Raw genomic sequence first — 53960 nt, forward strand, 5'->3', positions numbered from 1 at the left:
GGGCGCAAGCGACGACCACTTCCCGGACGACTGGTCGATGTCAGGCTTCGCCCGGGATGCCGTCTCCGTCCTCGATGCGGCGGGCATTCAGCGAGTCCGTCGGCCGCGGCGCCGTGGTCGAGGCGGGCGCCACCGTGATCGGCAGCGTCCTGCTGGAGGACTCGTTCGTCGCCGAGGGCGCCACCGTCCGCGACTCGGTCCTCAGCCGGGGCGCCCGGGTGGGCCCCGGCGCGGTCCTCGACGGCGTCGTGCTGGGCGACGGCGCGGTGGTGGGCCCCGGCAACGAACTGCGCTGCGGCGTCCGTGTCTGGCCCGGGATCAAACTGCCGCCGACGGCCGTCCGCTTCTCCGCCGACGACTGAGGCGGGACGGCGGAAGGCCGCCCTGCGCACGGAGGCGCCGGGCGGTCCCGGGCGGCGGGCCGTCCTTTGTTCCGCTCCAATTCGGCAGGCATCCGCGGTCCGCCGGAACCGGTCGCGCCGCGGCTCTTTTTCCGCCTGTATTCCGGCCGGACCCGTTTATCAGAAGGTGCGGCTGGTGCTCCAGGTCGCTTGGCTGGAGGGGTGGTTCAGGTCGAAGGTGATGCCTGACAGGCGTCTGTCGCCGCCCAGCGAGCCGTCGTAGCGTCCCCGCGTCCCGTTGAACCATCCGGGTCGGCGGCTGGGCGTCGCGGTGGGCTGCACGACTTGGGAATCCTCTGGCAGCGGCCGGTGATCGGCGGCCTCGACCCGCGAATGTCCGCCGGTATGTACGCGTCGGCGTGATCATTTTTGGGTCGGACGAAGAAAATCGCTTTATGGCGACCATTTAATGGTCTGCCTCCGGGTGGGAGGCCGGGCGCCGGACGGTGGCAGACTGGTCACCGAGACCGTTGGGGCATGTCAAGCAGGGAGAGCCGGCTCGTTGAGCGTTGTTGGACCGTCGTCCGGGGTGGCCGGGGAGGCGACCGCTGGGCGCCTCCCCGGCCGGGTCCGGACGTGGCGGCCTCCGTGGGAGCTGGACCTGCGGGACGTCCTGGCGCCGCATCGGCGCGGGTCGCGCGATCCGGCGTGCCGGTTCGAGCGGGACGGGTCCGTCTGGCGGGCGTCCCACACCCCCGACGGGCCGGGCACCCTGCGGGTCGGGTGGGCCGGGGACGCCGTCGAGGCCACGGCCTGGGGCCCGGGCGCCGAATGGCTGCTGGACGGGGTGCCCGAGCTACTGGGGGCGGCCGACGAACCTGACGGGTTCGTCGCGCGGCACGACGTCGTCCGCGACCAGGTGCTCAGGCGTCCGGGGCTGCGGATCGGACGGACGCGGCGGGTCTTCGAGGCGCTCGTGCCGGCGGTGATGGAGCAGAAGGTGCTGGGGCAGGAGGCGTGGCGCGCCTGGGCGCACCTGCTGCGCCGGTTCGGGCAGCCCGCGCCCGGCGCCCCGCATCTGCGGGTGCCGCCGCCGCCGGAGGTCTGGATCCGGATTCCCTCGTGGGAGTGGCACCGGTCCGGCCTGGAGGCCGTCCGGGCCCGGACGATCATCGGGGCGGCGCGGGTCGCGCGGCGGCTGGAGGAGGACCCGGGCGAGGCGCGGCTGCGGTCGCTGCCGGGCATCGGCGTGTGGACGGCCGCCGAGGTCAGGCAGCGCGCGGTGGGCGATCCCGACGCCGTCTCCGTCGGCGACTACCACCTGCCCGGCCTGGTCGGCTGGGCGCTGGCGGGCCGCAAGGTCGACGACGCCGGGATGCTGGAACTGCTGGAGCCCTACGCCGGTCATCGCTACCGGGTCACCCGGCTGCTGGAATCGTCCGGGATGCGCCCGCCGAGGCGTGGCCCCCGCTTGCCGGTGCGGGACTACCGGTCCTTCTGACCGGGGCCTGCGCCGGGCGGCGGCGCAGCCAGAAGTTGTTCCGGGCCCAGTCGAGGCCGTCCCGGCTGTCGGCGCCGAAGAGGGGGCCGAGGACGGCGAGGGCGATGATGAGGCCGAGCATGTACAGCATGGTCTTCTTCCTTGGGATCGCAGTGGCGGCGTTCCCGCGCGGGGCGATCGGAGGAGCGGGGTCTCCGCCTCTTTCCGTCGCACCTACAGTTTGACTCCGTCCAACGTTCAGGTCCAGCGAGGCTTTCTGTAGGGATTGTGTAAGAATCTCTTCACCATGTTGGATCTCGGACGTCTGCGGGTGCTGCGCGAGCTCAAGCTGCGCGGGACGCTCGCGGCCGTCGCGGACGCCCTCGGCTACACGCCGTCCGCGGTGTCGCAGCAGCTCGCGCAGCTGCAGCGGGACGTCGGCGTGCCGGTGGTCGAGCGCGCCGGGCGGCGGCTGCGGCTGACCGAGGCGGGCGAGGTGCTCGTCGAGCACGCCGAGGCGCTCCTGGAGCGGGCGAAGCGGGCCGAGGAGGCGGCGCTCGCCGCGAGCGGGCGCGTCGCGGGCTCGGTGCGGGTCGTCGGCTTCCAGACGGCGCTGCTGCACGTCCTCGCGCCCGCGCTGCCGCGGCTGGCGGAGGCCTATCCCGACCTCGTCGTGGACGTGCTGGACGAGGAGTTCCACCGGGTGCTCCAGGCGCTGGTGCTCCAGGAGATCGACGTCGTGCTGACCGACGAGTACTCGCACCTGCCGCGGCCGCGCAGGCCGGAGCTGACCTCCGAGGTGCTCGTCACCGAGATCATGCGGGTCGGGATGCCGGAGGGCCATCCGCTCGCCGAGCCGGGCGGCCCGGTCCGGATGGCCGACCTGGCCGGGTGCCCGTGGGCCACCGGGCACGTCGGCACCAACCACGCCGACCTGCTCGAACGGACGTGCGTGGAGCTGGGCGGCTTCCGGCCCGACGTCCGCTTCAGGTCCAACGACCTCATGGTGATCTTCGCGATGGTCGCCCAGGGCGGCGCCGTGTGCCTGGTGCCCGACCTCGCGCTCGCCGAGCGGGAGGAGGGCATCGTCGTGCGGGACGTCGCCGACGCCCCCGTGGAGCGCCGGATGGTCATGTGGACGCGCGTCGGCGCGCAGGTGCGGCCGTCGGTCGAGGCCGTCCTGCGCGAGCTGCGCCGCTCTGCGGACCTGCTGGTCGAACGCCGCCCGAGCTGCCGCCGCGGCGCGCCCTGACCGGGCCCGCCGCGGCGGCGCCGGTCACACGGGCCGGGTCACCGGCGTCAGGGTGAGAGCCTGCCGTCCGAAATGACCGATGCCGTCCGTGCGGCGGGACGCCTCCAGGCGCTCGGCGGGAACGTCCCCGTACAGGGTGGTGCGCTGCCTGGCGGGACGGCCCGCGCGCGCCGCGATCGCCTCCAGTTCGCTGATGGGCTTGAACGACCCGTTCTCCGAGCCGGCCATCCGGCTGATGGTCTCCTCCATGAGCGTCCCGCCGAGGTCGTTCACCCCTCCCTGGAGGACGCGCGTGCACAGTTCGTCTCCGAGCTTCACCCAGGACGTCTGGATGTTGGGGATCGCGCCGTGCAGCAGGATGCGCGCCAGGGCGTGGACGGCGACGTTCTCCCGCGCGGTCGGCCCCGGCCGCGCCAGCCCGGCGAGGTAGATGGGCGAGTTGTGGTGGACGAACGGCAGCAGCACGAACTCGCTGAACCCGCCCGTCCGCTCCTGGAGGGACCGCAGCAGCTTGATGTGCGCGACCCAGTGCGCGGGGGTGTCCACGTGCCCGTACATCATGGTGGACGTCGTCGGGATGCCGATCTCGTGCGCGGTCGTGACGACCTCGACCCACTGGTCCGTGGGCAGCTTCCCCTTGGTCAGCACCCACCGGACGTCGTCGTCGAGGATCTCGGCGGCCGTCCCGGGCAGTGAGTCGACGCCCGCCTCCTTCGCCGCCTCCAGCCACTCCCGGATCGACAGGTCCGTCCGGGACGCGCCGTTCACGACCTCCATCGGGCTGTAGGAGTGCAGGTGGATGCCGGGCGCGCGGCGCTTCACCTCGCGGGCGAGGTCGAAGTACGCGGTCCCGGGCAGGTCCGGGTGGATGCCGCCCTGCATGCAGACCTCGGTGGCGCCCGCCTCCCACGCCTCGTCCACGCGGTCCCCGACCTGCTCCAGGGACAGCGTGTAGGCGTCGGCGTCCGTGCGGCGCTGCGCGAACGCGCAGAACCGGCAGCCGGTGTAGCAGACGTTGGTGAAGTTGATGTTCCGGGTGACGACGTAGGTGACCTCGTCGCCGACGGCGTCGCGCCGCAGGCCGTCCGCCAGCGCGGCGAGCGCGTCCAGCTCGGGGCCCTCGGCGTGCAGGAGGGCCAGCGCCTCGTCGTCGGACAGGCCCGCGGGGTCCCGTTCGGCGCGCGCCAGGGCGGCCTTGACGTCCGCGTCGAACCGCTGGGGCGCGGCCATGCGGTCGCGCAGCGCGTCCCAGTCGCCGTACACCTCGTCGAAGTCGTCGCGCCGGTCCGAGGTGCGGCCCGTCGTGTCGATCTCGGTGTGCAGGTCGGTCCGGCCGGACGCCGCGAACCCGCCGTCGGGCTCCTGCCAGGGACGCCCCTCGGGGACGGCGCCCTCCCGCGCCAGCCCCGTCGCGGGGTCGGCGAGCGCGGCGACGTGCGCGGTGAGGCGCGGATCCAGCCAGGGCTCGCCGCGCCGCACGTACTCGGGGTAGATCGTGAGCCGCTCGCGCAGCTCGAAGCCCGCCCCGGCGGTCCTGGCGGCCAGCTCGTCGATCTGCGGCCACGGCCGCTCCGGGTTCACGTGGTCGGGCGTCAGCGGCGACACCCCGCCCCAGTCGTCGATCCCGGCGCGCAGCATCAGCGCGTACTGCTCGGCGACCAGGTTCGGCGGCGCCTGCACGCGCGCCTTCGGGCCGAGGACGAGCCGCGTCACCGCGATCGTCGCGGCGAGCTCCTCCAGTTCGGCGTCCGGAGTGTCGCGCATCTTGGTGTCGGGCTTGGCGCGGAAGTTCTGGACGATCACCTCCTGGATCGCCCCGTACTCGCGCATCGTCCGCCGGATCTCGAAGATCGCGTCCGCGCGCTCCTCGACCGTCTCGCCGATCCCGATGAGGATGCCGGTCGTGAACGGGACGTTCGTGCGGCCCGCGTCCTCCAGCACCCGCAGCCGGACGGCCGGGTCCTTGTCCGGCGACCCGAAGTGGGGGCCGCCGCGCTCGCTGAACAGCCGCGTCGCGGTCGTCTCCAGCATCATCCCCATGGACGGCGCGACCGGCTTGAGCCGCTGGAAGTCGCGCCAGGTCAGCACCCCGGGATTCAGGTGCGGCAGCAGGCCGGTCTCCTCCAGCACCCGGATCGCCATCGCGCGCACGTACGAGAGCGTGTCGTCGTAGCCGTGCGCGTCCAGCCACTCGCGGGCCGGGCGCCACCGGTCCTCGGGACGGTCCCCGAGCGTGAACAGGGCCTCCTTGCAGCCCATCTCCGCGCCGCGCCGCGCGATCTCCAGCACCTCGTCGGGGCTGAGGTAGGGCGAGTCGAGCCGGTGGGGGACGGTCGCGAACGTGCAGTACCCGCAGCGGTCCCGGCAGAGCCGGGTCAGCGGGATGAAGACCTTGCGGCTGTAGGTGATGACGCCGGGACGGCCCGCTGCCTCCAGGCCGGCGTCCCGGATGCGGGCCGCGTGGGCGAGCAGGTCGTCGAGCTGCGCACCCCGTGCCTGCAGCAGTGTGGCGGCCTCGGATCGGTCCAGTGTCTTGCCGTCGCGCGCGCGGGCCAGGGCCCGGCGAAGAGCGGAGCTCGTGGCGTCCATGCGGGCACTCTATGCCAATCGTCATATTCCGCGCCGCGCCGGGGTCCGAAAGAACGGACAAAAAGGAATGGCCCCGGCCGTAGAAGCCGGGGCCCGCCCGGATCTATTCCCGCGCGTTCACTTCTGATCCGCTCACCTGACCTCGATGAAGGCGTCCGGGGCGCGCGGCGGCCGCTCGCGCGGGGGCGCGGCCGCGTGGCCCACCCCGACGGCGCCCATCGGGTCCCATTCGTCCGGCAGGTCGAGGACGTCGCGCACCACGTCGCGGCAGAACATCGTGCTCGACACCCAGCACGAGCCGAGCCCCTCCACGGCCAGCGCGACCAGCAGGTTCTCCACGCCGGCCCCGGCCGCCACCACGAACATCTCGCGCTCGGCGCGCGACCGGCGCTCGTCCGGATAGTCGTGCGACCCGTCCATGACCAGGCACGGGACGACGAGGTAGGGGGCCCGGCGCAGCACCTCGCCGCGCCGCAGCCGCTTGGCGACCGACTCGTCGGAGAAGCCGTCGCGGCGCAGGTCGGCCTCCCACGCGTCGCGCATCGCGTCCAGCAGCCGCGTCCGCGACTCCGCCGACTCCAGCAGGACGAACCGCCACGGCGTCGTGTGGTGCGGGGCCGGCGCGGTGATCGCGGCGCCGACCGCCCGCCGCACCGCCGCCGGGTCCACCGGCTCGGCGGTGAACTCGCGGATCGTGCGCCGCGCGCCCAGCACGTCCGCCGACCCGAACCGGAACATGTCCTCCTCCGGCGGGCGCACCAGCGCCCGCGCGCCCGGCCCGTCCTCCGGCGTGACCAGGCCGGACAGCCCGCGCACGACCGCGATCGGCACGCCCTCCAGCTTGCCCTTGACCAGCTCGCCGGCCGCCGCGATCTCGTCGGCGACCGCCGTGATCGTGGCCTCCAGGCGGTTGCCGTAGGCGTCGTCGCGCCCGCGCAGGTCGCTGAGGGGGGCCAGGCCGGCGACGCCGATCGCCGCGTCCGTCAGCCCGTTGCGCCAGGGGCGCCCGAGCGTGTCCGACACGATCACGGCCACGTCGGCGCCGGTCCGCTCCCGCACCCCGGCGCGGATGCGCCGGGCCGAGGCGTCCGGGTCCTCGGGCAGCAGCAGCACCGTGCCGGGCCGGGTGTTGGACGCGTCGACACCGGCCGCGGCCAGCACCAGCCCCTGCCGCGTCTCCACGATCCGCGTCTCCCCGCGCGCGTGCGTCCGCCGCGCCACCACCCGGACGGTCTCGGCGTCGATGGCCTTCTCCCGGTCGGCGGCGACCAGGACCCGCCCCTCCGCCTTACTGACGATCTTGGAGGTGACGACGAGCACGTCGCCGTCCTCGACCGTCCCGTCCGGGATCAGCGCGGCGATGTCGGCCCCCTCGGCGACCTCCGGCATCCCCGGCACGCCGAAGACCTCGATCCTCTGCGCGGGGACGGCCCCCCGGCCCGCTCCGCCCGGCCCCGCGCTCATTCGGCGACCCCCGCCCGCTTCAGCTCCACCGCCAGGTCCAGGGCCGCCCGCGCGATGGCGGCGGTCGACTCGGCGTCGCTCATCAGCAGCGGCCGGGAGCGCACGTCGATGCCCTCCACCCGCACGTCCGCGTCGGCCTCGTCGACGAGCCAGCCGTCCAGCAGCCCGAGGCCGTAGTGCTCGGCGACCGCGCGCGCCGACGTCTCCACCCCGATCGCGGTCAGGCACGCGTCGGCCATCCCGCGCACGGGAGCCCCGCCGACGATGGGCGACACGCCCACCACGGTCTTGGTCGCGACCGCGTCCCGGATGCCGGGGACCGCCAGGATCGTCCCGATGCTCACCACCGGATTGGACGGCGGGAACAGCACCACGTCGGCCGCCTCGATCGCCGCCAGCACGCCCGGCGCCGGCGCGGACTCCGCCGCGCCCACCGCGGCGATCGACAGCGCCGGGACCGAGGCGCGCATCCGCACCCACCACTCCTGGAAGTGGATCGCGCGCCGCCCCTGCTCGTCCTCGACCACCACGTGCGTCTCGACCTGGTCGTCGGTCATCGGCAGCAGCCGCACCCCCGGGCGCCACCGGTCGCACAGCGCCTCGGTCACCGCCGACAGCCGGTAGCCGGCCGCCAGCATCTGCGTCCGGACGATGTGCGTCGCGAAATCGCGGTCGCCGAGCCCGAACCAGCCCGGCCCCACCCCGTAGGCGGCCAGTTCCTCCTTGACGGTGAAGGTCTCCTCCGCCCGTCCCCAGCCCTGCTCCTCGTTGATGCCGCCGCCGAGCGTGTACATCACGGTGTCCAGGTCGGGGCACACCCGCAGGCCGAACAGGGAGATGTCGTCCCCGGTGTTGCCGATGACGGTGATCTCCGCCTCCGGGGCGGCCGCCAGGAGCCCGCGCAGGAAACGGGCGCCGCCGATCCCGCCCGCCAACGCCACGATCTTCATGACCTCAACCCTACGGTGATCCCCGAGGAGAGCAGAGGGGTCGCCGCCCCGGGCGACACTATGCAAAGCTTTGCCTGCTATCGGAGAACACCCGGTCCCGAGTCTGGAGATGCCACCGTGAACAAGGAAGCCGTCCAGCGCCTGCGCGAACCGGCCGCCTGGGTCCTGCTCGCCGCGGCGGGCGTCCACCTTCTCGCGGGCATCATCTCGCTTCTCGGCGGCGGCGGCAGCTTCACGCTGCGCGCCCTCGGCCAGACCAACGACGGGACCTTCCTGCAGGTCGCGATGGTCGGCCTCGTCGTCCTGGCGATCATGCTGACGACCTGGGGCGCGACCCCGACCCCGCAGGCCCGGACCATCACCATGGGCGCGCTCGGCGTCCTCGGCGGCATCGGGCTGTTCGGCGTGATCTCGTGGCTGAGCGGGATGCTCGCCGACTCCGACTACGCGGGCGCGGTGACCAAGCTCACGACCTTCCTGGTCGGCGCCGGCGACCTGGCCGTGGTCGGCGTCGGCGGCTGGTTCGCCTTCACGGTCTTCAAGGGGATGCAGCCGCCCCGCCCGCAGCCGCAGATGCAGCAGCAGGGCGCCTACCCCGACTTCGGTTACCAGCAGGGCCAGCAGGGCCAGCCGGGCCAGCAGCAGTACGGGCAGCAGCCCGCCCAGCCCGGCTACGACCAGCAGTACGGACAGCAGCAGTACCAGCAGTACCAGCAGTACGGGCAGCAGGGCGGCGAAGGGCAGCAGCCCGCCCAGGGGTACGGCCAGCAGCAGTACGGACAGCAGCAGTACGGCCAGCCCGCCCAGCCCGTCCAGCCCGGCCAGCCGGGCTACGAGCAGCAGCAGTACGGCCAGCCGCAGGAGTACCAGCAGTACGGGCAGCAGGGCGGCTACCAGGGCGGCCAGCAGGGGCAGCCGCCCGCCGAGCAGGAGGACATGGGCGAGTGGACCCGTGCCTACGGCGGCAGCGGCGGCTCCGGCCAGGACCCGCAGGGCACCCAGCCCGCTCCGCCGGCGGGCGACCAGGAGGGCGGCGACTGGTACCGCGACAACCGCCCCCCGCCGCCGCAGTGAGGCCGCCGTCCCGGCGGTGACCGCCCGATTAACTGATCTCCATCCAAAGGTCGGCATTCACATCCCGGCAAAACCCGCTATGTCGCCCGGGAATGTCTTCCGGCTTGACGGGGCCACTGCTACACGCGTGTAATTTCGTCCGTGTAGTTTCAATGCCGTCTCGGGGGAAGGAACTCGTGGGAGGGCATTGACCAGGGGGTTCCACGGGCAGGGAGGTGCGCTGTGAGCGAGGTGGTCATCCCGCTGGCGCACGGCACAGACGGCGAAGAGTTGGGCTGGCAGGAGCGCGCCCTGTGCGCGCAGACGGACCCGGAGGCTTTTTTTCCGGAGAAGGGCGGCTCCACTCGCGAGGCCAAGAAGGTGTGCCGGGCATGCGAGGTGCGTACGGAGTGCCTTGAGTACGCGCTGCAGCACGACGAGCGGTTCGGCATCTGGGGAGGGCTCTCCGAGCGGGAACGCCGGAAGCTGAAGCGGCAGGCCGTCTGACTCGCGGGCCGCGCCCCCGGATCGGTGGATCCGGAGCGTGCCCGGCGCGGCCACGCGTACAGTTATCAGCCGTGTCGGCCCCAGGGCCGGCACGGCTGCTGTCCGTTCGGGACCGCGCGCACGCCGCGCACGGCCCGTCCGACCGGCACCGACACCGTCCGTCCCACAGATCGAGCGAGCCTTGGCCCCCACTCTCGATCGCCATGTCGTCACCGCCGTCCTCGTCGCGCACGACGGCGCGCGGTGGCTTCCGGAGGCGCTGAAGGCGCTGCTCACGCAGTCGCGTCCCGTGCAGCGCCTCGTGACCGTCGACACCGGGAGCGCCGACCGCGGCCCCGCCGTCCTCGCGGAGGTCGTCGGCGAGGACGCGGTCCTCACGCTGCCCCGCACCACCGGCTACGGCGAGGCCGTCGCCGAGGCCCTGCGGCAGGACGCCGCGTCCGCGCCCGTCCCGGAGGACGAGTCCGCCCCCGCCCACCACGCCGACCAGGCCCAGGGGCCTCCCAAGCCCCGCACCGAATGGATCTGGCTGCTGCACGACGACTGCGCGCCCGACCGCGACGCGCTCGACCGGCTGCTGCGGACGGCCGACGCCGACCCCAACGTGGCGGTCCTCGGCCCCAAGGTCCGCGACTGGGACGACCGGCGCGTCCTGCGCGAGCTCGGCGTCACCGTCGACGCCGCCGGGCGCCGCCACACCGGCCTGGACCGGCGCGAGTTCGACCAGGGCCAGCACGACGGCGTCCGGGACGTCCTGGCGGTCGGCAGCGCCGGGATGCTGGTCCGCCGCGACGTGTGGGAGAAGCTGGGCGGCTTCGACGTCGAGTACGGCATCTTCCGCGACGACCTGGACTTCTGCTGGCGGGTCCACGCCGCCGGGCACCGGGTCGTCACCGCGAGCGACGCCGTCGTCTACCACGCGGAGGCGTCCCGGCGCGGGCTCCGCGAGATCGGCATGACCGCCGAGCACCCCGCCCGCCGCGACCGCCGCAACGCGCTGCTCACGCTGCTCGCCAACCAGCCGCTCGGGGCGATGGCGCGGGCCCTCGTCCGCAACGTGTGGGCGTCGCTCGCGCACGCCCTCGTCCTGGTGGCGACCAAACGGCCGGGCATGGCCCGCGAGGAGCTGCGCGCGCTCGGCGACGTGCTGCGCTCGCCCGGGCGGCTCCGGCGGGCGCGGGCCGCTCGCGCCGAGGGCCGCACGCGCGCGCGGCGCAGCGTCCGGCGGTTCCGGACGCGCTGGGTCGTGCTGCGCCGGGCCGGAGAGGCGGTCTCGGAGTACTTCGCCGCCCACGAGCGCGAACGCGAGGACCGGGACGACGACCTCACGGCCGACGAGCCCGGCCCGATCCGCCGGTTCCTCGCCCGTCCCGGCGTGCTGCTCCTGCTCGGCCTGACCGCCGTCGCGGTCGCGGCCGAACGCTCCCTGCCGACCGCCGCCGGACGGCTCGGCGGCGGCGCGCTCGTCCCCGCGTGGGGCGGCGCGAGCGACCTGTGGGCGCAGTACCTGTCCGGCTGGCATCCGGTGGGGCTCGGCACCGACGCCGGCAGCCCTCCGTACGTCGGGGTTCTGGCGGTGCTGTCCACCGCGGCGTTCGGCAAGCCGTGGCTCGCGGTGTCGGTCCTGCTGCTCGGCAGCGTCCCGCTGGCAGGGCTCGCCGCCTACCGCGCGTCGCGGCTGCTGGTGGTGGAGGCGCCGCGGACGGGGCGGCGGGCCCGCGCGACCGGCCGCCGCGTACCGGTGTCGGCCGTCCGCGCCTGGTTCGCCGCCGTCTACGCGCTGCTTCCCGCCGCGACCGGCGCCGTCGCGGGCGGGCGGATCGGGACCTGCGTCGTCCTCGTCCTCCTGCCGCTGATCGCCGTGCACGCGGCCCGCTTCTACGGCTTCCCCCGGTCGCGGGCCGCCGGGCTGGACGCCCGGACGCGCCGCAAGCGCGCGGGCCGGGCCGCCTGGACGGTCGCGCTGCTGCTCGCGGTCGCGATGTCCTTCGTGCCGCTGGTCTGGCCGATCGCCCTGCTGGCCGCCGGGATGGTGCGGGCGCTGCTGGACCGGCCGGGGCGCCAGGGCCTGCGCGGCCTGGCCATCGCGCTCGGCGTGCCGCCGCTGCTGACGCTGCCGTGGACCGCCGGCCTGCTGCTCCACCCCTCCCGCTTCCTGACGGAGGCGGGGCTGCACCGGCCGTTCGCCCCCGCCGCCCCGGCCGACCTGCTGGCGCTCGACCCGGGCGGGCCGGGCACGCCCGCGCGGTGGGCGCTCGCCGGGCTGCTCGCGGTCGCCGTGTGCGCGCTGCCGCTCCGCGGCCGCCGGGGCCACGTCCTCGCCGGCTGGCTGCTGGCGGTCTTCGGGCTGCTCGTCGCGGTGCTGACCAGCGCCGCCACCGTCACCAAGGGGGCGGACGAGGCGCCGGTGTGGCCGGGTCTGGCGCTGCTGTTCGCGGGCGCCGGGGTCCTGCTCGCCGCGACCGCCGCCGTCCAGCGCGCCACCGAGGTCCTCGCGGGCAGCCACCTGATCTACAAGGCCGGCGGGGCGGCCGTGCTGGTCGCCGCGCTCACGGCCCCCGTCCTCGCGGCCGCGCTCTGGGTGGCCGGCGGCGCGGGCGGCCCGCTCGGGAGGGTCGACCCCGACACGGTTCCCCAGTTCGTCCAGGGGACCGGCGGCGTCAGGACGCTCGTCCTGCACCAGGAGCCGACCGGACGGGTCTCCTACACGGTGCTCAGGGGCGCGCGGCCCCGTCTGGGGGAAGCGGAGGTCACCGTCGAGGGCCGGGCCCATGACCGCATGGACGACCTCGTCGCCGGTCTGGCCGCCGGCCGGGAGGGCGACGACGGGCCCGCGCTGACGCGGATGGGCGTCCAGTACCTGCTGGTGCCGCACCCCGCGAAGGACCCGCTCACCAAGGTCCTGGACGCGTCGCCCGAACTGACGCGCCTCAGCCGCACGGGCACGTTCGCCGTGTGGCGGCTCCAGGCGACGTCCGCCCGGATGATGCTCCTGCAAGGCTCGACCGTCACGCCCCTGCCCGCCGGACGCGTCGACGCCCGCATTCAGATCCCGCCTGGCGCAGGCCCGCGCACGCTTCTCCTGGCCGAGCCCGCGGACGGCGGGTGGCGGGCCGCTCTCAACGGCCGCGACGTCAAGGCGCGGACGGTGGACGGCTGGGCGCAGGGATACGACATCCCCACCGCGGGAGGCGAGTTCGACCTGACCCGGTCGATGACGATGCGGCACATCTGGGTCGCCGTCCAGGGGATCGCCGTCCTGCTCGTGGCCGTTCTGGCGCTGCCGGGCGCGCAGACCGACACGCTGATGCCCGCCGGGGAACTGGAGCGCCGCCGCCGCGGACGGCGTGGACGGCGCCGCGCGCCCCGAGCCCGCGCCCAGCGCGCACTGCCGCCCCCCGCGCCCGCGGAGCCGCCGGAGACCCCCAAGGCGCCGGAGCCGGTGGAGGAGCCCAGCACGGAGGAGGTGTCCTGATGGACAAGGTCCTGCGCCTTCTCGGCATGCGCTACGCCATCGCCGCCCTCATGCTCGTCGCCGTCGCCGCCCTCTACGGCGCCGCGACGTTCTCCCGTCCGGGCGAGGCGTCAGAGAAGGGCCGCGAAACGCCCGTCACGCACGCCGTGGCGGTCTGCCCCGGACACGAGGGCGGCCGCCTCGCCGTCCAGTCCCTCGCCCGGAAGAACGGCGGGGGACGCGTCGACCTGACGCCGACGAAGGGCGGAACGCCGCTCGGGTCCGTGACGTCGCCCGGCCGGGGCTGGGGCGAGGACACCGAGCCGGGCGGCGACTCCTACACCCTGCGGGCCACGGGCCCCATCGCCGGCGGGCTGGAGGCGGAGCAGACCACCTACGAGGACGGCGGCGACGACCGCGGCCTCGCCGCGACACGCTGCGCCGCCCCCGGCACCGACCTGTGGTTCATGGGGCCCGGGCCGGTCGCCGCCGACGAACTCGACCTCTACCTGACCAACGTCGACGCGCAGCCCGCGTCCGTCGACGTCTCCGCCCTGTCCGGCGAGGGCCCCCTCGACACCACCGACGGGCGCGGCACGCCCGTCGAGCCCTACACCACCCGCGTCGTGAGGATCGGCGGGTCGCCCGAAGGGCTCGGCGACATCGTGAAGACCGCCGCCGACCTCGCCCTGCGCGTGCACACGACCAGCGGCCGCGTCGCCGCGTCCCTGCGCGTCCGGATCGGCGAGAAGAAGGGCGTCGAGTGGCTGCCGCTGTCGGCCGCGCCCGCGGCCTCCGCCCTGGTCCCCGGCGTGCCGGGCGGCTCCGGCGGGCGCCGCCTGCTGGTCGCGGTCCCCGGCGAGGCCGACGCCCGGATCAGGGTCCAGGTGATCACCGCGGCCGGGGCGTTCGCCCCGCAGGGCCAGGACGTCCTGGACGCCCCGGGCAAGACCGTGACCTCCGTCCCTCTCGACGGCGCCCTGTCCGGCAGGGCCGCCGCCGTCCGGCTCGCCGCCGACCGCCCGATCCTGGCGGGCTTCGCCGCCGACCGGGGCGCCGACGTCGCCTACGGCGCGGCCACACCGCCGCTCAGCGCGTCGGCGCCCGGCGTCGTCGCCGACAACCGGTTCGACTCGTCCCTCTCCCTGACCGCCCCGTCCGGCTCGGCGAGCGTCCAGGTCACGACCATGAACGCGCAGGGCGCCGGCTCCCCCCGGCAGGTCGAGATCCCCGCCGGACGGACCGTGGAGGCCGAGCTCGCGGCGCCCGGCGGCGGAGCGGACGCCTCCTTCGGCGTGGTGATCGCGCCGAGGCCCGGCTCCGCCCCCGTCTACGCGTCCCGCATGCTCGCGACCGGCAAGGGCGGCGACCACCTGTTCACCGTGCTGCCGATCGTCCCGGCGCCCACGACGCTGCGCCTCCCGGCCACCGCCGACTCCCAGACGGCCCTGATCCCGAACTGATCCAGGGTCTAGTCGTCGGGGGTGTCGTAGCTGGGGTCGACGGACTCGGGGGAGAGGCCGAGCAGGTCGGCGACCTCCTCGACGAGCAGGTCGCGGATCATCTGGGAGAGTTCGGCGTCGCCGACGGCGCGGGCCTCGACCGGGCGGCGGTAGACGACGATGCGCACCGGCCGGTCGCCTCCGCCGGGGAGGGTCTGGCCGAGCGGGACGGGCCCGTCGAACAGCGGGCCGACTCCCGGCACGTCCTCGACCGCGAACTCGACCCGGGCCAGTTCGCGACCCCAGCGCGCGCCCAGCCGCCGGACCTCGTCGTCGACGAGGTCGGCGAACCGTTCCGCGCGGGTACGTGAGATCGGCGCCTGCGAGGGCGTCAGAGGACCACGGAGGCCACGACCGTGCCGATCGCGGCGCCGTACGCCTGCCACACGGGATCGCACGCCCCAAGAGTACCTCCGCCGGCGCGGCGGCCCTCACGCACGGCCCTTCCTGCACGGTCCGTGCAGGAAGTCATCACGGAATGTAGTTGTTACCACGGAAATCGCCCGGTAACGGCGACACGTGCGCCGGGGTGGTGGCGGAGCCGGGTGGGGGGAGGTACGGTCAGCCATCGTGAGCCCCGTCCGCACTTGCTCCCGCACCGCCTGCAAGGCGCCTGCAGTGTTCACGCTCACGTACGTCTACCGCGACTCCACCGCGGTCCTGGGGCCGCTCGCAACGTACGCCGAGCCGCACTGCTACGACCTGTGCGCCGAGCATTCCGAACGGCTCACCGCCCCCATGGGGTGGGAGCTGGTGCGGCTCCCCGTCGAGGAGGAGTCCGAGCCCAGCGCCGACGACCTGGAGGCCCTCGCCGACGCGGTCCGCGAGGCCGCCAGGCCCGCGCCCGGGTCCGGCCACGAGCCGGTCGGGCAGGGCACCGAGGTCGGCCGCCGCGGCCACCTGCGCGTCCTCCGCTCCGAACCCGCCGGGACGCAGCCCGGCCAGGAGTGACCGCGAAGCCCGCCCCGTCCCGATCCTTCCGTCCCGGCCCCCGGTCCGACGCCGCGGCGGGTCGCGCCCGCCCTTCCCGGTAGGCTCGTGAGCCTGCCGTTTTCCGCGCACGGTTCTTCGGACAGGGAGCAGGAGTGGGCGACCTCGCCAAGATCTTCAAGGCGTACGACATCCGCGGCGTGGTGCCGGACGAGCTCGACCCCGCGACCGCCGAGGCGGCCGGCGCGGCGTTCGTCCGCGTCACCGGGGCCCGCGCGATCGTCACCGCCCACGACATGCGGGAGTCGTCGGTTCCGCTGGCCGAGGCCTTCGCGCTCGGCGCCACGTCCCAGGGCGCGGACGTCATCGAGGCAGGGCTCGGCTCCACGGACATGCTCTACTACGCCAGCGGCAGCCTCGACCTGCCGGGCGCCATGTTCACCGCCAGCCACAACCCGGCCAAGTACAACGGGCTGAAGCTGTGCCGCGCCGGCGCGCGGCCGGTCGGCCGCGACACCGGCCTCGGCGAGATCCGCCAGATGATCGAGAACGGCGTCCCCGCCCACGACGGCGAGCCGGGCACCGTGACGCGGCGCGACATCCTCAAGGGCTACGCCGACCACCTCAAGACGCTGGTCGACCTGGCGTCGATCCGCCCGCTCAAGGTCGTCGTGGACGCGGGCAACGGCATGGGCGGCCACACCGTCCCGTCGGTCTTCGAGGGCCTGCCGATCGACCTGGTCCCGCTGTACTTCGAGCTGGACGGCACCTTCCCCAACCACGAGGCCAACCCGATCGAGCCGGAGAACCTGCGCGACCTCCAGGCCAAGGTCCGCGAGACCGGCGCCGACATCGGCCTCGCCTTCGACGGCGACGCCGACCGCTGCTTCGTGGTGGACGAGCGCGGCGAGATCGTCTCCCCGTCCGCGATCACGGCGCTGGTGGCGACCCGGGAGCTGGCCAAGCACCCGGGCTCCTCGATCGTGCACAACCTGATCACCTCCAGGGCCGTCCCGGAGATCATCGCCGAGCACGGCGGAACCCCCGTCCGGACGCGGGTCGGGCACTCGTTCATCAAGCAGACGATGGCCGAGACCGGCGCGGTGTTCGGCGGCGAGCACTCGGCGCACTTCTACTTCCGCGACTTCTGGTTCGCCGACTCCGGCATGCTGGCGGCGATGCACGTTCTCGCCGCCCTCGGGCAGCAGGACGGGCCGCTGTCGGAGCTGCTCGGCGAGTACACCCGCTACGTCGCGTCCGGTGAGATCAACAGCGAGGTCGACGACCAGGCCGCGGCCGCCGCGAAGGTCAAGGACGCCTTCGCCGGGCGGCCCGGCGTCGAGGTCGACGAGCTCGACGGGCTGACCGTCCGCGACGACGCCGCGGGATGGTGGTTCAACCTGCGGCCGTCCAACACCGAACCGCTGCTGCGCCTGAACGCCGAGGCCGGCGACGAGGACACCATGGCGGCGATCCGCGACGAGGTCCTGGCCCTGGTCAGGGAGAACTGACCGGGTCAGGGAAAAGTGACTGCAAGGGAGATGTGACGCTGCCATGACGATGAAGCTGGACTCCTGGCTCCTGGAGATCCTGGCCTGCCCCAACTGCGGCGGCGACCTGCGCGCCGACGAGGAGGCTGACGAGCTCGTGTGCACCGGCTCCTGCGGCTACGCCTACCCGGTGCGCGACGACATCCCGGTCCTCCTGGTGGACGAGGCCCGGACCCCCGCCCCGTGAGCGCCTCCCTCGACCCCTCGCGGCTGGAGAGCGCGGAGGCGGCCGAGGCGGCGGATCCCGGCGGCATGCTCCGGCAGGTCGCCTCGTCGGCGGCCCAGGTGCGGGAGTCGCGGCGGGCGGCGGAGGAGGCCGGCGTCGCCGGGCTGGCCGAGGACGGCCGGCCCCGCGCGGTCGTGGTCGTCGGCACCGGGTCCTGCGCGGTCCCGGGCGACGTCCTCGCGGCGGTGTGCGGCACGGGCTGCGCCGTCCCGATCTCGACGGTGCGCGGCCCCCGGCTGCCCGGCTGGGTGGGCGCGGCCGACCTGGTCGTCGCGGTCTCGTCGTCGGGAGCCGACGAGGAGACCCTGGAGGTCGCCGCGGAGGCCGCCCGGCGCGGCTGCCGCCTGCTGGCCGTCGGCGGGGAGGACTCGCCGCTGGCGGACCTGGCCGGCAGGAGCCGCGGCGTCTTCGTCCCCGTCCGGTCCGCCGGGCGGCCGCGCTCCACGCTGTGGGGCCTGACGGTCCCCCTGCTCCTTGCAGCGCGGGCGCTGCGGCTGGCCGACGTCCCCGACGCCGTGCTGGAGTCCACGGCGGTGCTGCTGGAGGACGTCGCGCACCGGTGCCGCCCGTCCAGCGAGCCGTTCGTCAACCCCGCCAAGCGCCTCGCGCTCGACCTGGCGGGCGACGTGCCGCTCGTGTGGGGCGCCTCCGAGCCGTCCGTCGCGGCGGCGTACCGGATGTGCTGCCAGCTCAACGAGAACGCCAAGTACCCGGCGGTCTTCGGGGAGCTCCCGGAGGCCGGCCGGAACCAGGTCGCGATATTCGACGGCTTCTTCGCGCGGGCCGGCTCCCCGGCCGACCCGGACGACTTCTTCCGCGACCGGCTGGACGAGCCGGAGCACGGCCTGCACCTGGTCTCCCTGCGGGACGCGGGGGAGCATCCGCGGGCGCGAGGGCGGGCCGAGGCGGCCGCCGCGCTGGCCCGCGACAGGGGCGTGGCGGTCACCGAGATGCGGGCGGAGGGCGACCATCCGCTGGAGAGGATCGCGTCGCTGATCGCGTTGGCCGACTATGTCACGGTTTACTTGGCTATCGCGCTCGGCGTGGACCCCGCGTCCGAGCCTGCCGTTCAAGAGCTCAGAGCGAGGATTGCGTAGATGAGTGCTGAGGGTGGAACGAAGGCCATCGTCGCCGCGTTGGCCGCCAACCTCGGGATCGCGGCGTCGAAGGCCGTCGCGTTCGCGTTCACCGGTTCGTCGTCGATGCTGGCCGAGTCGATCCACTCGGTGGCCGACTCCGGGAACCAGGGGCTGCTGCTCCTCGGCCGCAAGCGGTCCGAACGCGACCGGACCCCCCAGCACCCCTTCGGGTACGGGCGCGAACGCTACTTCTACGCGTTCGTGGTCGCGGTCGTCCTGTTCACCGTCGGCTCCGCGTTCTCGCTCTACGAGGGCTACCACAAGATCTCCCACCCGGAGGAGGTCAAGTCCCCGATCTGGGCGTTCGCGGTGCTGATCGTCGCGATCGGGCTGGAGTCGTTCTCGTTCCGCACGGCGATCAAGGAGTCGAACGAGGTCCGCGGCGAGCAGTCCTGGTGGAAGTTCATCCGCCGCGCCAAGGCCCCCGAACTGCCGGTGGTGCTGCTGGAGGACCTCGCCGCCCTCGTCGGCCTGATCCTCGCCCTGCTCGGCGTCTCCATGGCGGTCGCCACCGGCGACGGCGTCTGGGACGGCGTCGGCACCGTGGCGATCGGGCTGCTGCTCGGCGCGGTCGCGACGATCCTGGCGATCGAGACCAAGAGCCTGCTGATCGGCGAGGGCGTCGACCCGCAGACCGAGCGGCGGATCATCGAGGCGCTGGAGTCGGTGGACGAGGTCGACCACCTCATCCACATCAGGACCGAGTACATGGGCCCGGACGAGCTGCTCATCGCCGCGAAGATCGCCGTCAACCACGACGACACGGCGGCCGACGTGGCCCGCGGGATCGACGCGGCGGAGGCGAGGGTCCGGGCGCAGATCCCGGAGGCGAAGCTCATCTACCTGGAGCCGGCGCTGGACGAGGCGTCCCGCGCGCACGCGGTGGAGGCGCAGCCGGAGACGCCCGCGTCGTCCTGATCTCGATGCTCCGCGCGGCCCGCTCCACGGGCCGCGCCGGGCACGGGACTCCTCGCCGGGCGGCCGCCGCAGGCGCCGGCCGAACCCCAGCCCAGGCGAGACCGGCGAGTGCCTCCGAGGAGGCGAGCCGCGGCCGTCCGGCGAGGTGCTTTCCCATGCCTCCCCGCCCGGACCCCTGAAACCGGGCGGTTCTGGTGTGACCGCGGCGGCCCCGCCGAACCCCCTACGTCGGCGATGGCCACCGTCGCGGTCACGTTTAAGACACTACGTTCGCGGCACTCCTCCGCACGTCCCCCTCAAGGAGGGAACGCGGCTGGTACTCCAGGCGGATCCCCGCGATCCGCATACACCCGCACGGTGAGGCCGTTGCCCGCCTCAGCGGTCAGTATTGAGGGGTGACCACCGATGACAAGGCCCGGACCGGACCCGACCCCGCGGGGTTCGGCCCAGCCGTCGCGCACCACGCGTGGCGGCTGTCCGGCCGCATCGTTGCGGGGGTCGGGCAACTGCTGCTGTGGATCCTCACCGGCGTCGGCACGCTCCTGCGGCCGCTCGCGGTCAGGCTCGGCGCCCGGCTGAACGGCGGCGCGGCGGGCGGCCCCGGCGCCGCGCCCGGGCAGACGGCGCCGCTGCCCCGCTGGATCAACACGTGGCGGGAGGTCGTCTCGGCCTGGTACTTCGCGCCGCTGACCGGCCTCGCGCTGACGATCGCGGCGCTGGCGGAGCTGGCGCCGCGCGTCGACTCCCCGATCAGCCTGGCGGGCGGGTTCGCGGTCGCGGCGACGTTCCCGCTGGTGTGGCGCCGGGAGAACCTGCGCGCCGTCGCCGCGGTCGTGCTCAGCGCGGTCGCCGCGAGCCTGCTCACCGGGCAGATCCTTCTGGTCACGACCAGCTTCGCGGCCCTCTACACGCTGTACGCGCTGGGACGGCGGCTGCCCCGCCAGTCCACCGGCGTCCTCGCGGTCGGCAGCGTCGCCGCCCTCGGGGTCGTCTACCTCGCGACCGGCACGCTCGACGACATCCCCTGGCCGGCGCCGATCGTCGCGGTCCTCGCCGCCATCGGGCTCGGGGACGCGCGGCGCGTCGTGGAGTCCGCGGGCCGGACGGAGGCCGAGGCGGCCGAGCGCACCAACGAGACCCTCACCCGGCTCACCGCCGTCCAGCGGGAGCAGGCCGTCATGCGGGAGCGCGCCCGCATCGCCCGGGAGCTGCACGACGTCGTCGCGCACTCCGTCTCCATGATCGCCGTGCAGGCGGAGACGGCCCCGTACACGATGGACAGCCTCTCGCCCGAGGCCCGCGCCGGCTACACCGAGATCGCCAAGACGGCCCGGGAGGCGCTGGTGGAGATGCGGCGGCTGCTCAGCGTGCTGCGCGCCGACGCCACCCCCGAACCGGAGGCGGCGAACTCCCCGCAGCCGCGCCTCGACCGGCTGCCCGACCTGATCGAGCAGCACCGCGGCGCCGGCGGCCACGTCGACCTCAACGTGCACGGCGACCCGCGCGCCCTGTCCACCACGGTGGAGCTGTCGGCGTACCGGATCGTCCAGGAGGCGCTGACCAACGCGCGGCGGCACGCGCCCGGCGCCGGCGTCCGCGTCGACCTGACGTTCCTGCCCGACCGGCTCGCGGTCCGCGTCCAGGACAGCGGCGCCTCCGCGGCCACCCAGGTCCTGAACCCCCGCGACCCCGGCCCGCGTACAGGTGGAGCGGGCCCCGCGGGCCCGGTCCCGGCGGACCCCGGGCGCACCCGCCTGGAGACGTCCGGATCAGGTGGCGGACACGGCCTCGTGGGGATGCGGGAACGTGCGACCATGCTGGGCGGGCGGTTCTCCGCCGGCCCGGCCACGCAGGGCGGGTTCCTGGTGGAGGCCGAGCTTCCGGTGACGAGTGAGGGGAATTCCATCCGTGGACACGGTTCGCAGGCGCCGCCCGGCCGCCCCTGACCCCGCCGTCCCCCCGCCCCCGGGGCGGCCGCTGTGATCAACGTGATGATCGTCGACGACCAGACGATCGTGCGGGCCGGGTTCGCCGCCCTGCTCGCCGCCCAGGACGACATCACCGTGATCGGCGAGGCCGGCGACGGCCGCGAGGCCGTCGCGCTCGCCGAGCGCCGCCGCCCGGACGTCGTCGTGATGGACATCCGGATGCCCGGCATGGACGGCATCGAGGCCACCCGCCGCATCCTCGCGCTGCCCGGCTCGGAGGACGTCCGGGTCCTGGTGCTCACCACGTTCGACGTGGACGAGTACGTCTACGACGCGCTCGCCGTCGGCGCCAGCGGCTTCCTGCTGAAGGACGCGACCGCGGACGAGCTGGTCTCGGCGGTCCGCGTGGTGGCGCGCGGCGACTCCCTGCTGGCCCCGCAGGTCACCGGGCGGCTCATCCGCGAGTTCACCAAGCAGCGGCGCAACCGCCCGCAGGCGCCGTCGGAGCTGGCGACGCTGACCGCCCGCGAGAGCGAGGTGCTCGTCCTGATCGCGGGCGGGCTCTCCAACGGCGAGATCGCGCAGCGCCTCTTCGTCAGCGAGCACACGGTGAAGACGCACGTGGCGCGCGTCTTCACCAAACTCGGCCTCCGCGACCGCGCCCAGGCGGTCATGCTCGCCTACGAATCCGGCGTAGTCGTCCCTGGCGAAAGCGGGAGCTGAGACGCCCCTCAGGGGCGGCGGCGTAGGAGGCGTAGGGCTTTTTCCTTCTCGAAGTCCAGGGCTCGGGTGGGCGGGGCGGAGAGGCGGCCTATGCGCTCGCCCAGTTCGCGTACGTGGGCCTGGACCTGGGGTTCGGCCAGGACTCTCAGGCCGAAGGCCAGTTCGGCGGGGCCGATGTCGTAGCGCTTCTCCAGGGCCAGCGCCAGCGCGACCGCGCGCAGTTCGGCGTCCCCGAAGCGGCGGTGGCCGCCGCCGGACCTGGTGAGGGCGGCATCGCGGGTGGCGGGCAGCAGGCCGAGGGCCTCGCGGTAGCGGAGCATCCGGGGCGAGGTGCCGAGCCGCCGGGCGGCCTCCGTGATACGCATGGCACCAATTCTGACAAATCAGTGTCAGGAAGTCGCCCTCGACCGTGCCTTCGGGTGCTCGCCGCCCGTAGACTCGCCCCCGTTGACGCGGCCGTGCACTCGCCCGTCACGACCTCGCGTACCCGACGGCGCGCACATGACCAAGGGAGCAACGAAAGCATGGACTACAAGGTCGCCGACCTGTCGCTGGCCGACTTCGGGCGCCGGGAGATCCGGCTCGCCGAGCACGAGATGCCGGGCCTGATGGCGGTGCGCGAGGAGTACTCCGCCGCCAAGCCGCTGCGCGGCGCCAAGATCATGGGCTCGCTGCACATGACGATCCAGACGGCCGTGCTGATCGAGACGCTGGTCGAGCTCGGCGCCGACGTCCGCTGGGTGTCCTGCAACATCTTCTCCACCCAGGACCACGCCGCCGCCGCGGTCGTCGTCGGCAAGGAGGGCACCGTCGACGACCCGAAGGGCGTCCCGGTGTTCGCGTGGAAGGGCGAGACGCTCGAAGAGTACTGGTGGTGCACCGACCAGGCCCTCCAGTGGCCGGACGGCACCGGCCCCAACATGATCCTGGACGACGGCGGCGACGCGACGCTCCTCGTCCACAAGGGCGCCGAGTACGAGAAGGCGGGCGCGGTGCCGACCGCCACCGAGGACGACCCCGAGGAGTGGGGCATCATCCTCGACACCCTCCGCCGCACGATCGCCGAGAAGCCCGGCCGCTGGACCGAGGCCGCCGCCGCGATCAAGGGCGTCACCGAGGAGACCACCACCGGCGTCCACCGCCTCTACGAGATGGCGAAGGCCGGCACCCTCGCGTTCCCGGCGATCAACGTCAACGACTCGGTCACCAAGTCGAAGTTCGACAACAAGTACGGCTGCCGCCACTCGGTCATCGACGGCCTCAACCGCGCCACCGACGTGCTGATCGGCGGCAAGGTCGCCGTCGTCTGCGGCTACGGCGACGTGGGCAAGGGCTGCGCCGACGCGCTGCGCGGCCAGGGCGCCCGCGTCATCGTCACCGAGATCGACCCCATCTGCGCGCTGCAGGCCGCGATGGACGGGTTCCAGGTCACCACCCTGGACGACGTGGTCGACACCGCCGACATCTTCGTCACCACCACCGGCAACTTCAACATCATCACGGCCGAGCACATGGGCCGGATGAAGCACCAGGCGATCGTGTCCAACATCGGGCACTTCGACAACGAGATCGACATGGCCGGGCTCGCCAAGACCCCGGGCATCGAGAAGATCGAGATCAAGCCGCAGGTGCACGAGTGGCGCTTCCCGGACGGCCACTCCATCATCGTCCTCGCCGAGGGCCGCCTGATGAACCTCGGCTGCGCCACCGGCCACCCGTCCTTCGTGATGTCCAACTCCTTCACGAACCAGGTCATCGCGCAGATCGAGCTGTTCACCAAGACCGACGAGTACCCGATCGGCGTCTACGTCCTGCCCAAGCACCTGGACGAGAAGGTCGCCCGCCTCCACCTCGACGCCCTCGGCGTCAAGCTCACCGAGCTCACCAAGGAGCAGGCCGCCTACATCGGCGTCCACGTCGAGGGCCCCTACAAGCCGGACCACTACCGGTATTGATTTTCTTGCTTTTTTCTCCTCCTTCGGGCCTGGCGGCCCTCCATCGTCGATAAAAGCGGGGCGATCGCTGGCATCGCTTCGGCTCGCCTTGCGGCTCGCTGCGCGATCAGATTCTTGCTTCGCTTGAATCTGCCTTTGGACGCGATCGCAACCATCCGGGTTGTTGTGTGGTTGCGGTGGTGGCTGAGGTCGTTGGGACCGGGCGATCGCTGGCATCGCTTCGGCTCGCTGCGCGATTGCGTGGTTGCGGTGGTGGCTGAGGTCGTTGCGGGACGGCGATCGCTGGTATCGGCCTGCTTCGCCTGACGGTTGGATGGAGGAGAGGCGTGTTTGGGGCTGCCGGACGGGGTCCCCCCGTCCGGCAGCTACTTCTTAGAGGGTGTTGATGAGCGATATCGCGGACCGGTCGTTGGCGTATGAGGGCGTCAAGCGGATCGAGTGGGCGGATCGGAGCATGCCGGTGCTGCGGCAGATCCGGGAGCGGTTCGCCGCCGAGCGGCCGCTGGACGGCGTGAAGGTCGCGGCGTGCATGCACATCACGACCGAGACCGCCGGGCTCATCCGCACCCTCCAGGCGGGCGGTGCGAGCGTGGCGCTGGCGGCGTCCAATCCGCTGTCGACGCAGGACGACACCGCCGCGGCCCTCGTGGAGGAGTACGGGGCCGAGGTGTTCGCGCGCGCGGGCACCGACCGCGAGGGGTACTACGCGCACATCCACCAGGCGCTGGAGACCGGGCCCGACTTCGTCCTGGACGACGGGTGCGACCTGGTCAACACCCTGCACACCGACCGGACGGATCTGCTCGGCACCGTGAAGGCGGGGTGCGAGCAGACGACGACGGGCGTCATCCGGCTGCACCAGATGGCCCGCGAGGGCGCGTTGAAGTTCCCCGTGGTCGCGGTGAACGACACCGACACCAAGCACATGTTCGACAACCGGTACGGGACGGGCCAGTCGACGCTCGACGGGATCGTGCGCGCGACCAACACGCTGCTGGCCGGCAAGACCGTGGTCATCGCCGGTTTCGGCTACTGCGGCCGCGGCCTCGCCGAGCGGGCGCGGGGCCTCGGGGCGCGCGTCGTCGTCACCGAGATCGACCCGGTGAAGGCGCTGGACGCGACCATGCAGGGGTTCGCCGTCCGGCCCATGGCGGAGGCGGCCGTGGAGGGCGACGTCTTCATCACGGTCACCGGGAACCGCGACGTCGTGAACGCCGACCACCTCGCCGTGATGAAGGACGGGGCCATCCTCGCGAACTCCGGGCACTTCGACGTCGAGATCGACGTGCGGGCCCTCAGCGACATGGCCGTGGAGGTGCACCACGGGATCCGGCCGCAGACGGACGAGTACGTGCTGGCCGACGGGCGGCGCCTGGTGCTGCTCGCGGAGGGCCGCCTGGTCAATCTGGCCGCCGCGGAGGGGCATCCGGCGGCCGTGATGGACATGTCGTTCGCCGACCAGGCCCTCACGTGCGCGTGGCTCGCCACGTCCCACGCGTCGCTGTCCCCGGCCGTCCACGACGTGCCGAAGGAGATCGACACGGAGGTCGCGCGGCTCAAGCTGGCCTCGATGTCGGTCTCCATCGACCTGCTGACCCCGGACCAGGAGGACTACCTGCACTCCTGGCGCATCGGATCGTGACCCGTGCCCGCCGGGACCTACCTGCACCTCGACGGGGGGCTTGAGGAGCGCTTCCAGTGCGCGCCCGGGCCCGTGGGGTGGCGGTACGCCTCCACGCGCTCCGACGGCGTCCGCGTGGACCTCGTCGTGGACGCGCGCTGGCGCCAGATCCGCGTCGAGGTCGTCACGCCCGGCTGGTGGGTGCGCGGCGGCGTGACCGGCCGCGGGCTGGCGTGGGTGCGCGCGGCCGGTGAGACGGGCACCGAGCACAGCGAGCGGGCGTCGGGTTTCCTTCACGAGTCGCCGGGCTTCCTGGTCGCGGTCGCCCGTTCCCTGGAACTGGACGAGGGCGCGCAGACCGATGTCCGCCTTGTCCGGTTGAGCGGGACGTCGCTGTCGGCGCTGACGGCACCGTGGCGCTGGCGGCTGGCCGGGACGTCCGCCTACGAGACGGAGACCGAGCCGCTGCCCGTCTCGGAGTACGAGGTCACCGACCTGTCCACGGGCGAGATCGAGTCGGTGCACCTTGCCGGGGACGTCGTGCTGGCCGCGCCCGGCATCGAGCTCACCGCCCTGGAATCCCCGCCTAACCTGCCCTGACCTGGCGTGCGGTATCTTCTCGTACTCGTCCGACAAGATCAGGCATGGGGGTTGTGGCGTGTACGGGCAGGTTCCGGAGGGTCAGGGCCAGGCGCAGCAAGGGCAGGGGCCGGGGCGGCCGCCGATGCCGGGCCCGCCGATGAGCGGCCCGTTCCCGCCCGCAGGGCCGCCGGGGCCGCCGCCGGCGAAGCGCCCCTCGCCGATCGTGTGGGTGGCCGTGGCGGTCGCCGGCGTGGTCGCGCTGGCGGGCGTGGCCTTCCTGGCGCTCCACGGGACGGGCGCGCCGACCGGCCCGGTGAAGGCCGATCAGTGCGTGGACACCGGGTTCGGGATGGACGACGGCAAGAGGATCCCGGCGAGCCTCCGGGTGAGCTGCGACGACGCCAAGGCGAAGGCCAAGGTGCTGAAGGTCGTCGGCAAGAAGGAGGCGTCGGCCTTCTCGTTCGGCTCGCGCGCCGAGCCCGACTGCCCGAGCGGCACGGACGGCTTCACGAACGTCCGCGAGAAGAAGGAAGAGAAGACCTACTACGAGGCCTGCGTGCGCAACCTCAAGGGCTCCCACCCGGGCGACCCCGGCGCGGGCGGGGCGTTCCTCGCGGCGGGCGACTGCGTGAGCAGCGGCTCCATCGGCTTCGGCAAGGAGCAGCCCTGCTCCAAGCCGGACTGGTACGGCAAGGTGATCGCGCGCGTCGGCGCGGAGAACGCGTGCCCGGCGAAGACGCTGGAGACGATGAAGCTGCGGTCCTTCGGCGGCGGGAACGCGGCCAACCCGGTGCTGTGCCTCGGCGCGGGCGGCGGCGTGCTGTCCCCGGGCGACTGCATCAAGGATCCCTCGTTCAACATCGGTGACCTGGACAAGGCCCAGTGCGAGTCCAGCGACGCCATAGCGAAGGTCGTCGGCAGGGTGGCCACGACGAAGGAGTGCCCGGCCGAGGCCACCAGCTACATGACCAGCGAGGGCGCCTTCCGGCCGGTGCTGTGCCTGAAGAAGCTGCGCCCGACGCTGACCGAGAAGCTGCGCTCGCTTCCGGGCTAGGGCCTCACCGTGACGGTGTGGGACGGCGTACCAGCGTCGGCCCACACCGACAGGACGTGGCGCGTCGCGTCCCAGGAGGTCCGCCACGTCCCGTCCGGGTCGGACGAGGTGACCTTCGGGGCGGACGGGAACCAGATCTCCGTGGGGCCCGACACTCCGGTCTTGTTGCGCCACGTCACAGTGAGCGTGCCCGATGCGTGGGCGACGTTCGTGAGCGTGCCGGCGACCGCGCGCGGGTAGGGCCGGGCGAGCAGCTTCGCGAAGAGGGTCGGCTTGCCTTCGCCGTCGGTGATTCCAGACGAGCCCGGGTCGTTCGACCAGTACGCCCAGCCGATGCCGAGGTCGTCCGCCATCGAGAGCCAGTCGCCGGTGAAGTCGGCGGCGCCTGGAGCGTCCTGTCCCATGCCGCCGACCTCGCCCAGCCACATCGGCGCGTTCATGCGCCGTGCGGCGGCGGGCATGTTCCGCTTCCAGAGCGTGAACTGCGCCTGGACGAGCATCTTCGCCACGCCGTCGTAGGAGCCGCCCAGGTCGACCCCGCCCGGATAGAAATGCGGTGCCAGAACGATCCGGGGGTCACCGGGGCGCGGGTCCCGGACAGTGCCCAGGGAGGTTTCCGCGCCTTCGTTCGGGCCGAGCGCCTGCGGTTCGACGAACACCCAGTTGTCGCTGTCCACCCTGCGGATCGCATTGACGACGCCCTGGTAGAAGGGCGTCAGGATCGGGCCCTCGAAGAAGCCGAACTGGCGCGTCCCGCCGAAGGGCTCGTTCATCAGGTCGTAGCCCAGGACGGCCAGGACGCGTGAGAAGCGTCGCGCGACGTGCTGCCACATCGCGGTGTAGCGCCGCATCAGTTCCGGGTGCTTGCCGGTGTTGTTCCAGAAGTTGTCGTAGGCGCGCAGGATGCCGGGCTGGAGGTACGTCAGCACCCATGGGTCCTGCGGCGTGCAAGGCAGCCCGTCGGTGAAGGTGGCCCAGGCCGGGGCGCCGTTACCGGAGCCCGCGCAAGCGGACGGACCGTAGATGTCCTGGTGCATGTCGAGAACGACGTGCATGCCCTGGTCGCCGTACCAGGCGACACGTTCGGCGACGTCGTTCAGGTAGGCGTCGTCGTAGTGACCGGGCTCCGGCTCCACGTTCTTCCACTGGACCAGGTACCGGACGGAGTTCGTGCCGAGTTCGCGAGCCTCCCGGACGACGTCCTCCCGCTTCACCCACGGCAACCCGCCCGGCCCCTTGGCGCTGCTCGCGGTGTTGAGGCCGTGCAGGAGGAGCGTCCTGCCCTGGTCATCGGTGATGGCGGGAAGCGGCGCCGTCTCCGCGTGCGCGGGCGCCGCGGCCAGCGCCGGCGGGGTCAGGGTGAGCGCCGCGAGGGCGACCCGGCCGAGGGCAGTACGGACGCGCATGCCGCCTCCTGAATCTGAAATTTCTTCGGATTCTAGGAGCCGGAGTCGTTATTGACAATCTTGTCAGTAGCCCTGAGGCGGGCCCTGCGGCGGCGGGCCCCCGCCGGGCCCGGCCGGATACGGCGCGGGCGGCCGGGGCGCGTTCAGCACGTTCTGGTACGGCCCGGCGCCGTAGTCGTTCGGCGGGAGGAACCGCGGCTGCCCCGGCTGGGGGGCACTGAACGGCGGCGGCGCGGGAGGCCCCTGCCGCGGCGGGCCGTACGGCGCGGGCCCCGCCATCGCCATCGCCGGGACGGGCGCGGGCGCGGCGCCCCACGCGGGAAGCCCGAACCGGCGCATCCGGCGCGCCCGGCGCTCGGCGAGCCGCAGCTCCTCACGGTGGCGGCGCTCGGCGAGAACGGCCGACAGCAGGATCTCGGGCCGCACCCCCGGCGGCGGTGGCGGGCTCACCACCGCGACGACCTGCGAGGCGATCCGCTGCCCCAGCGAGTCGCGGACCTCCGGCAGCAGCTCCCAGAACCGGGACAGGTACTGCCGGGCCGTCATCGCCAGCTCGTCCGACAGCATGGACAGCTCCAGGTTCCGCGCCCACCAGGCGAGCTGCGGCGGCATCACCGCGACGGGACCCAGCAGGGCCGACGCGGGCACCCGCTCCTGGATGACGATCGTCCCGGCGAACAGGTCGCCGAGCCGCTTGCCGCGCTGGTTGCAGAACGACGTGATCAGCGCGGGCGAGCCGTAGAACACCCAGAACTCGACGAACCCGGCCAGCGCCCGCACCAGCGCCTGCCGGAACCGCACCGGCCCGCCGTCGTCGCCGACGACGCGGAGTCCGACGGCCATCTTGCCCAGCGTCCGCCCCCGCGACAGCGTCTCGAACGCGCACGGATACCCGACGATCACCGCGACGACGCCGAGCAGCGTCAGCCCCACCGTCCAGGCGTCGTCGGCCACCAGCGAGGTCATCGCCGTGACGTAAACGACGATGTTCAGCAGCACCAGCTGCAGGAGCAGGTCGAGGAGCACGGCGCAGGCACGGCTGGCCAGCCGCGCGACACGGATGTCGAGCGCGACTGCCTCGCCGGTGACGAGATCGGCCATGTCCTGTCCTCCGATGCGGGCGGATTGCCCATTGTGCCGGTTCGGCGGGCCGAGGCGTTAGTCTCGCCGGGTGGACGTCGACGCCTACGTGGCCGCGCACAACGCCGAATGGCTGCGCCTCGAACGGCTCATCAACCGCGGCCGCAGGCTGACCGGCGCGGAAGCCGACGAACTGGTCGATCTCTACCAGCGCACGGCGACGCACCTGTCGGTCGTCCGCTCAAGCTCGCCCGACCCGCAGCTCGTGGGACGCCTGTCGTCGCTCGTGGCGCGCGGCAGGGCCGCGGTGGGCGGCGCCCAGGCGCCTCTCTGGCGCGACGTCACCCGCTTCGCGACCGTGTCGTTCCCGGCGGCCGCGTACCGGATGCGGTGGTGGTGGCTCGGCAGTGCCGTGCTCGGCAACCTGCTGTCGCTCGCCCTGGCCATCTGGGTCGTGCACAGCCCCGACGTACAGGCGACCATCGGGACGCCGGACGAGATCCGCGAACTCGTCGAGCACGACTTCGCCAACTACTACACCGAGCACTCGGCGGCCTCGTTCGCGTTCAAGGTGTGGGTCAACAACGCCTGGGTGTCGGCCACCGCGCTCATCTTCGGGATCCTGCTCGGCATCCCGACCCTGTACGTCCTGCTGCTGAACCAGGTCAACCTCGGAATCAGCGGCGGCCTGATGTTCGCCTACGGCAAGGGCGACGTCTTCTTCGGGCTGATCCTCCCGCACGGCCTGCTGGAACTCACCGCCGTCTACCTCGCCTGCGCCGGAGGCCTCAAGCTCGGCTGGACGATCGTCGACCCGGGCCCGCGCCGCCGCGGCCAGGCCCTGGCCGAGGAAGGCCGCGCCGCCGTCAGCATCGCCCTCGGCCTCATCGCGGCGCTCCTCGTGTCCGGCCTCATCGAGGGCTTCGTGACCGGCTGGGTGCACATCACGTGGCTGCGCATCACCATCGGCGTCATCGCCGAGGCCGCCTTCCTCACCTACGTCATCGTCCTAGGCCGCCGCGCCGTCCGAAAGGGCGAAACCGGCGACACCGACCTCCACCCCGACCTGATTCCGGTGTCCGGTTGACCGGACGCCTCGAAACTCTACAGCCTTCCGGCCGCTTTCAGGGCTAGGTAGGCGTCGGCCAGGGCCGGGGCTATTTCCGCGGGCGGGGCGTCCACCACCTCGACGCCGTGGCCTCTCAGTTCGGCGGTCAGGCGGCGGCGTTCGGCTCTCGCGCGCTCGGCGGCGGCGGCGTCGTAGACGGACGCGAGGTCGCCGCGGCCCTCCGCCATCTCCGCCACCCGCGGGTCCGACACCGCGGCGATCATGACAAGGTGCCGGGCGGTGAGCTGCGGCAGCAGCGGCAGCAGGCCCTCCTCGATCGCGGCGGTGTTCAGCTCGGTGAGCAGCACCACGAGGCACCGCTGCCGGACGCGCGCCATCAGCGTGGACACCATCCCGGCGGCGTCGCATTCGAGGAGTTCGGGGTCCAGCGGCGCGAGGGCGTGCACCATCGCGGGCAGCAGGTCGGTGCGGGACGCGCCCTCGACGCGGGCGCGGACCCGGCGGTCGTAGGCGAGCAGGTCGACGCGGTCGCCGGCGCGGGACGCCAGGGCGCCGAGCAGCAGCGCCGCGTCCATGGAGCAGTCGAGCCGGGGGACGTCGCCGACGCGGCCCGCGGACGTGCGGCCGGTGTCGAGGACGAGGTAGATGCGGCGGTCGCGTTCGGGGCGCCAGGTCCGCACGACCACGTCGCCGCGCCGCGCCGTGGCGCGCCAGTCGATGGACCGGACGTCGTCGCCGTCCACGTACTCGCGCAGGGAGTCGAACTCGGTGCCCTGCCCGCGGATCAGCGCGACGTGCGCGCCCGTCAGCTCCCGCAGCCGGGCGAGCTTGGCGGGCAGGTGGCGGCGGGACGGGAACGCGGGCAGCGCCCGGACGGTCCAGGGCGCGGAACGCGAGAGCTGCCGCGCGGCCAGCCCGAGCGGCCCCACGGAGCGGACGACGACCGTGACGGCCTTCCGGTCGCCGCGGCGGGTCGGCGTCAGCGTCATCTCGACGCGGCGCCGCTCCCCGGCGGGCACGTCCACCTTCACCGTGCGGGGCGTGGCGCCCGCGCTGGGCGGCCACACGTCCCGCAGCCGGGCCTTGAGGCGCCGCCGGCCGAGGTTCTCCACGATCAGGGACACCTGGGCAGTCTCGCCGAGGCGCACGTTGGTGTCGCCGGCGCGGTGGAAGCGCAGGGCCCGCACGTTCCCCGCCAGGGCGAGGTCGGCGGCGACGCCGAGCAGCAGGACGCCCCAGACCGCGAAGAGCGTCCACCAGCTCGGCGCGAACAGCGGGACGATCGCGCCGAGGAGGGCCAGCAGCCCGAGACGCCCGGTCAGCGCCATCAGCGCGGGGCGGGGACGTGGGCGAGGATGCCCTCCAGCACGCCGTCGGCGGTCGCGCCCTCCAGTTCCGCCTCGGGACGCAGCTGGACGCGGTGCCGCAGGGTGGGCCTGGCCAGCGCCTTCACGTCGTCCGGCGTGACGTAGTCGCGGCCCGACAGCCACGCCCACGCGCGGGACGTGGCCAGCAGCGCCGTCGCACCGCGCGGCGACACGCCGAGCTGGAGGGACGGGGACTGCCGTGTGGCCCTGCACAGGTCCACGACGTAGGCGGCGACCTTGGGGTCCAGATGCACGGTCCTCACGGCGGCCTGGCCGGCGGCCAACTCGGCCGCTCCGGCGACGGGCTTGACCTCGGACAGGTCGCGGGGGTCGAACCCGGAGGCGTGCCGTTGGAGCATGGAGATCTCCTCGTCCCGCGTGGGGACGGGCACCGTCAGCTTGACCAGGAACCGGTCGAGCTGGGCCTCCGGCAGGGGATAGGTCCCCTCGTACTCGATCGGGTTCTGCGTCGCGCACACCACGAACGGGTCGGGCAGAGGGCGCGCGGTGCCCTCCACCGAGACCTGGCGTTCCTCCATGGCCTCCAGGAGGGAGGCCTGCGTCTTGGGAGGCGTCCGGTTGATCTCGTCGGCGAGCAGGAGGTTGGTGAAGACCGGCCCCTCGCGGAAGTCGAACTCCGCCGTCCGGTTGTCGTACACCAGCGAGCCGGTCACGTCGCCGGGCATCAGGTCGGGGGTGAACTGGACGCGCTTGAAGTCCAGGTCGAGGGCCCGCGACAGCGTCTTGATCAGCAGCGTCTTGGCCGTGCCGGGGACGCCCTCCAGCAGCACGTGGCCGCGGCAGAGCAGCGCGATCACCAGCCCGGTCACCACGGAGTCCTGGCCGACGACCGTCTTGGCGACCTCACCGCGCAGGGCCGCGAGCGCCGCGCGGGCCGTCTCGGCCTGGCGCCGGGCGTCCTCGGGGATCGTGCCCGGCCCCGCGCCGCCGGGCACGTCGTCCTTCCCGAGCTCTACAGGGGGGTTCAAGACTGGCGTACCTGCCTTTCCAGGTCGTCGAGGACGTCGGTGAGGGCGATCAGCCCGGCGTCGTCCAAGGGTTCAGGACCGTACAGTGCCGCTCCGACGTACGTCTCGTCGTACGTCGTGCGGCGGGCGACCGCCGTGACGATCTCCCGTGCGGCGGAGGGATCCTGCGCGCTGCTGCGGGGGAGTCCGAGGAGCGGGACGAGCCGTTCGCGGGCGCCGGAGCGCAGCGCGTCCGAGGCCCGGTCGCGGGCGCGGCCCGCGCGGTAGAGGCGGGCGAGGCCCTCGACGGTCTCGGCGGACCGGACGACGACGGGCAGCGCCTCCGCCACGACGGGGCCGAGGCGGCGGGCCCGCCACAGGGCCACCAGCAGCACCGCGACGAGCAGCTGGAGGATGAGCAGCTTCACCCCGAACGGCAGCAGATCGCCGAGCGACCGCTGGCCCGCGCCGGATCCCGCCTTCGGCAGGTCCGGGGCGAGCCAGACCGCCGAGGCGCCCGCCCCGGCCAGGTTCATGCCGAGGGCCGCGTTGCCCTCCTCGGTGAGCCGCCGGTTCGTCAGCGGCGCCGTCGAGCCGAGCACCGTCACGGTGTGCGTGCCGGTGCCGACCTGGACGAGCCTCGCGTCCCCGTAGTCGGTCCGGTAGCAGGCCGTGCCCGCGCCCGCGACCTCGTAGGTCTCCGACTCGTGGAAGCCGACCGTCCCCGCGAGCGACGCCACGGGCAGATTGCACCCCGGCTCGGCGGTCTCCTCGAACGAAGGGCCCCGCCTGCGCACCTGCGGGGCGAACGCCTCCAGCGCGAACGACGTCGGCCGGACGAGCAGCACGTCCGCCGGGACGCCGCTCAGCCGGGCGAGGTCCTCCTCGGTGAGCCGCTCCGTGCGGGTCACCACCAGGACCGTGCCCGGCCCGGCCGCGCCGAGGGCGTCACCGGTGCTCCGGGCCACCGTCACCGGCGTGCCGTGCCGGCGCAGGATCTCCGCGAGGGCCCGGCTGCCGTCCTGCTTCGGCGACTCCGGGTCGAGCGCCTCGGCCGCCGCGGAGGGGCGCAGCGCGGCCAGCGCCACCGCGATCACGATCATCGCCAGGACCGCCGCGACGACGCCGCGCGCCGACCGCCAGCGGCGCCCCGCGACCTGCCGGGCGGACGCCTCCGCTGCGGGGGCTCCCCCGCGCGGCGGGGACGCCGTCACCATCGCGGCCCCCCTTCGTCGCCGCTTCCGGCGAGGGTGAGGTCGTCGGTCTCCAGCGGCTTCGGCCGCGCCGCCCTCAGCCGCTCGTCCAGCTCCTTCATCCGCGCGTACCCCTCGGGGGTGCCTGGGCGGTCCCCGTACCAGACGTCGTCGAAGATCCGCACGCCCGCGGCCAGCTCGCCGGCCAGCTCCGGCACCGCCTCGCCGGCCTCGGCGGCCAGCTCGTCGGCGGTCCGGCCAGGCCGCGCCGACAGCACCGCGCGCTCCTCCAGATCGCGGGCGACGGCGCGCAGCCGCTCGCGGATCGCCTCGGCCCACCGCCCGGCCTCCGCGTGCCGCTCCGCCGCCTCCCGGTGGTCGAGCGCCGTGGACGGCGCGTCCTCCAGCAGCGGGGCCTTGCGGGAGCGCGGGTTCCGGCGCCCCCGCATCAGCCACACCACCAGCGCGACCGCGACCAGCACGATGGCGACGACGATGGCGACGGACGTCCACCCGCCGCCGCTGCCCTGCGACTCCGGCGCGGGCGCCTTCTCGAACAGATGGCGCAGCCACTCGGCGAAGTCGTCCCAGGCCCGCTCCAGCCAGGACGGCTTGTCGCGCTGGTAGACCTGCTTCTCCAGCTCGCGGCGGGCCATCTCGCGGGCCTCGTCGCGGCCGATCGGATCGAGAATCACGTGCCCGCCCCCGTCCACGGACGTCCCTGCGCCGGGCCGGCCTGCGCCGGACCCGTCCGCCACAGGCCGGCGAACCCCTCGTCCTGCTCGCCGGCGCCCTGCCCGGCCGCGGCCCCCCGCTCCCGTGCGGCGACGGCCGCGGCCGAACGCCCCCGGGTGCGCAGGTCCAGGTCGAAGCCCTCGCGGCGCATCCGCCGGTCCATGTAGAGCAGGGCGATCACACCCGCGTCGAACGGCATGACCACGGACCAGCTCACGATCCGGCCCGCGGTGTCCACGGCGAGCGCCCCCATCGTCGATCCGCTGCCGGAGGAGTCGCCGAAGAAGATCAGCTGTGCGAACAGGAACGGGATCCGCAAGGCGAAGAAGCCCATGAACACGGTCACGACCAGCGCCAGCAGGAGCGTCCCGCACGTCCGGAGCCACCGCCCCCTGGAGAGCGTCGTCGCGCGGCGCAGCGCGCCCCCGACGGTCCGCCGCTCCAGGACGACCGCGGGGACCGCCTGGACGAACAGGATGTACAGCCACACCATCAGCCCGACGCCGACCGGGAAACCGAAGATCCCGGCGAGCACGGCGAACGCCGGGCGCGCCCCGGTGGCGATCAGCAGGAGGAACGGGGCGAGCGGCAGGACCAGCGCGCCCAGCGAGACGCCCATGACGGCCGACGTGGTGGCGACCAGCCGTCCGAGCCGCGGCCGGGCGTCCCGCAGCGCCTGCCCCGGCGCGATCGGCATGCCGAGGAGCTCGCGCCCCAGGATCGGCGCCACCAGCCCCGCCAGCAGCAGGATCCCGAACGCCGACAGCACCAGCCCCAGCAGGGACAGGGTCAGCTGGGCGCCCAGCGACTCCATCAGCACGCCGGGGGTGACCTCGTCGCGGGCCTCGTCGCCGATGAAGAAATAGGCGGCGACCGAGCTCGTCACCTGGATCACCGTGCTGACCGCCACCGACAGGCCCAGCGTGGCCCGCGGCCTGCGCCGGATCCCGGCGATCGCGCCGTCCAGCATCTCCGAGATGGACATGGGACGGAACGGGACGCCCCGCGCCACATCGGTGGCGCCGGCGTCGTCGTCCCAGCCGTCCGGTCCCGGCATCCCGTCTCCCTGCGCTCTCCGGCGATCGGCGGCGCGTCCGATCTGGCCTGATCCGGACCGTTACGCGGCCGCCGGTCAGGTCATCCTGTCACGGGTGCGGCGCACATCTTGCGCCGGTTCCGGGACTCGCGCCTACCATGGCGGGTCGCCCGGACGATGCGGGGGACCGCCGTACGACGCAAACGCGGGTAACCTTGCACGCCAAGGCATAACTCTCCCTGGCGAGGTGGCGCCGGAGCGTCGCGCCCCACTCCACCGAACCCCGACCTGTGACGATGAGGGCCATGAGAGGACGTGTACTGGTCGTCGACGACGATCTCGCGCTCGCCGAGATGCTCGGCATCGTGCTGAGGGGCGAGGGCTTCGAGCCGTCGTTCGTCCACGACGGCGACAAGGCACTGGAGGCGTTCCGGGAGACCCGGCCCGACCTCGTGCTGCTCGACCTGATGCTGCCGGGGGCCGACGGGATCGACGTGTGCCGGCAGATCCGCGCCGAGTCCGGCGTGCCGATCGTCATGCTGACCGCCAAGAGCGACACCGTGGACGTCGTCCTCGGCCTGGAGTCCGGCGCCGACGACTACATCGTCAAGCCGTTCAAGCCCAAGGAGCTGGTGGCGCGCGTGCGCGCCCGCCTGCGCCGCACCGACGAGCCGGCGCCCGAGACCCTGCAGATCGGCGACATCACCATCGACGTCGCCGGCCACTCGGTCAAGCGCGGCGACCGGCACATCCCGCTCACGCCGCTGGAGTTCGACCTGCTGGTCGCCCTCGCCCGCAAGCCCCGCCAGGTCTTCACCCGCGAGGTGCTGCTGGAGCAGGTCTGGGGCTACCGGCACGCCGCCGACACCCGGCTGGTGAACGTGCACGTCCAGCGGCTCCGCGCCAAGATCGAAAAGGACCCGGAACGGCCCGAGATCGTCGTCACCGTGCGCGGGGTCGGCTACAAGGCCGGCCCGGCCTGACGCCGTCCCGCCGCCGTGACACGCCCATGACCGACCAGCGCCCTTCCGGACCGCCGCGCCGCCTCGCGGACCTCCCATGAACGCCGACATGAGGAGGGCGAAGCGGTTCGTCCGGCGCGGGCTGGGCGCGGTCCGCCGCGTCCTGCAGGGCGCCGTCCGCGCCGGCTACCTGCGCTGGCGCCGGTCGATCCAGGTCCGCGTCGTCACGTCCACCCTGTTCATCTCGGCGATCGTGGTGGCGATCCTGGGCGCTTTCCTCATGCAGCAGGTGTCGTCCGCACTGATGGACGGCAAGGTCAAGGCGGCCCGTCTCCAGCTGGACGACGGCCTGGCGCAGGTCCAGCGCGACCTGGGCAACTCCACGGGGGACGGCAGCAGGCTGAACTCGACGATCGACCGGCTCAAGGCCCGCAGCGGGCCCTCCGGGCTCTACGAGGTCTACATCCGCGACACCACCGAGCAGTACTTCGACGGGTACACCACCAACGAACTACGCCAGGAGAGCGTCCCCAAGCGGCTCCGCGAGGAGTTGAAGAACGCGCCCGCCGGGTCCCGCGCCTACACCTACGGCAAGCTCTCCTACGTCGGCGACCGCTCGGACGAGCGCGGCCTCATCGTCGGCGGCAAGACCGGCCAGTTCGAGCTGTACTACCTGTTCCCGCTGACGCAGGAGCAGCAGACCCTCACCAACGTCAGCCGCTCCCTCGCCGGAGTGGGCATCGTCCTGGTGCTGCTTCTGGCCGCGATCGCGTCCCTGGTCACCCGGCAGGTCGTCATCCCGGTGCGGCTCGCTGCCCAGGGCGCGCAGCGGCTCGCAGCCGGACGCCTCGAAGAGCGCATGCGGGTCCGCGGCGAGGACGACCTGGCCCGGCTCGCCCGCTCCTTCAACGACATGGCCGCCAACCTCCAGGAGAAGATCGGCGAGCTGGAGGACCTGTCGCAGGTCCAGCGCCAGTTCGTCTCGGACGTCTCCCACGAGCTGCGCACGCCCCTGACCACCATCAGGATCGCGGCCGACATGCTCTACGAGAACCGCGACGGCTTCGCCGACCCGTCCGTCGGGCGGTCCGCGGAGCTGCTGCAGAGCCAGCTGGAGCGGTTCGAGTCGCTCCTGGCCGACCTGCTGGAGATCAGCCGCCACGACGCCGGCGCCGCGACGCTCGACGCCGAGTCCCTCGACATGCGCGACCTCGTCCTGCGCGTCGTCGGCGACATCCAGGGCCTCGCCGAGCGCAAGGGCAGCAAGGTCATCCTGCAGCTGCCGGGCGAGCCCTGCATGGCCGAGGTCGACCGCCGCCGCGTCGAGCGCATCCTGCGCAACCTCCTCGTCAACGCCGTCGAGCACGGCGACGGCGAGGACATCGTCGTCTCCGTGGGCGCCGACCGCGACGCCGTCGCCGTCGCCGTCCGCGACCACGGGGTCGGGCTGAAACCGGGGGAGGGGCAGATGGTCTTCGACCGCTTCTGGCGCGCCGACCCGGCCCGCGCCCGCACCACCGGCGGCACCGGGCTCGGCCTGTCGATCTCCCGGGAGGACGCGCAGCTGCACGGCGGCTGGCTCCAGGCATGGGGAGAGCCCGGCGCGGGCTCCCAGTTCCGCCTGTCGCTGCCGCGCGTGGCCGGGGCCGAACTGCGGGGCTCGCCGCTGCCGCTCGTCCCGCCCGGGGCCGGTGACGCCCGCCCGCTGTTCGCGGAGCTGGAGGCCGGCGAATGAGCCCCTGCGCCGGAACCCGGCGGCTCACGTGCCTGCTCGCCGTCGCCGTGCTGGTCCTCGGCGGCGCCGGCTGCGCGAACGTCCCGAGCGGCGGCCAGGTCGTCTCCGGCAAGCCCGCCGAGCGCGCCGAGCGCGTCGACGACCCCTACGTCCGGCTGATCCCGGTGAAGCCGCGCCCCGAGTGGGGCCCCGCCCAGATCGTCTCGGGCTTCCTCGCCGCGTCCGCGAGCTTCGACGACGGCCACAAGGTCGCCAAGCAGTACCTGTCCGGCCAGACGTCCTGGAACCCCGGCCTGCGGCCCTTCGTGACCGTGCTGGCGAGCCGCATCACCGACCCGCACGTGATCAAGTCGTCCGGGAACCAGGCGACCGTCCGCGTCACCGGCGAGGAACTCGGCACGATCACCGCCGACGGCCAGTACACCGCCTCCCCGAAGGCGCTCGACGCCACGTTCCAGCTCACCAGGACGCCGCAGGGCGTCTGGCGCATCGCCGGCCTGCCCGGAGACGACAAGGCCGGTCTCCTGCTCACCAAGGACGACGTCGAGCGCGCCATGCGCACCGTCAACCTGTACTTCTTCGCGCCCGACCGGCGCACCCTCGTCCCGAACGGCGTCTTCCTGCCGGTCGTGAACCGGCAGACGCTGCCCACCCAGCTCGTCCAGGCCCTGCTGACCGGCCCGACCTCCTGGCTGAACGGCGCGGTCGACACCGCCTTCCCGGAGGGCACCCGGCTCCGCCGCAGCGTGCAGATCGACAAGGACGTCGTGACCGTCGACCTCACGGGCCAGGCCCGCGGCGGCGACGTCGAGCGCATGTCGGCGCAGCTCTCGTGGACGATGCGGCAGCTCTCGGAGATCAAGTCGTGGCGGCTGTCGATCGAGGGCAGGACCGTCGCGCCCGACGGCACGGGGACGACGCAGCCCGTGAACGGGTGGGAGGGCAACTCGCCCGACGGCCAGGTGCCCACCGAAGGAGTCCAGCAGAGCGCCTACGTCGTCGGCCCCTCAGGCTTCCTCGGCACCCTGGAGAGCGACCGCGCCCAGCCCGTGGTGACCGGCGCCGCCGGCCGCCTCTCCCGTCCCGCCGTCGCCCCCGACCACCAGGAGTTCGCCGGCCTGAGCGCCGACGAGAGCCAGGTCATGGTCGCCGCCCCCGTCACCGGCCAGCCCGCGCCCCGCGTCCTGCTGACCGCGCGCCCCGGGGCCCGCTTCACCGCGCCGACCTGGAGCCACGACGGCACCCTGTGGATCGTGGAGACGAAGAAGAACGAGTCCTCGCTCTGGGTGCGCAGGCGCGGCAAAGCACCCGTCCGCGCCGCCCACTGGGGCCTGGGCGGCCGCGAGGTCCTCGCCTTCCGCGTGGCCCGCGACGGCGTCCGCGCGGCCGTGATCGCCCGCGTGGACGGGCGCCCCCAGGTCCAGGTGGGGCGCATCGTCCAGTCCGCCGGGGACGCCCTGGACGTCGGCTCGTTCCTGCCCGTGAGCTCCGAGCTCCAGGACGCCGTCGACCTCGCCTGGCGCGACTACGGCACCCTCGCCGTCCTGGGCCGCGCCAAGCGCGACTCGCAGACCCTCCCGTTCCTGATGCCGATCAGCGGCAGCGCCATCACGTCCCTGGGCGTCGGCTCCCTGGGCGAACCCCGCACGATCGCCGCCGCCCCCGGCGCCCCGATCCTCATCGGAACCCGCTCGTCCGGCAAGGACCAGGTCTGCCGCCAGCGCTCCCCGAGCAACTCCTACAGCCCCTGGATCTGCCCCACCCCCGCCAAGGACCCCTCCTACCCAGGCTGACCCCCAAACCGCGGCACCGCGCCACCACCGCTGCGCGGCACCGCGCCACGCCGCTGGGCGGCACCGTCCGGGGGGATCGCGACACGCCGAAGGGCGGCGGGGTCGTCGATCGTTTGCCGGCGCTCGTGATCACTGAGAGTTATCCACAGTTCGTGGAGTGCGGGGCGGCGGGCGGGCGGGCCCGGCATCGTCGAGGGCATGAGTGCTCTCGCCGATCTGATCGACCTGCTTCTTCCGCAACGCTGTGCCGGGTGCGGGCATCATCCCGGGCTGCTGTGCGATGCGTGCGCGCGTCCGCTGCGGGCGGAGGCGCGGCCGGCGCCGCAGGCACCCGCCGGGGTGTCCCCTCCGTGGACCGTGGCGGCCTACGAGGGGCCGCTCCGCACGATCCTGGCCTCCTACAAGGAGCGAGGCCGCGCGGCGCTCGCCGTCCCTCTGGGGGAGGCTCTGGCGACGGCCGTCCATGCGGCCCTGCCGTCCGGCCCCGGGCCGCCGGTGGTGGTGTGGGTGCCGTCGGCGCGCAGAGCCGTGCGCCGGCGCGGCCACGACCCCCTGCGGGGGGCGGTTGACGTCGCGGTACGGCGGCTCCGCGCGAGCGGTGTTCCCGTGACCGCGCTCGGCGCCTTGCGGCAGCGGAGGCGTGTCGCCGACCAGGCCGGGCTCTCGGCCAGGGAGCGGGCCGCCAATCTCGCGGGGGCCGTCGAGGTGCGCACCGAGGTCGCCGGGCGCCGCGTCGTTCTGGTCGATGACGTGGTCACGACGGGCGCCTCCCTGGCCGAGGCCGCGCGAGCCCTGCGGGAGGCCGGCGCGGACGTCGCCGGTGCGGCCACCATCGCGGCGACGCCCCGGCACCGGCTCTGGTGACGCGGTGTAGTGGAAGTTGTCGGACCTGTGTGGTGTAGGGGGACAGTGTGAAGTTAATCGAGTCACATTAGGACATGAGGCAGCAGAGATTTCGGAAACTTACCGAGGGGCCAGTCCCGGCTGACCTGGGCGGGCGTCAGGCCCGTGAACGGCGCGCACACAAGGGTTTCGCGTCCGTGACGGGGTCCCGGAGGGGCGGCTGAAGACCCCGCTGAGGCAGTCAACGATGACGGTCAGTGAGTTTTTCCTCGCCGCACCCCCCTGACATTCGTGGCGTAAGGGGTTAGCGTTCCTGACATGGCACCCGCCCGGGTCCGTGGTTGCGTTGGATCGCAGTGCCCGTCAGGGGCATGGCAGACGATCCGGCTAGCCGATGCCAGGCGCAGGCGAAACGGCCCACGTAAGGCGACTTCTCGTCGACCGATCACGGTGCGCCTTAGAGGTAAGTCCTGCCCCGTCGTGGGATCCGACATCCCCCGTAACGGGAGAAGGGCAGTAGTGGCGAGAGCGCCGCGAGCCCCTCAGCAGGCGGATGTGGGGACGAAGACCAGGTCGGCCGGGCGGGTGCGACCCACCGTCCTGTGGTACCCGTCCGGGGCTGTCAGGGGTCCCGGAACGGGCATGAAACGCAACCGGGAGAAGGGGGGTCCCACGTGAACATCACCGTGAGGGGCCGGCACACCGACGTCAACGACAGGTTCCGTCGGCACGTCGACAGCAAACTCGCCAAGATCGAGCGGCTCGACCAGAAGGTCATCCGCGTGGACGTGGAGGTCTCAGAGGAACGCAACCCGCGCCTTGCCGACCAGCGCGAGCGAGTGGAGCTCACGATCCGCTCCCGCGGCCCGGTGATCCGGGCCGAGGCCGCCGCCGACGACCGCTACGGAGCCCTCGACATGGCGCTGGACAAGCTGGAGTCGCGGCTCCGCCGCGACGCGGAGCGGCGCAAGGGCCACGGCGCGAAGAACCACGGCGGCAAGGGCCGCGCCAAACTCGCCACGATGGAGACGCTCCCCGAGGCGCTCCCCGCCCTCGAACCCGAGCCCGCCGAGCCGGCCGCGCCGCCCGTGGAAGCCGAGACGGGGGCCGAGACCGTTGCGGTCTCGCAGGAGGAGAACCTCGTCCCCATCCCCATGGAAGGCGACGGCCCCCTGGTCGTCCGCGAGAAGTTCCACCAGGCCGAGCCGATGGGCATCGAGCAGGCCCTATTCGAGATGGAGCTCGTCGGCCACGACTTCTTCCTGTACCGCGACAAGTCCACGGGGCACCCCTCGGTCGTCTACCGGAGGCGAGGCTGGGACTACGGAGTCATCAGGCTCGTCGAAGAGTGATGCCGCACTCGCGTCACGTCACCGTCCGAACCATGCCATGATCTGAAAAGGCGCATCAGCCGATCCGCGACGCGGCGCGTCCCGGGAACCTCCCGGGGCGCGCGGCGGTTAACCGGGAGACACCCCGGTCCGAAATCCCCCGGGTTCGTCCCCGGACCCCGTAGGTTCCCGAGGAAGACCCGTAGGAGAACGACCCTCCGGCAGTTCCATATCGCTGAATAGTGAAGGGGGGAAGCGGCGTCTCCTCCACGCCGCGACTCTGGTGAGCGAGAATCCCGAGCCTCGCGACGCCGCGGCGGTACCCCGTCAGGCAGGCGCCGGCACCGCCCCCGCCGGCCGGGAGGCGGCAGCGCCGTCCGGATCGGCAGACCCCATCCGCGTGCTCATCGTCGACGACCACGCGCTGTTCCGCCGCGGCCTGGAGATGGTCCTCCAGGGCGAGGACGACATCGAGGTCATCGGCGAGGGCGGCGACGGCCAGCAGGCCGTGGAGATGGCCGGCGACCTGCTGCCGGACGTCGTCCTCATGGACATCCGGATGCCGCGCCGCAGCGGCATCGAGGCCTGCACCGCCATCAAGGAGGCCGCGCCCAGCGCGAAGATCGTCATGCTGACCATCAGCGACGAGGAGGAGGACCTCTTCGAGGCGATCAAGGCCGGCGCCAGCGGCTACCTGCTCAAGGAGATCTCGATCGACGAGGTCCCGCAGGCCGTCCGCGCCGTGCACGGCGGCCAGTCGCTGATCAGCCCGTCGATGGCGTCGAAGCTCATCACCGAGTTCGCCTCGCTGGCCAAGCGCAGCGAGGAGCGCACACAGCAGGTCCCCGCGCCCCGCCTCACCGAGCGCGAGATGGAGGTGCTCCGGCTCGTCGCGCGCGGCCTGGGCAACCGCGAGATCGCGCGGGAGCTGTTCATCTCCGAGAACACGGTGAAGAACCACGTGCGCAACATCCTGGAGAAGCTCCAGCTCCACTCCCGCATGGAGGCCGTCGTCTACGCCGTCCGCGAGAAACTCCTGGAGATCACCTGACCCGGGGCGACCGGCAATCCGGGTTTGTCGGTGTTGTGTCGTAGCATCACCGCCGTGGTGGAACTCAGCGCGGACGAGGCACGACGGCTCCAGCTGCGCGCCCAGGGCTTCCTGGGGGCGCGTCCGAAGGGGGGCGTGCCGGCGGTGCTGGAGCGGCTCGGCGCCGTCCAGCTCGACACGATCTCGGTGCTGGCCCGGTCCCACGAGCTGGTGCCCTACGCCCGCCTCGGCCCGGTCGGGCGCGAAAAGATCGAGGCCGCCTACTGGGGCGGGCGGCAGGCCGTCAGCTCACGCCGCTCCGCGAAGCCTGGATCCGCCACCGGCGGGACGTTCGAGTACTGGGCGCACGCCGCCTCCATCCTGCCCATGGCCGACTGGCCGCTGTTCGCGTTCCGGCGCCGCGCGTACCTGCGCCGCGGCTGGCGCTGGCACAAGGTCCCCGAGGGCGTCTGCGACGAGATCCGCGCCCGGCTCGCCGCGGACGGCCCCCTCACCACCAAGGAGCTCGGCGGCGCCAAGGCGAGCGCCGACTGGTGGGACTGGAGCGACCACAAGATCGGCATCGAGTGGCTGCTGGACATCGGCGAGGTCGTCTGCGTCGAGCGGGTCGGCTGGCGCCGCGTGTACGACCTCGCCGAACGGGCCGTCCCCGCCGGTCTCCTCGCGCAGGACCCCGACGACGACGCCTGCCTGACCGCCCTCGTCGCCCGCGCCGGACGGGCCCTCGGCGTGGCCACCCGCGGCGACCTCGCCGACTACTACCGGATCAAGCAGGACCAGGTCGACCGCGTGGTCGAGGCGGCCGGGCTCGTCCCCGTCGAGGTCGCCGGATGGACCCAGCGCGCCTGGGCCGACCCCGCCGCGCTGGCCTCCCCGCCCAAGGGCAGGCACGCCACCGCGCTGCTCTCGCCCTTCGACTCCCTCGTCTGGGACCGCGCCCGCGCCTCGCGCGTGTTCGGCTTCGACCACCGCCTGGAGGCGTACGTCCCGAAGGCCAAGCGCGTCCACGGCTACTTCGCGATGCCGCTCCTGGCCGGCGGGCGCCTCATCGGACGCGTCGACCCCGCGAGGGAGGGCCGCACGCTCATCGCCCGCCAGGTGTCCATGGAACCGTGGGCGACCCGCACCGCCGCCCGCACGGAATCAACGACGACGGCCCTCGCCACAGCCCTGTGGCGCGCCGCGGCATGGGTCGGCTGCGACGACGTCCGCGTAGAGCGCACCACCCTGCCCCCCACCCTCCTCAAGACCGCCCTCACCGAAACAGCCCCCTCCTAAGGTCCCCTGTGCCCACGCTCAAATTTCGAGCCGCTGCGACAGCGTCCGGCTAGGCCAAGGCCAGCGGACCTCCCGACATGCACAGCCCGACGCAAAGGCGCAGGAAAACTCCACGAGACCAACACCGCGCCCCACAAACCCGCCTTGACCCCCACAGCCACCACCTGAGCAGCCCCTGAGGCCGCTCAATCCCTCCTCAAAGGCCCTCCGCAAGGCCGGCAAGCGTCGGGAGGGGGAACTGTCGGGGCGCCCGCAGCCGCCATCTGAGCAACCCTTTGGAGCCGCTCAATGCCTGCTCAGAGGCGCTCCGTGAGGACGCCGGAGCGTTCGGGGAGGGAAGCCGGCCAGGCGCCCGCGATCGCCATCTGAGCAGCCCTGGGGCCGCTCTATCCCTGCTCAGAGGCGTTCGCGCGGGTGGCAAGCGTCAGGGAGGTGAGCTTTCCGGGCGTTCGCAGGTGTGCCTGGGGTCTGCTGCCGAGGGGTGGTCATCTCCGCAGGGGTGGGTGCTTGTACGGCGGAAGCGGTGGGCCCCAGAGCGTCCCCTGAACCTCAGAGCCGCTTCTTGGGGTTTGTAGCCGGGTGTCGGGAGGCAGGAAGCCGCCCGCCGGCTTGGGCCGGGGGCGGCTTTCGGGGGGCTTGGGCGGGGAGGTCAGCCGTGGGGGGCCTGCTGGGTGTCGGTGGCCACGGGGGTGTCCAGGACCTCACCGGACTTGCCGCCGCGCCGCTTGTCGGAGTGGGATCCGAACAGCGAGTAGTCGACGATCTCGGGGATGACGCGGGGCGCGTCCACGACGACGTCGGAGAACAGGTGGACGACCCAGCTGACGAGCATGCCGAGCACGACGATGCCAGCGCCGGCCCAGAACATGACCCAATTGGGGCCCAGGCAGAGGCCGACGCCGCCTACCACGAAACCGGCGAAGATGACGGCGACGGCGACCCACGAACTCGGCCTGCCTGCGTGCGAACCGTGCGACTCTTCAGACATAGCGGCTCCCTCCTGAGGTGTGAGACATCTTCTCCGGGGCCCCGAAAGTCAAACGGGGTGCTCTGTGGATTGCGCTCCGGAGTGACCTAGACCATTCTGGGTCTCGCCTACGATGGGCATCGTACGTGTGGTGTGCGCGCCGCCTGGAGCGGTGACCCACGATCTGCAAGGAGCCTTCGAGAGTGCCGCCAGTCATCGACAAGATCCTTCGTGCGGGCGAGGGAAAAACTCTGCGCAAGCTCAAGAAGCTCGCGGATCAGGTCAACTCGATCGAGGAGGACTTCCTCGAGATGAGCGACGCCGAGTTGCGCGAGCTGACCGACAAGTACCGGGAGCGACTCGCCGACGGCGAGTCCCTGGACGAGCTGCTGCCCGAGGCGTTCGCGACCGCACGCGAAGCCGCCAAGCGCGTGCTCGGCCAGCGCCACTACGACGTCCAGGTGATGGGCGGCGCGGCGCTGCACCTCGGCAACATCGCCGAGATGAAGACGGGTGAGGGCAAGACCCTGACCTGCGTGCTCCCCGCCTACCTGAACGCCCTGTCGGGCGAGGGCGTCCACGTGGTCACGGTGAACGACTACCTGGCCAAGCGCGACGCCGAGTGGATGGGCCGCGTCCACCAGTTCCTCGGCCTCGAGGTCGGCGTCATCCTCCCGCAGATGACCCCGGACGAGCGCCGGGCGGCCTACAACGCCGACATCACCTACGGGACGAACAACGAGTTCGGGTTCGACTACCTGCGCGACAACATGGCGTGGAGCCTGGAGGAGTGCGTCCAGCGCGGCCACAACTTCGCGATCGTGGACGAGGTCGACTCGATCCTCATCGACGAGGCCCGGACCCCGCTGATCATCTCCGGTCCGGCCGAGCAGAACTCCAAGTGGTACTCGGAGTTCGCCAAGATCGTCCCGCGGCTGAAGCGCGCCGAGCTGGTCAGCACGGCCGGGCAGGTCGACGAGTACGGGCCCGGCGACTACGAGGTGAACGAGAAGAAGCGCACGGTCGGCGTCACCGAGTCCGGCGTGGAGAAGGTCGAGGACTGGCTCGGCATCGACAACCTCTACGACTCGGTGAACACGCCGCTGGTGAGCTTCCTCAACAACGCCCTGAAGGCCAAGGAGCTCTACAAGCGCGACAAGGACTACGTCGTCATGAACGGCGAGGTCCTGATCGTGGACGAGTTCACCGGCCGCATCCTCCACGGCCGCCGCTACAACGAGGGCATGCACCAGGCCATCGAGGCCAAGGAGGGCGTGGCGATCAAGGACGAGAACCAGACGCTCGCCACGATCACCCTGCAGAACTACTTCCGCCTCTACAACAAGCTGTCCGGCATGACCGGCACCGCCGACACCGAGGCGGCGGAGTTCAACAAGACCTACAAGATCGGCGTGGTGCCGATCCCGACGAACAAGCCGATGATCCGCCAGGACGTCGCGGACGTCGTCTACAAGACCGAGCAGGCCAAGTTCGAGGCCGTGGTCGACGACATCGCCGAGCGGCACGAGAAGGGCCAGCCGGTCCTGGTCGGCACGACGTCGGTGGAGAAGTCCGAGCGGCTGAGCAAGATGCTCAAGCGGCGCGGCATCCCGCACGCGGTGCTGAACGCCAAGCACCACGAGCAGGAGTCGGCGATCGTCGCGGAGGCGGGCCGCAAGGGCGGCGTCACCGTCGCGACGAACATGGCGGGCCGCGGCACCGACATCATGCTCGGCGGCAACCCCGACTTCCGCGCCGACCTGGCGCTGCACCAGCGCGGGCTGTCGCCGCTGGAGACGCCCGAGGAGTACGAGGCCGCCTGGCCCGAGGCGCTGGAGAAGGCCAAGGAGGACGTCAAGGGCGAGCACGAGGAGGTCGTCGACGCCGGCGGCCTGTACGTCCTGGCGACCGAGCGGCACGAGTCGCGGCGCATCGACAACCAGCTGCGCGGACGTTCCGGCCGGCAGGGCGACCCGGGCGAGTCCCGGTTCTACCTCTCGCTGGAGGACGACCTGATGCGGCTGTTCAACTCGGCCCGCGTCGAGTCGATCATGACCCGGCTGAACATCCCGGACGACGTGCCGATCGAGTCCAAGATCGTCTCCAACGCGATCAAGTCGGCGCAGAGCCAGGTCGAGCAGCAGAACTTCGAGATGCGCAAGAACGTCTTGAAGTACGACGAGGTGCTGAACCGGCAGCGCAAGGTCATCTACGCCGAGCGCCGCAAGGTGCTGGAGGGCGAGGACCTGCACGACCAGGTCCGCCGGATGATCGACGAGGTCGTCGCCGGCTACGTCGCGGGCGCCACCGGCGAGGGCTTCGCCGAGGAGTGGGACCTCGACAAGCTGTGGAAGGCGTTCAAGCAGCTCTACCCGATCTCGCTCACGGTGGACGAGCTGGTCGAGGACATCGGCGGCGACATCTCCAGCCTGGACGCCGAGACCCTCGCCGAGAAGATCCGCGAGGACGCCCTGGCGGCCTACGACAAGCGCGAGGAGGAGCTCGGCGCGGAGGTCATGCGCGAGCTGGAGCGCCGCGTCGTGCTGTCGGTGCTGGACCGCAAGTGGCGCGAGCACCTCTACGAGATGGACTACCTCCAGGAGGGCATCGGCCTGCGGGCCATGGCGCAGCGCGACCCGCTGGTGGAGTACCAGCGCGAGGGCTACGACATGTTCAACGCGATGCTCGACGGCATCAAGGAGGAGTCGGTCGGCTACCTGTTCAACCTCGAGGTCGAGGTGGAGGAGCAGCCGGAGACCCCGGTCGTGGGCGCCGAGCCGGTGGCGGTCGCCAAGTCCGCCCCCGCGGTGGACATGGAGAAGGCCGACGAGGCGGAGGTCGAGGAGGCCGAGGAGGCCGTCTCGATCAAGGCGAAGGGCCTCGACCAGCCCAAGCGTCCGAAGAAGCTGGAGTACTCGGCCCCGACCGTCGACGGCGAGGGCGGTGTCGAGCACCACAGCGAGGAGACCGCGGACGAGTACGCGGGCGTCAACCGCAACGACCCGTGCCCCTGCGGTTCCGGCAAGAAGTTCAAGCGCTGCCACGGCGACCCGCGCAGCAAGGCCAAGTAGGGCGCCGGCGAGCACGAGCAGGACGCGCGGAAGCGGCCTCCCGAAGCCTCGGGGGGCCGCTTCCGCATGTCAGGGCCCCTTTCGGTGTCTCAGGGCCCGTCTCGCGTGTCAGGGCGCGGTCGTCTCCAGCGCCGTGCAGCGCCACCGTCCCCGCGCGTGCTCCAGCCGCAGCGCCAGCGCGTGGACGCGTCCCGCCACGACGACCAGGGCGACCGCCTCGGCGACGTCGGGCGCCGGCCGCTGCGAGCGCGTCGACAGGACCTTCGGCGGGACGATCCGCCCGCCGCGCGTCCTCGGGCCGAGCTGGGCGGCGATCTCCCGGCAGACCGCCGGGACGGCCACGAGCGACAGCTGGTGCGCCGGCCGCGTCCCCGCCAGGACCTCCACGGCGAGCCGCACGGCCGCGTCCGCGACGGCCTGGACCTCCGCGTCCTCCCCGGCCGCCGGACGGACGAGCCGCAGCCCCGGGCTCCGCGGCGCGGGCCCCGCCGCGGGACGCAGCGCCAGCGCTCCGTGCACGGCGGGGGACGGGCGATACCTGACGAACCGAACCGCCCCGCTTCTGACCGGACGCACCATGAAACCTCCTGAATCGCTTTTTGAAACAGGAGTCACGAAGCTTGTGGAAAATACGTCCTGACCGCTTACGGCCGCTCTCGTAACGGGAATGTGAAAGGCGGCGGGACGCGATGTGCGTCCCGCCGCCTTCGGGAGCGAGTCCCGGGGTGCGGGGGCCCGGGACTCGGGGGGAGGGCTCAGCCCGCGGTGGAGTCCTGCGGTTCGGCGGTGCCCTTGCGGTTCCTCTTCTTCTTCCCGCCGCCCGCGAGCTCGGGGTCGGCGCCCGCGTCGACGGCCGTCGACTCCTCGTCCTCGGGTTCGCGGCCCGGGGTCGCGAAGTTGAACTTCGTGATCAGGAACTTGAAGATGAAGTAGTACAGGAAGAAGTACAGGACGCCCATGCCGAGGATGAGCCACAGCCCCTTGGTGTTGTCCTTCGAGGCGTTCAGCAGCAGGTCGATGCCGCCCGCGGAGAAGCCGAAGCCGAGCTGGGCTCCGGCCGCCTCCAGGACCGCCATCGAGATGCCGGTGAGGACGACGTGCACCCCGTACAGGACGGGCGCGACGAACATGAACGCGAACTCGATCGGCTCGGTGACGCCGGTGACGAACGCGGTGAGCGCGGCGGAGATCATGATGCCGCCGACCGCGGGGCGGCGGTGCGGGGGAGCGGCGCGCCAGATGGCCAGCGCCGCGCCGGGCAGGCCGAACATCAGGACGGGGAAGAACCCGGCGAGGAAGCCGCCCGCGTGCGGGTCGCCGGCCAGGTACCGGTTGATCTCGCCGTGCACGGTGCCGTCCGGGCCGTTGTAGGAGCCGAACACGAACCAGATCAGCGAGTTCGGGATGTGGTGCAGGCCGAACGGCAGCAGCAGGCGGTTGATGACGCCGTAGATGCCGGCGCCGGCCGCGCCCGCGCCGGTGATCCAGTTGCCGAAGTCGGTCAGCCAGCTGCCGAACACCGGCCAGATGAAGCCGACGAGGACGCCGAGCACCAGGGCGGCGACCGCCGTGACGATCGGGACGAACCGCCGGCCCCCGAAGAACGCCAGGTAGGTGGGCAGCTTCACCCGGTAGAAGCGCTGGTAGAGCAGCGCGGCGACGACGCCGATGAGGATGCCGCCGAGCACGTCGGTGGGGTTCTTGGCCCCGAAGTCGATGACCTCCTTGGGCGCCCCGTCCACCACCTTGGTGATCAGCACGTTGCCCTTGAGCTCGTCGCTGTGCGAGAACATGATCTTGGATACCTGGTCGAACACCAGGTATCCGACCACGGCGGCGAGCGCGGTGGAGCCGTCGGACTTGCGGGCGAACCCGATCGCCACGCCGACCGCGAACAGCAGCGGCAGGTAGCTGAACAGGGCCTGACCGGCGCCGCCGACGACCTCGGCGACGCGGTCCCAGCCGAGGCCGTCCGCGCCGAGCATGTCGGGCTGGCCGAACCGGAGCAGCAGTGCGGCGGCGGGCAGCACGGCGATCGGCAGCATCAGGCTGCGGCCGATCCGCTGCAGCACCGCGAGGGCGCTCGACCCTCGGCGCGGCGCGGAGTCCACTGTTGTCGCAGTCATCGCGAGGTTCCTCCTCAGGGGTTTCAGGAGTGAGGCGGGGGATTTCCGAGGGCCGTGTGGATCTGGTAGCGGTCCGCCCTGTAGGTCGACACGCCCAGCTCGGCGCACACTCCTCCGGTGTAGGAGCGTCGTTGCAGGAGCAGCACGGCACTGCCCCGGGCGATCTGCAGGTGCCTGGCGTCGGCGGCGTCGGCCAGGCTGGCGTCGATGGTCTGGTCGCCCGCGTCGAAGACGAGCCCGTAGACCGCTTCGAGGACGCCGTAGAGGGAGCGGTCCGCGAGCCTGCGATCGAGCAGGTCGGGCGCGAGCGAGGCCAGGATATGCGCGCGTTCGAGTGCCATGGGCTCGCCGTCGGCGGTGCGCAGCCGCTCGATGACGTGGATCTGCGTGCCCGGCTCGACGTCGAAGATCCGAGCGAGCCGCGCGTCGGCCGGGACCGTGCGCCGGTCCAGGTCGACGGCCCCGGGCCGCAGCCCCCGGGCCAGCATGTCCTCGGTGAACGAGACGAGCCGCAGCGGCATCTCGATCTTGGGCCGGGCGACGAAGGTGCCCTTTCCGGGGACGCGGTAGAGCCGCCCCTCGGACACCAGCTGGTCGACGCCCTGCCGGACGGTCATGCGGGACAGCCGGTACCGGACGCACAGCTCGCGCTCCGAGGGGATCGGGGCGTCGACGGGCAGTTCCGCGCTCTCGATGAGGTCGAGCAGGATGGCGCGGAGCTGGAAGTACTTCGGTACCGGACTGTGCGGGTCGATGGTCGTCACGGGGGTTTCCTCGATGGCCGATGGCCGGATCGATGGGATTCGCCGGGTTTCGACGGATGGGTGGGCTGGTCGGTGATTCGACAGTATTCGCTTTGGTTCGTACTGGTCTAGGCCGGACTAGACCACAGCATCGAAAGACATGTCAATGCACGAATTCGTAACGGCCCGATCACGCCCCGGCGACTTCAAGATCGACAAATGCGCAGGTCAGGCCGGGGCGCCGGATGGCGCCTCCGGTTCCGACCCCCGGCTTCATGACCATCTCCGGCTGTCCTTCCCGTGCGTCCGGTGGCCGGAACCCCCCGGGCGGTCCGGCGCCGGACGAAGTTTCGCCCCGCATCTTCATCTCCCTCCGATTCGTGGAGTATGGTGCGTACTGGTCTAGTCCGGACTAGACCAGTCGGTATCCGGAGGAACCCATCCGCGATCATCGCGTCACAGAGAGCGCGCCCCCATGGCATCACTGCTGATCACGGCCGAACAGATGATCCTCACCCCGGCGGCCGGCCCGCACCGCGTCGTGTCCCCGGGCTACGTCCGCGTGGCGGACGGGATGATCGTCGAGGCCGGAGAAGGGCGTCCGGAGGGCGCGCCCGACGTCCACCTCCCCGGCGGCCTCCTCGCGCCCGGCCTGGTCGACCTCCAGGTGAACGGGTACTTCGGGCACGACATGGTGGACGCCGACGCCGCCGCCTGGCACACCGTCGTGTCCCGCCTGCCCGAGACCGGCGTGACCGCGTTCCTCCCCACCTTCATCACGGCCCCGGTGCGCACGCAGGCCGAGGCGCTCCTCCGCACCCGCGACCTGCTGCCGGACCTGCCGCCCGGGGCCCGCGTCCTCGGCGTCCACCTCGAAGGCCCGTTCCTGTCGGAGAAGCGCAAGGGCGCGCACAACGCCGCGCATCTCACCGACCCCGCGCCCGCCGACATCGCGACGCTGCTGGAGACGGGCCTGGTCAAGCTGGTCACGCTCGCCCCCGAGCGGGACGGCGCCCTGGAGGCGATCCGCACCCTGACCGCGGCCGGCGTGCTGGTCAGCGTCGGGCACAGCGACGCCACCGCCGCGCAGGTCGCCGCCGCGGCCGACGCCGGCGCCCGCAAGGTCACCCACATCTTCAACGCGCAGACCGGCGTCCACCACCGCGACCCGGGCGTGGCCGTGCAGGCCCTCATCGACGAGCGGCTGAGCCCCGGCCTCATCCTCGACCTGCACCACGTCGGGCCCGAGGTGGCGACGCTGGTGCTGCGGGCCGCGGCGGGACGGGTCGTGCTCGTCACCGACGCGGCCTCGGCCGCCGGGATGCCGCCCGGCACCTACGACCTCGGCGGCGAGCCCATCACCATGCCCGAGCAGGGCCCGCCGCTGCGCGCCGACGGCACCATCGCCGGATCCGGCCTCCGGCTGGACGAGGCGGTCGGCAACGCGATCGCGCTCGGCGTCGACCCGGCCGACGCGGCGCCGCAGACCGCCCTCGGCGGGAACTTCCTGGAGACGCCGTGGGAGGACGTCGCGACGGCCGTGCACGCCTCCACGTACTCGCTGAAGTCGCTGACGATGGCGTGCCTGCCGCTGATGAAGGACGGCGGCTCCGTCGTCGGCCTCGACTTCGACGCCACCAAGGCGTGGCCGGTGTACGACTGGATGGGCGTGGCGAAGGCCGGCCTGGAGTCGTGCGCCCGCTACCTGGCCAAGTACCTGGGCCCGCAGGGCATCCGGGTGAACCTCGTCGCCGCGGGGCCCCTCGCGACGATGGCGGCCAAGAGCATCCCCGGCTTCGAGGGCATGACGGAGCTGTGGCCGAAGGCGGCCCCGCTCGGCTGGGACATCAAGGACAGCGAGCCTACCGCCCGTGCCTGCGCGGCCCTGCTGTCGTGGAAGATGAGGCTCGCGCCGTGGTCGATGAGCCACACGTCGCCGTGCCACACGAGCATGTTGGGGTTGCGCCAACTGCGGTCGACGTTGCCGA

44 protein-coding genes and 2 pseudogenes are annotated in these 53960 nt (G+C 72.8%); 28 read left to right on the forward strand and 18 right to left on the reverse strand.

The genetic code is table 11. From position 1 onward, the window contains the following. The first annotated feature begins 74 nt into the window (after positions 1-74). A complete protein-coding gene (locus AB0K37_RS11975) occupies positions 75-362 on the forward strand; it encodes a hypothetical protein (protein WP_363978683.1) in 288 nt (95 codons plus the stop codon). Between the two features lie 159 nt (positions 363-521). Here AB0K37_RS11975 and AB0K37_RS11980 read toward each other — a convergent pair whose 3' ends face one another. Continuing rightward, positions 522-683, reverse strand: a complete 162-nt coding sequence (locus AB0K37_RS11980) for a hypothetical protein (protein WP_363978686.1) — start codon at positions 681-683, stop codon at positions 522-524. Between the two features lie 220 nt (positions 684-903). Here AB0K37_RS11980 and AB0K37_RS11985 point away from each other — a divergent pair, with 220 nt between their 5' ends. Both AB0K37_RS11985 and AB0K37_RS11990 read left to right on the forward strand, forming a co-directional pair. After that, complete coding sequence (locus AB0K37_RS11985) at positions 904-1842, forward strand: DNA-3-methyladenine glycosylase 2 family protein (RefSeq protein ID WP_363978689.1); 939 nt, start codon at positions 904-906, stop codon at positions 1840-1842. Positions 1843-2128: 286 nt separating this feature from the next. After that, a complete protein-coding gene (locus AB0K37_RS11990; RefSeq protein ID WP_363978692.1) occupies positions 2129-3073 on the forward strand; it encodes a LysR family transcriptional regulator in 945 nt (314 codons plus the stop codon). Between the two features lie 24 nt (positions 3074-3097). Here AB0K37_RS11990 and AB0K37_RS11995 read toward each other — a convergent pair whose 3' ends face one another. The 3 genes from AB0K37_RS11995 to cofD form a co-directional block, all read right to left on the reverse strand. Beyond that, entirely contained in the window at positions 3098-5662 is a 2565-nt protein-coding gene (locus tag AB0K37_RS11995) for a bifunctional FO biosynthesis protein CofGH (RefSeq protein WP_363978694.1), read from the reverse strand. Positions 5663-5794: 132 nt separating this feature from the next. After that, positions 5795-7126 (reverse strand): coenzyme F420-0:L-glutamate ligase, encoded by a 1332-nt coding sequence (locus AB0K37_RS12000; protein WP_363978697.1) that lies wholly within the window; start codon positions 7124-7126, stop codon positions 5795-5797. After that, positions 7123-8076, reverse strand: coding sequence for a 2-phospho-L-lactate transferase (cofD, locus tag AB0K37_RS12005; RefSeq protein WP_363978700.1), 954 nt, complete (start codon positions 8074-8076; stop codon positions 7123-7125). Before cofD ends, AB0K37_RS12000 begins: the two co-directional genes overlap by 4 nt. A 117-nt stretch (positions 8077-8193) precedes the next feature. Between cofD and AB0K37_RS12010 the strand changes: the two genes are divergently transcribed. The 4 genes from AB0K37_RS12010 (at position 8194) to AB0K37_RS12025 (ending at position 14553) form a co-directional block, all read left to right on the forward strand. Beyond that, positions 8194-9150 (forward strand): hypothetical protein, encoded by a 957-nt coding sequence (locus AB0K37_RS12010; RefSeq protein WP_363978703.1) that lies wholly within the window; start codon positions 8194-8196, stop codon positions 9148-9150. Positions 9151-9372: 222 nt separating this feature from the next. Then, positions 9373-9636, forward strand: coding sequence for a WhiB family transcriptional regulator (locus AB0K37_RS12015; RefSeq protein ID WP_021594342.1), 264 nt, complete (start codon positions 9373-9375; stop codon positions 9634-9636). Between the two features lie 181 nt (positions 9637-9817). Further along, the gene (locus AB0K37_RS12020; protein ID WP_363978706.1) at positions 9818-13111 is read left to right on the forward strand and encodes a glycosyltransferase family 2 protein; all 3294 of its coding nucleotides are present in this window, start codon (positions 9818-9820) and stop codon (positions 13109-13111) included. Continuing rightward, entirely contained in the window at positions 13111-14553 is a 1443-nt protein-coding gene (locus AB0K37_RS12025) for a DUF5719 family protein (protein WP_363978709.1), read from the forward strand. The genes AB0K37_RS12020 and AB0K37_RS12025 overlap by 1 nt, the downstream gene beginning before the upstream one ends. An 8-nt stretch (positions 14554-14561) precedes the next feature. Here AB0K37_RS12025 and AB0K37_RS12030 read toward each other — a convergent pair whose 3' ends face one another. Beyond that, positions 14562-14990 carry a metallopeptidase family protein gene (locus tag AB0K37_RS12030; protein ID WP_363978712.1) on the reverse strand — a complete coding sequence of 143 codons (429 nt, stop codon included), beginning with the start codon at positions 14988-14990 and terminating at the stop codon, positions 14562-14564. A gap of 172 nt (positions 14991-15162) precedes the next feature. Between AB0K37_RS12030 and AB0K37_RS12035 the strand changes: the two genes are divergently transcribed. The 7 genes from AB0K37_RS12035 (at position 15163) to AB0K37_RS12065 (ending at position 22006) form a co-directional block, all read left to right on the forward strand. After that, on the forward strand, positions 15163-15543 hold the full coding sequence (locus tag AB0K37_RS12035; protein ID WP_089315916.1) for a DUF3499 domain-containing protein: 381 nt from the start codon (positions 15163-15165) through the stop codon (positions 15541-15543). A 134-nt stretch (positions 15544-15677) separates the two neighbouring features. Next, entirely contained in the window at positions 15678-17033 is a 1356-nt protein-coding gene (locus tag AB0K37_RS12040; protein ID WP_363978716.1) for a phosphomannomutase/phosphoglucomutase, read from the forward strand. A 43-nt stretch (positions 17034-17076) separates the two neighbouring features. After that, positions 17077-17259, forward strand: coding sequence for a Trm112 family protein (locus AB0K37_RS12045; RefSeq protein ID WP_089315918.1), 183 nt, complete (start codon positions 17077-17079; stop codon positions 17257-17259). Then, positions 17256-18395, forward strand: coding sequence for an SIS domain-containing protein (locus AB0K37_RS12050; protein ID WP_363978720.1), 1140 nt, complete (start codon positions 17256-17258; stop codon positions 18393-18395). The genes AB0K37_RS12045 and AB0K37_RS12050 overlap by 4 nt, the downstream gene beginning before the upstream one ends. Beyond that, entirely contained in the window at positions 18396-19355 is a 960-nt protein-coding gene (locus AB0K37_RS12055; protein WP_363978723.1) for a cation diffusion facilitator family transporter, read from the forward strand. 395 nt (positions 19356-19750) lie between these two features. Further along, entirely contained in the window at positions 19751-21301 is a 1551-nt protein-coding gene (locus AB0K37_RS12060; protein WP_363978726.1) for a histidine kinase, read from the forward strand. A 33-nt stretch (positions 21302-21334) separates the two neighbouring features. Continuing rightward, positions 21335-22006, forward strand: a complete 672-nt coding sequence (locus AB0K37_RS12065; protein ID WP_363978729.1) for a response regulator transcription factor — start codon at positions 21335-21337, stop codon at positions 22004-22006. Between the two features lie 8 nt (positions 22007-22014). Here the strand turns inward: AB0K37_RS12065 and AB0K37_RS12070 are convergent, their stop codons facing one another. Further along, entirely contained in the window at positions 22015-22371 is a 357-nt protein-coding gene (locus tag AB0K37_RS12070) for a MerR family DNA-binding transcriptional regulator (RefSeq protein WP_363978732.1), read from the reverse strand. A gap of 159 nt (positions 22372-22530) precedes the next feature. Between AB0K37_RS12070 and ahcY (AB0K37_RS12075) the strand changes: the two genes are divergently transcribed. The 4 genes from ahcY (AB0K37_RS12075) (at position 22531) to AB0K37_RS12090 (ending at position 27218) form a co-directional block, all read left to right on the forward strand. Next, entirely contained in the window at positions 22531-23961 is a 1431-nt protein-coding gene (ahcY, locus tag AB0K37_RS12075) for an adenosylhomocysteinase (protein WP_363978735.1), read from the forward strand. 385 nt (positions 23962-24346) lie between these two features. Further along, complete coding sequence (gene ahcY / locus AB0K37_RS12080; RefSeq protein WP_363978738.1) at positions 24347-25603, forward strand: adenosylhomocysteinase; 1257 nt, start codon at positions 24347-24349, stop codon at positions 25601-25603. A gap of 3 nt (positions 25604-25606) precedes the next feature. Beyond that, the gene (locus AB0K37_RS12085; protein WP_363978741.1) at positions 25607-26182 is read left to right on the forward strand and encodes a hypothetical protein; all 576 of its coding nucleotides are present in this window, start codon (positions 25607-25609) and stop codon (positions 26180-26182) included. Between the two features lie 58 nt (positions 26183-26240). Next, a complete protein-coding gene (locus AB0K37_RS12090) occupies positions 26241-27218 on the forward strand; it encodes a hypothetical protein (RefSeq protein ID WP_363978744.1) in 978 nt (325 codons plus the stop codon). On the opposite strand, the gene AB0K37_RS12095 is transcribed toward AB0K37_RS12090, so the two are convergent. Together AB0K37_RS12095 and AB0K37_RS12100 are read right to left on the reverse strand one after the other, a co-directional pair. Continuing rightward, complete coding sequence (locus tag AB0K37_RS12095) at positions 27215-28624, reverse strand: cellulase family glycosylhydrolase (RefSeq protein ID WP_363978747.1); 1410 nt, start codon at positions 28622-28624, stop codon at positions 27215-27217. The two genes, AB0K37_RS12090 and AB0K37_RS12095, sit on opposite strands and share 4 nt — an antisense overlap. 63 nt (positions 28625-28687) lie before the next feature. Beyond that, complete coding sequence (locus tag AB0K37_RS12100) at positions 28688-29725, reverse strand: RDD family protein (protein WP_363978750.1); 1038 nt, start codon at positions 29723-29725, stop codon at positions 28688-28690. A 70-nt stretch (positions 29726-29795) separates the two neighbouring features. Here AB0K37_RS12100 and AB0K37_RS12105 point away from each other — a divergent pair, with 70 nt between their 5' ends. After that, positions 29796-30791, forward strand: coding sequence for a stage II sporulation protein M (locus tag AB0K37_RS12105; RefSeq protein WP_363978753.1), 996 nt, complete (start codon positions 29796-29798; stop codon positions 30789-30791). 17 nt (positions 30792-30808) lie between these two features. On the opposite strand, the gene AB0K37_RS12110 is transcribed toward AB0K37_RS12105, so the two are convergent. The 5 genes from AB0K37_RS12110 to AB0K37_RS12130 are packed head-to-tail and all read right to left on the reverse strand — an operon-like array spanning position 30809 to position 36093. Beyond that, positions 30809-32101, reverse strand: a complete 1293-nt coding sequence (locus AB0K37_RS12110; protein ID WP_363978756.1) for a DUF58 domain-containing protein — start codon at positions 32099-32101, stop codon at positions 30809-30811. Next, the gene (locus tag AB0K37_RS12115; protein WP_363978798.1) at positions 32101-33069 is read right to left on the reverse strand and encodes a MoxR family ATPase; all 969 of its coding nucleotides are present in this window, start codon (positions 33067-33069) and stop codon (positions 32101-32103) included. The genes AB0K37_RS12110 and AB0K37_RS12115 overlap by 1 nt, the downstream gene beginning before the upstream one ends. 56 nt (positions 33070-33125) lie before the next feature. Next, the gene (locus tag AB0K37_RS12120; RefSeq protein ID WP_363978759.1) at positions 33126-34325 is read right to left on the reverse strand and encodes a DUF4350 domain-containing protein; all 1200 of its coding nucleotides are present in this window, start codon (positions 34323-34325) and stop codon (positions 33126-33128) included. Beyond that, entirely contained in the window at positions 34319-34996 is a 678-nt protein-coding gene (locus AB0K37_RS12125) for a DUF4129 domain-containing protein (RefSeq protein WP_363978761.1), read from the reverse strand. The genes AB0K37_RS12120 and AB0K37_RS12125 overlap by 7 nt, the downstream gene beginning before the upstream one ends. Beyond that, positions 34993-36093, reverse strand: a complete 1101-nt coding sequence (locus tag AB0K37_RS12130; RefSeq protein ID WP_363978763.1) for a hypothetical protein — start codon at positions 36091-36093, stop codon at positions 34993-34995. The genes AB0K37_RS12125 and AB0K37_RS12130 overlap by 4 nt, the downstream gene beginning before the upstream one ends. A gap of 284 nt (positions 36094-36377) precedes the next feature. Here AB0K37_RS12130 and mtrA point away from each other — a divergent pair, with 284 nt between their 5' ends. The 7 genes from mtrA (at position 36378) to AB0K37_RS12165 (ending at position 45065) form a co-directional block, all read left to right on the forward strand. After that, positions 36378-37055, forward strand: a complete 678-nt coding sequence (mtrA, locus tag AB0K37_RS12135; protein ID WP_021598338.1) for an MtrAB system response regulator MtrA — start codon at positions 36378-36380, stop codon at positions 37053-37055. 88 nt (positions 37056-37143) lie between these two features. Continuing rightward, complete coding sequence (mtrB, locus tag AB0K37_RS12140) at positions 37144-38769, forward strand: MtrAB system histidine kinase MtrB (protein WP_363978767.1); 1626 nt, start codon at positions 37144-37146, stop codon at positions 38767-38769. After that, complete coding sequence (locus AB0K37_RS12145; RefSeq protein WP_363978770.1) at positions 38766-40562, forward strand: LpqB family beta-propeller domain-containing protein; 1797 nt, start codon at positions 38766-38768, stop codon at positions 40560-40562. The genes mtrB and AB0K37_RS12145 overlap by 4 nt, the downstream gene beginning before the upstream one ends. A gap of 198 nt (positions 40563-40760) precedes the next feature. Next, complete coding sequence (locus AB0K37_RS12150) at positions 40761-41426, forward strand: phosphoribosyltransferase family protein (protein ID WP_363978773.1); 666 nt, start codon at positions 40761-40763, stop codon at positions 41424-41426. 653 nt (positions 41427-42079) lie between these two features. Beyond that, positions 42080-42757, forward strand: a complete 678-nt coding sequence (raiA, locus tag AB0K37_RS12155; protein WP_363978781.1) for a ribosome-associated translation inhibitor RaiA — start codon at positions 42080-42082, stop codon at positions 42755-42757. A 373-nt stretch (positions 42758-43130) separates the two neighbouring features. Beyond that, positions 43131-43787: a response regulator transcription factor gene (locus AB0K37_RS12160; RefSeq protein WP_230298685.1), complete on the forward strand. Its 657-nt coding sequence runs from the start codon at positions 43131-43133 to the stop codon at positions 43785-43787. A 54-nt stretch (positions 43788-43841) separates the two neighbouring features. Beyond that, the gene (locus tag AB0K37_RS12165) at positions 43842-45065 is read left to right on the forward strand and encodes a crosslink repair DNA glycosylase YcaQ family protein (RefSeq protein WP_363978784.1); all 1224 of its coding nucleotides are present in this window, start codon (positions 43842-43844) and stop codon (positions 45063-45065) included. Between the two features lie 649 nt (positions 45066-45714). Here the strand turns inward: AB0K37_RS12165 and AB0K37_RS12170 are convergent. Continuing rightward, the gene (locus AB0K37_RS12170) at positions 45715-46053 is read right to left on the reverse strand and encodes an HGxxPAAW family protein (RefSeq protein ID WP_363978786.1); all 339 of its coding nucleotides are present in this window, start codon (positions 46051-46053) and stop codon (positions 45715-45717) included. A gap of 182 nt (positions 46054-46235) precedes the next feature. Between AB0K37_RS12170 and secA the strand changes: the two genes are divergently transcribed. Beyond that, positions 46236-49103 carry a preprotein translocase subunit SecA gene (secA, locus tag AB0K37_RS12175; protein ID WP_363978789.1) on the forward strand — a complete coding sequence of 956 codons (2868 nt, stop codon included), beginning with the start codon at positions 46236-46238 and terminating at the stop codon, positions 49101-49103. A gap of 108 nt (positions 49104-49211) precedes the next feature. On the opposite strand, the gene AB0K37_RS12180 is transcribed toward secA, so the two are convergent. The 3 genes from AB0K37_RS12180 to AB0K37_RS12190 form a co-directional block, all read right to left on the reverse strand. Next, on the reverse strand, positions 49212-49682 hold the full coding sequence (locus AB0K37_RS12180) for an Rv3235 family protein (protein WP_363978792.1): 471 nt from the start codon (positions 49680-49682) through the stop codon (positions 49212-49214). Positions 49683-49858: 176 nt separating this feature from the next. Further along, on the reverse strand, positions 49859-51229 hold the full coding sequence (locus AB0K37_RS12185; protein ID WP_363978795.1) for a PTS transporter subunit EIIC: 1371 nt from the start codon (positions 51227-51229) through the stop codon (positions 49859-49861). Positions 51230-51252: 23 nt separating this feature from the next. Next, positions 51253-51993, reverse strand: a complete 741-nt coding sequence (locus AB0K37_RS12190) for a GntR family transcriptional regulator (protein ID WP_141581197.1) — start codon at positions 51991-51993, stop codon at positions 51253-51255. Between the two features lie 1459 nt (positions 51994-53452). Between AB0K37_RS12190 and AB0K37_RS12195 the strand changes: the two are divergent. After that, positions 53453-53866 (forward strand): annotated as a pseudogene (locus AB0K37_RS12195) (SDR family oxidoreductase); the annotation flags it as partial. Here the strand turns inward: AB0K37_RS12195 and AB0K37_RS12200 are convergent. Further along, positions 53854-53960 (reverse strand): annotated as a pseudogene (locus tag AB0K37_RS12200) (aminotransferase class I and II); the annotation flags it as partial. The pseudogenes AB0K37_RS12195 and AB0K37_RS12200 sit on opposite strands and share 13 nt — an antisense overlap.

This window comes from Actinomadura sp. NPDC049753, assembly GCF_040674655.1.
GTDB classification, from domain to species: domain Bacteria; phylum Actinomycetota; class Actinomycetes; order Streptosporangiales; family Streptosporangiaceae; genus Spirillospora; species Spirillospora verrucosospora.

Bases quoted from the DNA above. Each gene is read 5' to 3' on its own strand.
- ahcY (WP_363978738.1), top strand. From the start codon at position 24,347: ATGAGCGATATCGCGGACCGGTCGTTGGCGTATGAGGGCGTCAAGCGG.
- AB0K37_RS12100 (WP_363978750.1), bottom strand. From the start codon at position 29,725: ATGGCCGATCTCGTCACCGGCGAGGCAGTCGCGCTCGACATCCGTGTC.
- AB0K37_RS12180 (WP_363978792.1), bottom strand. From the start codon at position 49,682: ATGGTGCGTCCGGTCAGAAGCGGGGCGGTTCGGTTCGTCAGGTATCGC.
- AB0K37_RS11990 (WP_363978692.1), top strand. From the start codon at position 2,129: ATGTTGGATCTCGGACGTCTGCGGGTGCTGCGCGAGCTCAAGCTGCGC.
- AB0K37_RS12000 (WP_363978697.1), bottom strand. From the start codon at position 7,126: ATGAGCGCGGGGCCGGGCGGAGCGGGCCGGGGGGCCGTCCCCGCGCAG.
- ahcY (WP_363978735.1), top strand. From the start codon at position 22,531: ATGGACTACAAGGTCGCCGACCTGTCGCTGGCCGACTTCGGGCGCCGG.
- AB0K37_RS12120 (WP_363978759.1), bottom strand. From the start codon at position 34,325: ATGGTGACGGCGTCCCCGCCGCGCGGGGGAGCCCCCGCAGCGGAGGCG.
- AB0K37_RS12070 (WP_363978732.1), bottom strand. From the start codon at position 22,371: ATGCGTATCACGGAGGCCGCCCGGCGGCTCGGCACCTCGCCCCGGATG.
- mtrB (WP_363978767.1), top strand. From the start codon at position 37,144: ATGAGGAGGGCGAAGCGGTTCGTCCGGCGCGGGCTGGGCGCGGTCCGC.
- AB0K37_RS12025 (WP_363978709.1), top strand. From the start codon at position 13,111: ATGGACAAGGTCCTGCGCCTTCTCGGCATGCGCTACGCCATCGCCGCC.
- AB0K37_RS12055 (WP_363978723.1), top strand. From the start codon at position 18,396: ATGAGTGCTGAGGGTGGAACGAAGGCCATCGTCGCCGCGTTGGCCGCC.
- AB0K37_RS12110 (WP_363978756.1), bottom strand. From the start codon at position 32,101: ATGGCGCTGACCGGGCGTCTCGGGCTGCTGGCCCTCCTCGGCGCGATC.
- mtrA (WP_021598338.1), top strand. From the start codon at position 36,378: ATGAGAGGACGTGTACTGGTCGTCGACGACGATCTCGCGCTCGCCGAG.
- AB0K37_RS12045 (WP_089315918.1), top strand. From the start codon at position 17,077: ATGACGATGAAGCTGGACTCCTGGCTCCTGGAGATCCTGGCCTGCCCC.
- AB0K37_RS12150 (WP_363978773.1), top strand. From the start codon at position 40,761: ATGAGTGCTCTCGCCGATCTGATCGACCTGCTTCTTCCGCAACGCTGT.
- AB0K37_RS11995 (WP_363978694.1), bottom strand. From the start codon at position 5,662: ATGGACGCCACGAGCTCCGCTCTTCGCCGGGCCCTGGCCCGCGCGCGC.
- AB0K37_RS12145 (WP_363978770.1), top strand. From the start codon at position 38,766: ATGAGCCCCTGCGCCGGAACCCGGCGGCTCACGTGCCTGCTCGCCGTC.
- cofD (WP_363978700.1), bottom strand. From the start codon at position 8,076: ATGAAGATCGTGGCGTTGGCGGGCGGGATCGGCGGCGCCCGTTTCCTG.
- AB0K37_RS12185 (WP_363978795.1), bottom strand. From the start codon at position 51,229: ATGACTGCGACAACAGTGGACTCCGCGCCGCGCCGAGGGTCGAGCGCC.
- AB0K37_RS11975 (WP_363978683.1), top strand. From the start codon at position 75: ATGCGGCGGGCATTCAGCGAGTCCGTCGGCCGCGGCGCCGTGGTCGAG.
- AB0K37_RS12095 (WP_363978747.1), bottom strand. From the start codon at position 28,624: ATGCGCGTCCGTACTGCCCTCGGCCGGGTCGCCCTCGCGGCGCTCACC.
- AB0K37_RS12170 (WP_363978786.1), bottom strand. From the start codon at position 46,053: ATGTCTGAAGAGTCGCACGGTTCGCACGCAGGCAGGCCGAGTTCGTGG.
- AB0K37_RS12130 (WP_363978763.1), bottom strand. From the start codon at position 36,093: ATGCCGGGACCGGACGGCTGGGACGACGACGCCGGCGCCACCGATGTG.